The organism is Micromonospora sp. WMMC250, from assembly GCF_027460215.1.
Classification (GTDB): Bacteria; Actinomycetota; Actinomycetes; order Mycobacteriales; family Micromonosporaceae; genus Micromonospora; species Micromonospora taraxaci.
The window spans coordinates 4,521,856-4,578,695 of sequence record NZ_JAPZBJ010000002.1 but is presented as its reverse complement, the minus strand read 5'-3'; the positions used below and the strand labels follow the sequence as shown (position 1 = coordinate 4,578,695).

Below are 56,840 nucleotides of genomic sequence, written 5' to 3'. Positions count from 1 at the left end.
CGGAGGGCTACAGTACCCGGGTTGTCAGCAAGTGATCCATCCCGCAGCCAGCGGGTATGGGTGTTCATCGCTGGTCCGCTGGGGTGGGTTGGCGCGCGCTTGCGAGTCCGCATCCAGGCGTCGGTCAGTGCGTCTCCACTCACCGGCGCGAGTGTTCGGTAACAGGAGGACACAGATGTCCGAGACCTTGGCCGCCGACGGCGGCGGGCTTTCCCTTACCGGAAGCAATGTCACCTACGTCGTCATCGCCGCGGCAATCGCGCTGGTGGCGCTCGCCTTCGCGGCCGCCCTCACAAAGACGGTGCTGGCTGCCGGTAAGGGCACCGCCACCATGCAGGAGATCTCGGGGGCGGTCCAGGAGGGCGCCTCGGCCTACCTGCTTCGCCAGTTCCGTACCCTGGCGATCTTCGTGGTCGTCGCGGTGGTGCTGCTCTTCCTGCTGCCGGTGCACGACACCGACGGCAGTGAGTTGGCAGTGAAGATCGGCCGGTCGGCGTTCTTCGTGGTCGGCGCGCTGTTCAGCGCGTTCATCGGCGGTGCCGGCATGTGGTTGGCCACCCGCGCCAACCTGCGGGTCGCCGCCGCCGCGAGGGAGCGCGAAGGTGGCCGCGAGGCCGCCATGAAGATCGCGTTCCGGACCGGTGGTGTCGTCGGCTTCCTCACCGTCGGCCTCGGCCTCTTCGGCGCCGCGCTCGTCGTCCTCGTCTACCGGGGTGACGCGCCGACGGTGCTGGAGGGCTTCGGCTTCGGCGCCGCGCTGCTCGCGATGTTCATGCGGGTCGGCGGCGGCATCTTCACCAAGGCCGCCGACGTCGGCGCCGACCTGGTCGGCAAGGTCGAGCAGGGCATCCCCGAGGACGACCCGCGCAACGCCGCCACCATCGCCGACAACGTCGGCGACAACGTCGGCGACTGTGCCGGCATGGCCGCCGACCTGTTCGAGTCGTACGCGGTGACGCTGGTCGCCGCGCTGATCCTCGGTCGGGCCGCGTTCGGCGAGGAGGGCCTGGTCTTCCCGCTGATCATCTCCACCATCGGCGTGCTGATCGCGATCGTCGGCGTCTTCATCACCCGGCTGCGGGCGTCCGACCGCAATGGTCTGACCGCGATCAACCGGGCGTTCTACCTTTCCGCGCTGCTCTCCGCGGTGCTGGTGGCGGTCGCCGCCTACGCGTACCTCCCGGCGACCTTCGGGGAGTTCGACAGTGGACTGACCGACGCGCCCGGCAACCCGCGACTGGTGGCCATCGGCGCGGTCGTGATCGGTATCGTGCTGGCCGCCGCGATCCAGGCGCTGACCGGCTACTTCACCGAGACCAACAAGCGACCGGTGCAGGACATCGGCAAGAGCTCGCAGACCGGTGCCGCCACCGTCATCCTGGCCGGCATCAGCGTCGGTCTGGAGTCGGCGGTCTACTCGGCGGTGCTGATCGGCGCCGGCGTCTTCGGCGCGTTCCTGCTCGGCGGCAGCTCCATCACGCTGTCGCTGTTCGCGGTGGCGCTGGCGGGCACCGGCCTGCTCACCACCGTCGGCGTGATCGTGGCGATGGACACCTTCGGGCCGATCTCCGACAACGCCCAGGGCGTCGCCGAGATGTCCGGCGACATCGACGAGCACGGCGCGCGGGTCCTCACCGAGCTGGACGCGGTGGGCAACACCACCAAGGCGATCACCAAGGGCATCGCGATCGCCACGGCGGTGCTCGCCGCGACCGCGCTGTTCGGCTCGTACACCGACACGCTCAGCAGCGCGTACGCCAGCGCGGGTGTGCAGGATGTCGGCAACGAGATCCTCAACTCGCTGAACGTGGCGAACCCGCGCAACCTGGTCGGCCTGATCATCGGTGCGGCGGTGGTCTTCCTCTTCTCCGGTCTGGCCATCAACGCGGTGTCCCGCTCGGCCGGTGCCGTGGTGATGGAGGTCCGCCGGCAGTTCCGTGAGCTGCCCGGCATCATGGACCGCACCCAGCGCCCGGAGTACGGCAAGGTCGTCGACATCTGCACCCGGGACGCGCAGCGCGAGCTGATGACCCCCGGTCTGCTCGCCATCCTGGCGCCGATCGCTGTCGGCTTCGGCCTCGGGCCGGGCGCGCTCGCCGCGTACCTGGCCGGTGCGATCGGTGCCGGCACCCTGATGGCGGTGTTCCTGTCCAACTCCGGTGGGGCCTGGGACAACGCCAAGAAGTTGGTCGAGGACGGCGCGTACGGCGGCAAGGGCTCCGAGTCGCACGCCGCCACTGTCATCGGCGACACCGTCGGTGACCCGTTCAAGGACACCGCAGGCCCGGCGATCAACCCGCTGATCAAGGTGATGAACCTGGTCTCGCTGCTGATCGCACCCGCCGTGGTGGCCTGGAGCGTCGGCGACGACCGCAACGTCGGCCTGCGGATCGGCATCGCCCTGGTGGCGACGCTGATCATCGTGGCGTCGGTGGTGTTCAGCAAGCGCAAGGGCATCGCGATGTCCGACTCCGACGCCGACGGCAACACCGGCGCGGGCAGCACCGACCACCGGCCGGAGACGGTCAACGCCTGACCTGGCACGGGCGAGGGGTCCCCGGTCGGCGTACGCGTCGACCGGGGACCCCGGCCGTCCGGCCCGGTGCCACACCTCGCCGAAGGCCGTACGCTGCAACGCATGCGTACGTGCCGGGCGTCTGCCGCCGGAAGGTTCACGGTGGTCCTGGCCACGGTCGTCGTCGTACTCGCCGGTTGCGGCGGCGGGCCCAGTCCACGTGCGTGGGCGGCATCGGTCTGTGGCGCGCTCACTCCGTGGCGGTCCGAGATCAGCAAGTTGACCAGCAGCACCGACGAGCAGATGACCGCGCAGACCACCCCGGCGCAGGCCAAGGAGAACCTGGTGCGGCTCTTCGGTGGTGCGGAGCAGGCCAGCGAGGCCGCCCGCCGCAAGGTGGAGCAGGCGGGCATCCCGGAGACCGACAACGGCGAGGCGATCTCGGCGGGGTTCCGTAGCTCGCTGGGGAAGATGCGGGACGCGTACGGTCGCGCCCGGGACACCATCGACGGGCTGGGCACCGGTGAGCCGACAGTCTTCTACGACGGCGTGCGGGCCGCGGTGGAGACCCTCAACAAGGAGTACGACGGCAGCGCGCTGGACACCAGCAAGCTCAACTCCGAGGAGTTGAAACAGGCCTTCGACGAGGTGCCGGAGTGTCGCTGAGCGGGTTCGGTGACACTCCGAAGGCGGAACCGCCCCCGGCGCTGTTCCCCGCGCCCGAGGCGGACGCGCCCACACCCGCGCGACGACGCGGCGGCCCGGCCCGCAACGGTCCTTCCGCTCCGGGTGACGACGCCGGCCGGCAACTTGTCTTCTTCGGCGCCGAGGCGGCCGAACCCGTGGTCGCCGACCTGGCCGGGTTGCTCGCCGGGCCGGGCGAGGTGGTCCGGATGGGTGGTACCGCCCGTCTCTCGGTGCAGGTGGACGCCGCCTGGCGGGTGCACGTTCTCGTCGCCGAACTGGCGGCACGGGGGTTGGCGGCGAGCTGGGAGCCGGCCGAGGGCGAGCGACACGCCGTCCGTACGTCGTACACCCGGGTCCTGAAGCCGCTCGCTGTCGCCTGGCTGCACGGTGCGACGAAGCGCCCGCCGGCCACCTTCCACCTGACGGGGCGGAGGTTGCGGCTGTGGCTCGCCGCCGCCGGTACGCCGGAGCCTCCGGACGGCTTCCTGTTGCGGCTGGGCGCCGACGAGCAGGAGTGTTGGGAGCCGATCGGCGTCGCGCTCGCGGCGGCGGGGCTGGCGGGGGAGCTGCTCGGCCCGGGGGAGGACGGGCCGGCGTACCGGATCACCGGCCGCCGCCGGATGGCCCGGCTGGCCGAGCTGGTCGGCGCGCCACCGCCCGCAGCACCCCCCACCGCCTGGCCCTCAGACCTCTGAACGCGTCGATCATCGGCCAAAAAGCCCACCACAAGTCCATGATCGACCAGGGGTCCGGGGCGGCGGCCGGGTGTCTGGTGTTGGACATTGGGCCGGGGAATCCGGGCGGTAACGGGCGGGTTGGACCTTGGTCGTGGGCCCGGGATCGTCACGGTGACCCTCTCGGAGCCCTACCCACGGTGTACGGTGGCGCCGTCCGGCAGTGCCGAAGCGGTTTACCGCCCGCGAAACCCGAAACGCGGGCGGCGCGTTACGTTGGACATCCGGACCGTCGGTGCGACGGCGGGGTCGAAAGCGGTCGCTGCCCGGGCGCCGGCAGGCCACGAGCAGGAGTGAGGTCGGGGAGAGACGTGCCTAGCAACGCTGGAACCACCCGTCTGGTCATCGTCGAGTCACCGGCGAAGGCCAAGACGATCTCGGGCTACCTTGGCCCGGGGTACGTCGTGGAGGCCAGCTTCGGTCACGTCCGCGACCTGCCGCGCAACGCCGCCGACGTGCCGGCCAAGTACAAGGGTGAGCCCTGGGCCCGGCTCGGGGTGGACGTGGACAACGGCTTCCACGCGCTCTACGTCGTCTCCGCCGACCGCAAGCAGCAGATCACCAAGCTGGTGAAGCTGGCCAAGGAGGTCGACGAGATCTTCCTGGCGACGGATGAGGACCGCGAGGGCGAGGCGATCGCCTGGCACCTGGTCGAGACGCTCAAGCCCAAGGTCCCGGTCAAGCGGATGGTCTTCCACGAGATCACCAAGCCGGCGATCCAGGCGGCCGTCGCCAACCCCCGGGAGATCGACCGCGACCTGGTCGACGCCCAGGAAGCACGGCGGATCCTCGACCGGCTCTACGGCTACGAAGTCTCCCCGGTGCTGTGGAAGAAGGTCATGCCGAAACTCTCGGCCGGCCGGGTGCAGTCCGTGGCGACCCGCATCGTGGTCGAGCGGGAGCGGCAGCGGATGGCGTTCCGCACCGCCGAATACTGGGACATCCTGGCCACCCTCGCCGTGGCGAACGCCGGCGAGGGCCCGCGCGCCTTCAACGCCACCCTGATCGCGTTGAACGGCGACCGGATCGCCACCGGTAAGGACTTCGAGCCGACGACGGGTCGCGTCCGTGCCGGCGCCGGCGTCGTGCACCTCGACGAGGGCGGCGCCCGTGGGCTGGCGGCCCGGCTGGAGGGGCGGCCGTTCACCGTCACCCGGGTCGAGGAGAAGCCCTACCGTCGTCGCCCGTACGCGCCGTTCATCACCTCGACCCTCCAGCAGGAGGCGGCCCGCAAGCTGCGCCTGTCGTCACAGCAGACGATGCGCACCGCCCAGCGGCTGTACGAGAACGGCTACATCACCTATATGCGTACCGACTCGGTGAACCTGTCGGAGACCGCCATCTCGGCGGCCCGACGGCAGATCGTCGAGCTGTACGGCGAGCGCAGCGTGCCGCCGGAGCCGCGTCGCTACACCGGCAAGGTGAAGAACGCGCAGGAGGCGCACGAGGCGATCCGCCCGGCGGGGGACAACTTCCGCACCCCGGGCGAGGTCGCCAAGGAGTTGTCGGCCGAGGAGTTCAAGCTCTACGAGCTGATCTGGCGGCGGACCATCGCCTCGCAGATGACCGACGCCGTCGGTTCCAGTGTCTCGGTGCGCATCCGGGCGGTCTCCACCTCCCAGGAGGAAGCCGACTTCGGGGCGACCGGTAAGACGATCACCGACCCGGGCTTCCTGCGCGCGTACGTCGAGTCCAGCGACGACGAGAACGCCGAGGCCGAGGACGCCGAGCGCCGCCTGCCCAACCTGGTCAAGGACCAGCCGCTGACCGCCGACGAGCTGGCCGCGCAGGGTCACCACACCCAGCCGCCGTCGCGCTACACCGAAGCGTCGCTGGTCAAGGCACTGGAGGAGCTGGGCATCGGCCGGCCGTCCACCTACGCGTCGATCATGCAGACGATCCAGGACCGGGGGTACGTCACCAAGCGCGGCCAGGCGATGATCCCGACGTTCCTGGCGTTCGCGGTGATCGGGTTGATGGAGCGGCACTACCCCCGCCTCATCGACTACGACTTCACCGCCTCGATGGAGAACGAGCTGGACGAGATCGCCGGCGGCGACCACGCCGCTGTCGACTTCCTCACCGCGTTCTACTTCGGCAGCGCCAACGGTGCCGGTGACCAGGACATCGCCCGTTCCGGTGGGCTCAAGAAGCTGGTCACCGAAAACCTCAGCGACATCGACGCCCGTAGCGTCAACTCCATCCCGCTCTTCACCGACGACGACGGTCGTGAGGTCGTCGTCCGGGTCGGCCGGTACGGGCCGTACCTCCAGCGGGCGGTGCCCGGCGAGGCCCCGGCGACACCGGCAGAGGGTGAGGAGGGCGGTGCCCAGGGCGACCGGGCGCCGATCCCCGAGGGCCTCGCGCCGGACGAGCTGACCCCGGAGAAGGTCCACGAGCTGTTCCTCGGCGGCGGCGGCGAGCGCAAGCTCGGCGACGACCCGGCCACCGGGGAGCCGATCGTGCTCAAGTCCGGCCGGTTCGGCCCGTACGTGTCCAGCGGCGAGCGCAAGTCGTCGCTGCTGCGAACCCAGACACCGGACTCGCTGACCCTGGAGCAGGCGCTCAAGCTGCTCAGCCTTCCCCGGTTGGTCGGTGTCGCGCCGGACGGCGTCGAGGTGTTCGCGAACAACGGTCGCTACGGCCCGTACGTCAAGCGGGGCGAGGAGTTCCGCTCGCTGGAGTCCGAAGAGCAGATGTTCACGGTCAGCCTGGACGAGGCGCTGGCCCTGCTGGCAGCTCCGAAGACGCGTGGCCGACGGGCCGCCGCGCCGCCGCTGCGTGAGATGGGCGTCGACCCGGCGACCGAGAAGCCGCTGGTGATCAAGGACGGCCGCTTCGGCCCGTACGTCACCGACGGGGAGGTCAACGCCTCCCTGCGGCGTGGGCAGACCCCGGAGGCGCTGACCATCGAGGAAGCCTCCGAGATGCTCGCCGAGAAGCGGGCCAAGGGTCCGGCCCCGCGCAAGAAGGCGGCGGCGAAGAAGGCCCCGGCGAAGAAGGCCACCGCGGCGAAGAAGACGGCTGCGGCCAGCAAGTCCACGGCCGCGAAGAAGACCACGACGGCCAAGGCGACGACAGCCAAGGCGGCGGCCAAGAAGGCCCCGGCGAAGAAGGCCGCCCCGCGCAAGGCGGCCACCAGCACCGAGTGACCCCGCGCCACGAGATCAGGTGAAACGGCCCCCTCCGGGGGCCGTTTTCGCTTTCGGCCAGCGCTGCCCCGGTGATCGTCACGGTTTTCGTGAAGTCGCGGTATCCCGTCACCGCCGACAGCCCGGTTACCGGAAACCGGAGTCGATCTCCGGCTCCGCAGGCACCGGCTCGCTGCCCTGATCGGGGCATAGCAACGCAATGAGGGTGCTTCGTATCACAGTCCGGGTCTCTGCCTACTCGTTTGGCCGGTACGGCCGTACCGTATCGCTATGTCGATCACCCGCCGAAGGCGTGCCGGCGGAGCGAAGCGGGACGCCGTGCTCGACGCCGTGGCAGCGGTGCTCGCCGCCCGGGGTTACGAGAACACGCGGTTCGCGGACGTGTCGGCGGCCGGGGGCGTCGCGATCAGCACCTTGCAGACCTACTTCGGTTCGCGCGAGGACATGGTCATCGAGGCGATGCAGGTGTTCACCGACCGGGAGGTGGACGCCCTGCGAGCGGTGTCCGCCGCCGAAGCCGACCCGTGGCGCCGACTCGTCGCGCTTGTGGACCGGAGTCTGCACAACTCGGAGAGCACCAGGCAGATCCTCGTCGAGTTCTGGCGTTCCGCGATGCGCGACGACGAACTCCGCCACTACAGCGCGGAGGTGCAGACGCGGTACCGGGCGCCGTTTCTGGACGCTGTACTTCAGGGCGCTGAGCGGGGCGCGTTCGAGCTGGCCCACGACGCCGGGGCGGTGACGGATCTGCTGCTGTCGGCCCTGGCCGGGTTGATCGTCTCCCGCGTGCAGCACCATCCCACGCCGTCGCCGACGGAGTTTCGGGATGTCCTGCTGGCCCAGCTCAGGCTGATGTTAGGTGTCAAGGGTCCAACGCCCAGTGCCGACCGGATCGAGGATTGATGACCACCGTCGAGATCACCCGTTTCCGCGTACCAGCCGAGCGCGCCGAGGCTCTGCTGGCCGCACGGCCGGCGATGCTGCGTGACTTCGCGGCCGACCGCGCCGGCTTCCTCGAAGCCCGACTGGTCCGGGTGTCGGCCGACGAATGGCTGGACATTGTTTTTTGGGGCTCCTCGGAGGACTTCGCCGAATCGCGGCGCCGAGGCGCGGACCGGCCCGGCATCCAGGCCTTCTTCTCGCTGATCGACTCGGTGATCAGCGTCGAGGAGGGCACCACGACCGAGGCGGCGGGTGCCTGATGCGCGCGGCGTGGTACGACCGGCAGGGCCCGCCGCGCGAAGTGCTCCAGGTCGGTGAGCTGCCCGACCCGCAGCCGGGCGAGGGTGAGGTCCGGGTGCGGGTGGCGGTCTCCGGGATCCACGTCGGTGACCTTGGTAAACGGCAGGGATGGTGGGGGTCCACCATGTCGTTTCCCCGGGTCGTCCCGCACGGCGACGGCGCCGGAGTGATCGACGCGGTCGGATCGGGTGTCGACCCCTCCCGCGTCGGCGAACGGGTCTGGGTCTATCTCGCGCAGTCGTACCGCCCGTTCGGCACCGCCGCCGAGTACACGGTCGTGCCGGCCCGGCACGCCGTGGCGCTGCCGGCGGAGGTGCCGTACGAGCAGGCCGCCGGGCTCGGCATCCCGGGCATTACCGCCCATCGGGCGATCTTCGCGGATGGTCCGGTGGACGGGCAAAGGGTCGTCGTCACCGGTGCCCTCGGCGCTGTCGGACGGGCCGCGTTGGCGGTGGCCCGCCGGGCCGGCGCCCTGGTGATCGCGACAGTCCGCACGCCCGAGCAGGTCGAACAGGCACTGGCAGCGGGCGCGCACCACGCGGTCGACGTCGCCAGTGGCGATGTCGCCACCAGGATCCTCGACCACACCGGTGGGGAACCGATCGACCGGGTGGCCGAGTTGGCCTTCGACGCCAACCTGGCGACCAACCTTGAGATCCTGCGCATCGGTGGCGTCATCGCCACGTACGCGACGGTCGCCGCCGAGCCGGCCATCCCGTACTGGCCGCTCGGCTTCCAGAACATCACTGTGCGTTTTCTCAGCAACGACGACTTCCCGGAGTCGGCGAACGAGGCCGCCTCCGTCGAGCTGACGGCAGCGCTGGTCGCCGGTGACCTGCGCTACCCGATCGCCGCCCGGTTGCCCCTGACGGGGATCGCCGAGGCACACGAACTGGTCGAGCACGGGTCGGCCGGAGGCCGAGTCGTACTGGATATCTGAAGGGCACCCGACGACCATGATCTGGACAGCCGGGTTCCGCACCGCCGTGATCAGTCCGTACGAGCGACTCCAGTTCAGCGAACCCCGTAGCTTCGCCGACCAGACCGTCCGTCAGGTGCTGCACCTGGCCGGCGGTGGGGAGGCCTTCCGCGTACGCCTGACGAACCGCTACGGGCGTACCCCGTTGACCGTCGGGGCCGCCACGGTCGTGGTCGGTGACCGGCCGGTGGCACTGACCTTCGACGGTGCCGCGCGCCGTGTCATCCCGGCGGGCGGGGAGGCCGTCACGGACCCGGTCGGCACTCCCGTGTCCGCCGGCGCGGACCTGGTCGTGAGCCTCTACCTCCCGGAGCGGACCGACCTGGCCACCCACTCCCACAAGCCTGCGGAACTCGCTCGGATAGCCGACGGCAACCAGGTCACGACTTCCCAGCCGGTGTGGACGGCGCAGGTCGAAGCACGGTTCTACATCTCCGGCGTCGACGTGCTCGTCCCGCCTGACACCACAGTCGGCGTGGCCTTCGGTGACTCGTGGTTCGAGGGGGTCGGCACCACGACCAGCGCCAACCGCCGCTCGGTCGACGTCCTCAACCGGCGGCTGGAGCGCGGGTGGGTCGTCAACCAGGGCATCGCCGGTAACCGGCTCCTGCGCGACACGGTCGGCGAACACGGGCTGGCACGCTTCGACCGCGACGTCCTCTCGATACCGGCGGTGACCCACGTCCTGGTCCACTTCGGTATCAACGACCTGGGTCTACCCGTAATGCTGGGCGAGCCTCCCGTCACGGCCGGCGACCTGGTCGAGGGTTTCCGTGAGCTGGCCGACCGCGCCCACGGTGCCGGCCTGAGGATTCTCGCCGCCACCATCGGTCCGTTCGCGGGTGCCGGCCCCGAGATCAGCACGCCGGAGGGCCTTGCGATCCGACGAGAGGTGAACGACTGGATGCGGACGACCGACACCTTCGACGCCGTCTTCGACGTGGCGCGCGCCGTCGCGAACCCGCACGCCCTCGACCACATCCACCCGGCGCTGGACAGCGGCGACGGCATGCACCTGAACGACAGGGGCGCCGAAGCCATGGCCGGTGCCGTCAACCTGGACGACCTCGCGCTCTAGCGACGGGCCGGGGGGCGGCGCGGCGGGGGAGAGCCTTACGCGCCGAGGACGTGGGTGAGGTGGGGGTTGGTGAAGACGCGGTTCGGGTCCAGGCGGTCGCGGACGGCCTGGAAGTCGGCGAAGCGGGGGTAGGCCGCGGCCAGCGACGCGGCGTCGCGGTAGTGCATCTTGCCCCAGTGCGGGCGGCCGCCCAGCCCGGCGGCCACCTGCTCGAAGGCCCGGAAGTACGGCTCGTACGGCATGCCTACGTACTGGTGCACGGCGATGTAGGCGTTGTCCCGTCCGTAGCCGTGGGAGAGCCAGATGTCGTCGGCGGCGGTGAAGCGCACCTCGACCGGGAAGAGCACCTTGAACGGCAGGCCGTCGACGATCCGGCGGAGCGCGGCGAGCGCCTCGGGCAGCGCCTCGCGGGGCAGCCCGTACTCCATCTCCATGAAGCGGACCCGGCGCGGGGTGCAGAACACCCGGTCGGAGCGGCCGGTGTACCGGCGTTCGGTGAGGGCGCGGGCGGAGACCGCGCTGATCCCCGGCGCGAGGGCGGGCACGGCCCGGCCGAGTCGGCAGGCCCCGGCGAAGACCCGGTTGGACAGGAAGTCGTCGTCCAGCCAGCCGCGCCAGCGCGACAGCGGCCGGTCGTTGGCGGGTACCCGGTCGTTGGCCTTGACCTGGACCCGGGACGTGTACGGGAACCAGTAGAACTCGACGTGGTCGTGACGGCCGATCAGCGCGGGCAGTTCGCCGAGCACATCGGCCATCTCGGCCGGGCGTTCGTGGGCGTGCAGTACGAAGGCGTCCACACAGCGCAGCGTCACCTCGACCAGTACGCCGAGCGCCCCGAGCGACACCCGGGCGGCGGCGAGGACGTCGGGGTTCTCGTCGGCGGAGCAGTGCAGCACCTCGCCGGTGCCGGTGACCAGTGTGATCGCCTCGACGAAGGTGGAGAGGCACCCGTAGCCGGCGCCGGTGCCGTGGGTGCCCGTGGAGATCGCCCCGGCGACGGTCTGCGCGTCGATGTCGCCGAGGTTGGGCAGTGCGAGGCCGTGCCGGGCGAGCAGGCTGTTGAGCGTGTGCAGTGTCATTCCCGCCGGTACGGTGACCAGCCGGCGGGCGACGTCGACGCTGACCGGGGTCTCCAGCTCGGACAGTTCCATCCGGCGGTCGTCGGCGAGTGCGACGGCGGTGAACGAGTGGCCGCTGCCGGTCACGCGGATCCGGCCACCGGTGGCGACGGCGTCCTGGACGGCTTCTGCGACGTCGGTCGGCGAGCCGGGGCGCAGGATCGCGGTGGCGCTGCCACGCTGGTTGCCGGCCCAGTTGGACCAGGTAGCGGTGAGCGATGCGGTGCCGACCATGCGCGCTCCTCATTCATGAATATGAACTGACTTCATATCAGGAACGTTGTACCTGGTAAATACCGCAATTGCGATCCGCTCGTTGTACCGGTAGTCACGGACTCGTGACGTGGAGATATGTTCATCCGTCGAAGGGGGGTGGCGCAGAGTGTCCACACCAGCCGCCACGACCGGTCCGCTGCGCCGCGTACCGGTGCAGGGTCGAAGTGTCGCGCGGGTACAGCGCATGTTGGATGCCTGCGCCGAACTCGTTGACGAGGTGGGGTACGAGGGGCTGACCACGACCCTGCTCGCCGAGCGGGCCGAGGTGGCGATCGGGTCGGTGTACCAGTTCTTCCCGGACAAGCGGGCAATCGTGCAGGCGCTGACCCTGCGCACGATGGAGTCCTACCTCCAGCGCCTCGACGAGCGGTTCGCCTCCGACGAGATGACCCACTGGTGGGACGGCGTCGACGCCGGGATCGACGAGTACATCACCATGCACCGCACCGTCCCCGGCTTCCGTACCCTGCACTTCGGCGACGTGGTCGACCTGCACCTGCTCGACGAGCAGCGGGACAACAACGGCGTGATCGCCGACCAGTTGGCCCGGGTGCTCACCGAGCGTTTCGGGCTCACCGACGTACCGAAGCTGCGCTTCGTCCTGGAGATCGCGGTCGAGGCGGCGGACGCGCTGATCAAGCTCGCGTTCCGGCGCAAGTCCGACGGTGACGAGCGGGTGCTGCTCGAGGCGAAGGCGCTGATCCGGGAGTACCTGCACCGGCAGGTCGACGGCGAGGACAGCGGTCGGCCCGCTGTCGGCCAGCAGGCCCAGCCCGCCTGATCCGTGCTCGCGGCCCGGGGGCGGGCGTCGGGTCAGAGGAACGCCTGCCCCTCCCCCCGGTAGGTGGGCACGCTCGCCACGACCGTGTCCCCCTCGACCAGGTGCAGGTCGTTGACCCGTTCGCAGAGTTCGCCGGCCTTGGCGTGCCGGAACCACACCCGGTCGCCGACGCGCAGGGTGGCCGCCGCCGCGCCGGACAGCGGGGTCTGCACCTCACCGGCGCCCTCGGTGCCGACCAGCTTGAGCCCGGCCGGCAGCCACGGCCGAGGTAGCCGGCTGTCGGCGGCTGGACCGGAGGCGATCCAGCCGCCACCGAGCACCGTCGCCAGCTCCGGCGTCGGCCGGCGGACCACCGCGCAGGCGAAGAAGGCCGCCGGAGTGGGTCGCCAGGCGCGGTACGCGTCGAACAGCGTCGGCCCGTACAGACCCGATCCCGCGGTGATCTCGGTTACCGCGGGATCGGCGCTGGTCGCCGCCACGCTGCCGGTGCCGCCGCCGTTGACGAACTCCAGGTCGGCGTGTTCGCGTACCGCGGCCACCGCCGCACCTCGGCGGGCCAGCAACTCGCGGTACGACCCGCGCTGGGCCAGCCTGATCGCGCCGGCCAGCAGCGTCTGCCCCGGCGGCGCGTCGCCCAGGCCGGCGATCTGCGCCTCGTACGACATGAGCCCGACCAGCCGGAAGCCGGCGCGGCCGGCGACGGTGGCGGCGAGCGCGCCGGCCGCCCGTGCGCTGTGCACCGGTGAGCGGCGGACGCCGACGTGCACCCGCCCCCGGATCGGCCGCCAGGAGGCGTCCAGGTCGAGGCAGAGGCGTAGCTCGGCGCGTTGCCCGGGGGCCCGGACGGCGTCGATCAGGTCGAGTTGCCCGGTGCCGTCGATCATGAGGGTGATCGCGGCGGCCAGGGTCGGGTCGGCGGCCAGCTCGGCGATCGCGGCCCGGTCCGCGCTCGGGTACGCGACCAGGACGTCGTCGCTCACACCGGCACGAACCAGCCAGATCGCCTCGGGCAGTGTGAACGCCATGATCCCCTGCCAGCCGGGGCGGGCGAGGGCCCGACTGATCAACTCTCGGCTGCGCACCGACTTGCTGGCCAGGCGGACCGGTTTGCCGCCGGCCAACTCGGCCAGGGCTGCCGAGTTGGCGTCGAAGGCGGTGAGGTCGACCACGGCGTAGGGCGGGTCGAGGTGGGCGGTCGCCCGATCCAGGCGCTCGCGAAGTTTGTCGCTTTCGATGGCCACGTGTGCACGCTAACTGTCCGACGGCGAATGCGAAATACCCTCGCGTACGTCCGGGCTGCGGCCGGTGGCTCCGGCGGCCTAGGCTCAGCGAGCAGGAGAATGTCGCCGGTGGGGTGGCCCCCCACCGGGTCTAGAGTGTTCCACCGGAGGCGCCCAGTGATGGGCCGGCACGTGGAGGTACGGCCATCGAAAGCCAGAACAGCGGCGAGTCGCCCGGCGTGTCGCGCTCCGGCGATCGATCCGATGCCGCTGCCAATCAGCCCAGCGGCGGTCAGGTCGACCCGTCCGGCTATGCCGCCATCCGGTCAGTTCTGCGCATCCAGCCGTTCCGCCGGCTCTGGATCGTGCTCGGTGCGGCCTCCTTCGGTGACTGGCTCGGCCTGTTGGCCACCGCGCTCTTCGCCGCCTCGCAGGTGCAGGGCAGCACCGCCCAGGGTGCCGCGTTCGGTGGGGTCACCGCGATCCGGCTGTTGCCCGCGCTGGTGCTCGGCCCGGTGGCCGGCGTCTTCGCCGACCGGTTCGACAGGCGCTGGACGATGGTCATCTGTGACCTGCTGCGCTTCGTGCTCTTCGCCTCCATTCCGCTCTACGCCCTCTCCGGCGCGGCCGGTGGCCTGGTGGTGGGCTGGGCGCTGATCGCCACGTTCCTGATCGAGTCGCTCACCCTGCTCTGGATCCCGGCCAAGGAGGCCGCGGTCCCGAACCTGATCCCGCGCGCCCGGCTGGAGGCGGCCAACCAGCTCACCCTGATCACCACGTACGGCCTCACCCCGGTCGCCGCCGCCATCGGCCTCGCCGTGCTCGACCGAGGCGTCCGTGGTGCCGTCGGCGGCGACCTACCCGACTGGGCCGAGCCGGCCCAGCTCGCGCTCTGGATCAACTCCTTCTCCCGACTCGCCACCGCACTGGTGGTGGCGTTCGGGATCAAGGAGATCAGCGACGCGCAACGCGGTGAGGCCGAACGTGCCGAGCAGAGCATGTTCCGGCAGTTCTCCGAGGGCTGGAAGTACATCGGCCAGACCCCGCTCGTCCGTGGCCTGGTGCTGGGCATCTTCGGCGCGTTCGCCGGTGGCGGCATCGTGGTCGGCACGGCCAAGTTCTTCGCCAACTCGCTGGGCGCCGGCGACGCCGCGTTCTCCCTGCTCTTCGGCGCCATCTTCGTCGGCCTGGCGCTCGGCATCGGGCTCGGCCCGATGATCGTCAAGGAGATGTCCCGGCGTCGCTGGTTCGGCATGAGCATCGTGCTCGCCAGCGCCGCCGTGATGACCCTCGCCTTCGCCATCCACCTGTCCATGGCGATCGTCGGTGCGGTGCTGGTCGGTGCTGGCGCCGGGATGGCATTCCTGGCCGGCACGACGCTGCTCGGTGGCGAGGTGGCCGACGAGGTGCGCGGTCGCGTCTTCGCCGTGGTGCAGATCGGCACCCGGCTGGTGCTGATCCTGGCCATCGGGCTGAGCAGTGTGTTGGTCGGCGTCGGCGGCTCCCGCAAGTTGGCCATCGCCGACCTGGGCGTGTCCATCTCCTCGACCCGACTGCTGCTGCTCGCCGCCGGTGCGGCCGGCATCTTCGCCGGGATCAGCGCGTTCGGCCAGATGGACGACAAGAAGGGCGTCCCCGTCCTCGCCGACCTCTGGGGCTCGATCCGGGGCCGTCCGTTGATGCCCTCCGAGCCGTTCGTCTCCACCGGGCTGTTCGTGGTGTTCGAGGGCGGCGAGGGCGCCGGCAAGTCCACCCAGCTCGCCGCGCTCGCCGAGCGGCTGCGCGGCCAGGGGCGCGACGTGGTGGTCACCCGGGAACCGGGGGCGACAGCTGTCGGTCAGCGGATCCGGTCGCTGGTGCTGGACACGTCCGGCGACGCAGCCCCCTCGCCGCGGGCCGAGGCGTTGCTCTACGCCGCCGACCGCGCACACCACGTGGCCGCCGTGGTCCGGCCCGCGCTGGTCCGGGGCGGAGTGGTGATCAGCGATCGGTACGTCGACTCGTCTCTGGCGTACCAGGGAGCGGGCCGGACGCTGCCCGTCGACGAGGTCTCCTGGCTCTCCTCCTGGGCCACCGGTGGGCTCAAGCCCGACCTGGTGGTGCTGCTGGACGTCGAGCCACACACCGGCCTGTCCCGGGTCGCCTCGCGCAACGCCGGCACCGACCGGCTGGAGGCCGAGTCGGTCGCCTTCCACGAGCGCGTCCGGTACGCCTTCCTCGACCTCGCCGCCGCCGACCCGAAGCGCTACCTGGTCCTCGACGCGTCCCGACCGGCCGACGAGATCAGCGGGCAGGTGGTCCGCCGTGTCGAGGAGATGCTCGGCAGCCCGGGCGGCATCGTGCACCCCCGGCCGGCGCAGGGCCCGGACACCTCGGTGCAGCCAGAGTTATCCGACGCGGAGCTGGTGACGATGGAGCACAAGACCTGATGCCGGACGTCTTCGCCGACCTGGTCGGTCAGGACGAGGCGGTGACCGAGCTGCGCCGGGCCGCCGCCGCGGCGGCGGCCGTGCTGCGCGCGGGCGCGGTCGACCGGGCGCCCGCGCTGATCGCCGCCGGCGACGCCGACGCGCTCGCTGGCGACACCCCGGCCGGCGGGGTGGACCCGGCCGCCGGGATGACCCACGCCTGGATCTTCACCGGCCCTCCCGGCTCCGGCCGCTCGGTCGCCGCCCGGGCGTTCGCCGCCGCACTCCAGTGCGTGCACGGCACCGGCTGCGGTGAGTGCCCCGGCTGCCGCACCACGATGGGCGGCACCCACGCCGACGTCCGGCTGGTGGTGCCGGAAGGGCTGTCCATCGGCGTTAACGAGATGCGTGCGCTGGTGCTGCGGGCGGCCAGCACCCCCTCGGGCGGCCGCTGGCAGGTGGTGATCATCGAGGACGCCGACCGGCTCACCGAGGCCGCCGGCAACGCGCTGCTCAAGGCGATCGAGGAACCCCCGCCGCGTACGGTCTTCCTGCTCTGCGCGCCGTCCACCCACCCGGACGACATCTCGGTGACCATCCGGTCGCGCTGTCGCGTCGTACCCCTGCGGCAGCCGCCGGCCACCGCGGTGGCCGAGGTGCTGGTCCGTCGGGACGGCGTCGCGCCCGACGTGGCGCAGTGGGCGGCGGCGGCAGCGCAGGGGCACGTGGGTCGGGCCCGCCGCCTGGCCCGCGACCCGGAGGCACGCAAGCGGCGCGAGGCGGTGCTCGCGGTGCCCCGCCGGTTGACAGGTGTCGGCGCGGCGTTCGACGCGGCGTCCGCGCTGATCGAGGCGGCCGAGGCGGAGGCAGCGGCATCGGTCACCGAGGCCGACGCGGCCGAGCGGGCGGCACTGGAGACCGCGCTCGGCGCGGGTGGCACCGGCCGGGGCGCGTCCGGCGCGATCCGGGGTGCCGCCGGTCAGCTCAAGGAGTTGGAGAAGCGGCAGAAATCCCGGGCCACCCGGGCCCAGCGGGACGCGCTGGACCGGGCGCTCGTCGACCTGGCCGGCTTCTACCGGGACGCGCTCACGATGGCGCTGCGCGCGCCCGTCGCCCCGGTGCACACCGACACCGCCGCGTTGGCCGGTGCCGGCGCGCAGAAGTGGGACGCCGAGGGGGCACTGCGCCGGCTGGAGGCCGTGCTCGCCTGCCGGGCGGCCATCGAGTCGAACGTGAAACCGCGGATCGCTGTCGAGGCGATGATGCTCGCCCTCTGGAAGGGCTGACCCGCACCCCTCCGACCGTTGTCCACAGGCATCGACAGGTCCGATTGCTGTGCGGTACGGTCCGTGTGCCGTGGTGACGGTGAGGGCACGCTGAGTGAGGAATCACCCGGGAGGAGTCGGCCGATGCCGCGGGGGGAGATCGACGAAGCCTGGATCGAGGAGGCGGTGCGGCGCTACCGCCGCATCGAGTCGCTACAGGCCGAGTTCGACCAGGCGGTGTCGACCGTCGAGGTCACCGTCCGGTCCCCGGACGGTCTGGTCGAGGTGGTGGTGACCGCCGGGGGGCGGATCACCGACGTCCGGTTCCTTGGGCCGTTGCACACCCGCAGCCCTCGAGACGTGGCCGGCTCCGTTCAGGCGGCGGTCACCGCGGCGGCGGACGCCGCCGAATGGGCCCGGGAAAAGTTGCACAACGAGACGTTCGCCGCCTACCGACCGCTCGCGGGAGCCTGAGATGGACACACTGCGCGCGCTCTCCGCCCGACTCGACGAGGCGAGCGCCACGCTCACCGTCGTCTCGCACACCGTCACCGCCACCGACCCGTCGCAGGCCGCGTTCGGTGCCGACGCCCCGGGTCGGCCCGGCGAGATCGGTCGTGCCTTGCACCGGCAGTGGACCACCGCCACCGACGACCGGGCCCGCGAGGCCCGCGCCGCCGCCGGTCGACTGGCCACCGCCGCCGCAGCGGTGCGGGAGGCCGCCGACCGCTATGCCGACGTCGACCGGGCGGCCCGCCGCCGGCTCGCCGGAGAGCAGTGATGGACGCGCTGGACCGGCTCGCCGAGCCCGGCCTCGACCTGCTGCGCCGGGTGGATTCCCTCATCGCGGCGGGAGTCCCGGAGGGTCACCGGGTCTGGCCGCTGCTGCGTCGGATGCAGGTGCTGCCGGGCGACGCGGTGCGCGGCTTCCTCGACCTCCACCCCGCGCCGCTCGCCGCCGCCGGGCACGCGGTGCGCCGGCTCGTCCGGGGGTACGACGACGTCTCCGCCGCGCTCACCGACGCGGTGCTCTGGTCCGGCCCGGCCGCCACGGCGTACGGGCAGCAGCGGGCGGCACTGCTGCACCACCTCGACGAGGGGCCGGACAGCCTGGTCGGGCGGCTCGAATCCACAGCCGGCTACGCCGACGCTCTCGCCGACTGGGTGGAGGGCAGCCGACTCGCGCTGGCCCGGACGCTGGCCGACGTGCTGCGCTCCGCGGAAGCGGTAGCCGTGGTCGCCGCCACCGCCACCGGTGTGTCGACGCGGCCCGGGCCGGTCGGCCCCGGCGTTGCCGACGCGGCCGAGATCGCCGCACGGGTGCTGGCGGTGCTCTGCGTGGCGTACGACGGTGCGGAGACGCTGCTGCGTCAGTGGGCGCCGAGCCTCGCCGAGGCGACGTGGCGGCCACCGATGGAGGGGCGACCCCGCTACGACCAGCCCACCCGGGTCGGCTGGTAGCCGGCGCCCGGTCCTTGGCCGTCGCCGCACAGGTCCCGGACAGACCACGGCGTCGCTCATGGGCGCCTGACCTGAGTCGGCTCCCCGGCGACGCCGTGGTCTTCCCCCTGCACCCCCCGCAGGTATGCCTTCACTCAACGCTGTCGGGGTGCGTCTTGTCTCCTGCCCGGGCCCGGATTCAACCGTCCGGGCGAGGAGCAACGGCACGACGGGCCGCCCGGCAATAGGTCGATTCGACGGTCATGGATGCGAGTGGCGTCATCGACCGAGGTGCTCTCCACCACGAAGGCGTCGTAGGGTGGGGGGATGGGCATGCTCTGCGCGGTCAGCTTCAACCGGTACGGGCGGCTCTACTACCTCGATCCCGGTGAGTTGCGCCCGCAGGTCGGCGACAAGGTGCTGGTGCCCACCGACGACGGGCCCGAGGTGGCGGAGTGCGTGTGGGCCGCGCAGTGGGTGACCGAGGAGACCGACGGTTTCCCCCGGTTGCTGGGCCTGGCCGCCGACGACGACCTTCGGCGGGACGAGACGCTGCGTCGCCGCAAGGCCGAGGCCAAGGTGGCCGCGAAACGGCTCATCCGCTCGCACGGCCTGCCGATGAAGGTGGTTGCCGTCGACCACGTGCTCGGCTCCGCCGAGGGCGGCGGCGAGCGCAGCACCGTGTACTTCACCGCACCGCACCGGGTGGACTTCCGTTCCCTGGTCCGCGACCTGGGCGCCACCCTGCACTGCCGGGTCGAGCTGCGTCAGCTCTCCGCCCGCGACTCGGCGCGCGTGCAGGGCGGCATCGGCTCCTGCGGTCGGGACCTGTGCTGCGCCACCTTCCTGACCGACTTCGAACCGGTGACCATCCGGATGGCGAAGGACCAAGACCTGCCACTGAACCCGCTGCGCATCTCCGGTGCGTGTGGCCGGCTGATGTGCTGTCTGAAGTACGAACATCCGCTGTATCAAAGATTTCAGGAGACCGCCCCGGCGGTCGGCAGCCGGGTCTCCACGCCCGAGGGTGACGGCCGGGTGGTCGGGCACAGCGTCCCGAGAGACGCGGTGACGGTCCGACTGGACGCCGACGGCTCCCGCTGCTCCTGCTCCCGCGCCTCCGTCTGCGCCCCCCGCCAAGCCCACGACCAGCACTACACCCCCTAAAACCCCACCCCCCGGGCCGCGCCCCCCGCGCCCCCCGGCCGCGCCCTCCCGCCGCGCCCTCGGCGGTGATCAAGAGGTTTGCGTCATGCTCGGCTCGGTTTCTGACGCAAACCTCTTGATCACCTGCGCTCTGCGGGTGGGTAGGTGGGTGGCCTGAGGTCAGGGCAGGACTGTGGGGGGTTCCGCCAGGCGGGGGGTCAGGGTGGTCTTCGGGGTCAGCCAGCTTGCGGTCGGGGACTGATCCGGGTTCACCTGCCAGTCCCGGGACACCCGGTCCACAGCGATCGGGAAGATCGTCAGCGTGCCGTCCGGGTCGATGCGCAACCGCAGGAACACCTTCGAGTCCTCGATGCCCTGACCGGCGAAGAGTTCGTTGACGTTCACCCCGAACGAGCCCGCCACCAGCAGGTACGCGGCCACCAACTGGCTGGCCACCAGGCCGATCACCGGGCCGTAGAGCACCGCCGCGGCGACCGCCGGCAGCGGCCACGGCCAGTCGTAGAACGGCAGGGCCAACCACGCCCAGGTGCCGGCCGCCGCGAGGGCCACCTGCGCCACGGCGTGGCTGACGCCGAGAATCCCGTGCCGTACGTGCCGCTTGCCGCTCGCGCTCGGCGGTTTGGCGAAGAGGATCGCCGCCAGCATCGTCACGAGCACCATCAACACCAGCGGTACGCTGAACAGCCGCTGACCGGTGCTGTCCGCCCAGTTCGCCGTCGCGCCCGCCATGGCCAGCATCAGCAGGGTGTGCAGGATGCCCAGCAGTGTGGTGAAGCCCGGATTGCGCAACGGCAGCCTCGGGAAGATGCCCCAGCCGTAGCGGCGGGAGCGGGCCGCGTCCGGATAGCGGGCCACCAGGTCGTACGGCTGGGTCGAGCTGGCCCGGCGCGCCAGGGTGTCCCGCGGCGGCACCTCGATGCGTTCCGGCAACTTGTGGGTGGGGTAGAGGTACGCGCCTCCTCCGCCGCACGTGATCAGCTGCCGGTCCGGCCCGGAGTAGCGGGCGTAGTGGTGCAGATCGCCGGAGATCAGCAGCCGCACCCGCGCCCCGGTCGGATCGATGATCGTCCGGATGAAGTAGTCGATCGAGTCGTACGCCGTCGGGCTGTCGGCCGCCTTGACCCAGGTCGGCGCCGGTGCCGCAATGATCACCTTGGACTCCGGGCCGAGCCGCCGGGCCACCTCGTCGAAGTAGGCCAACTGCGGGTCGTCCAGGTACGAGCCGGACTGGTCGTCCACACCGAGAAGCCACCAACCCGCCGGCAGTTCAACAGCGAAGTACGACCGGGACTGGCCGGTGCCCCACCCGGCGAAGTTCCGGTCCCGGGAGCGGACGAACAACCGCAGGAACGCGGTCAGGCCGTCGTACCAGTCGTGGTTGCCCGGCACCGCGAAGAGCGTGGGCTTCTCGGGCGGCGGCACGGGCAGCGCGGCCTGGTAGGGCCCCTTGCACCGGTCCTCGTACGAGGCGTAGGCCGCCGACGGGTACACCTGGTCGCCACCCATCACCAGCGTCTGCGCCCGGGGCAGCCGGTGCCCGTCCACCGTCAGTTCGGGCTGCGCCAGCAGGTACGCCACCGAGTAGGTGGCGTTGAAGCCGTCGCCCAGGTCCGCCACGTAGTCCAGCCACAGCCCGCCGTCCGGCCCCACCTGGCGGAAGACGCCGTCGTCGAACGCGTTCTGCAACTCGCGCTTGTCCAGGTACGCCCCGAACAGCACCGCCAGCAGCGTACGGATGCCGGTGCTGATCAGCAGGAACGGCGCCAGCCACGGCACCGGCTTGCGGGGCGTGAAGCCGAGCTCAAGCGGGTCGGTGCTGCTCGGCCGGTGGGCGGCGCGTTCGGCCGGTACCGGATCAGGGCGTTCGGTGGCGTCGTTCGGGTGGCCGGGGTGGTCGCGTTCGTCGCTCACCCGCCGCAGCGTAGTCCCGCCTCGAATCATCTGCTGTCCGGCAAACGACCAGATGTCCGCTTGGTGCTGGTAGGTGAGCGGAGGTATCCCGTTCGGTAGTGGGTCAGGGCGTGCCGTACACTTGCTGATCGTTGCCGCCTTAGCTCAGTCGGCTAGAGCGACGCACTCGTAATGCGTAGGTCGACGGTTCGATTCCGTCAGGCGGCTCGGCATGGAAGCCCAGGTCATCGACCTGGGCTTCGCCGTTTCCCGGGGCTCTCGACATCGTCGCTGGACGTGCCAGTCCGTGTCCCGCGCCGCAAACGCTTCAGCCACCGGCACCGCTCAGTAGCAACTTCATCGCGTTCCGGTAGTTCATCGACTCCTCACCGGATCTCATCCACAGGCTGTACACCAGCTCTGATGACACCATCTCGGTCGAGATCGGCAGCATCTCGAACAGTTCGGCCTGGCCGCGCAACTCGTAAACCATCCAACTCGGCTGCCCGGCGGGCGGCGGGACCGCCTGCGAGTCGAATTCCAGAGCTACACCCAGCGCAGCGGCCATCGAGCGGCGTAGGAACTCCTGGCTGTCTGCACACTCCTCGGTGAGGATTCCGATCGCATCGAGTGCCGAAACCACTGCCGCAGCACCCTGCACTTCAGATTCTGCCGCCCGGTGCCGGAACTGCGGGAGGTGCGCCCGCACGGCATGCCGCAAGGCGTTCGCTCTCGGTAGTCCGCTGAGTTCACGCCACACCAGCTCAACGCCCTGCGTGACGTCAAACTGGTCCGTGTTCAGCGAGCCGGCCATGCGCCCGAAGAAGATCGGCACGACAGAACGCACTCGACCCACCGCGGCCGCCGCCAGACAAACGGCAACTGAGCCAACCTGACCGCTCGCTTCTTCGCCAGTCTCACTCATCGCGCGGACGCTACCTTCCCGAAGGGCCGGAGTTGGCCGACAGACTGCACCGAGCGGTCTGGGACACCACCCCGGGTCAGGGTTCGCGCCGCCCGAAGATGATCCCGCCGAGCTTGCTCTCGGGCGAGGTGAGGGTCGTCTGCGACTCGACCCGGAAACCGCTCGTCCGCAGCCGGGCCGCCATCTGGTCGGGCTGGCGACGGTGCACGTCGACAGTCATCGGGTGGCCGCCGTAGCCCTCCGTCGTGCGGGTCGTCTCGTCGCCCACGTGGAAGCCGAGCAGCAGAGGGCCACCGGGACGCACCACCCTGCGGAAGTGCGCGAGCACCGCGCCGAGCTGGTCGTCCGGGATGTGGATGAGTGAGTACCAGGCGATCAGGCCGGTGATCGAATCGTCGGCCAGGTCGAGGTCGGTCATCGAGCCGACCTCGAACCTCAGGCCGGGATGATCACGGCGGGCCACCGCGATCATCCCGGGTGAGAGGTCGATCCCGAAGGCGTCGACGCCGAGCGTGTGCAGGTGGGCGGTGATGCGCCCGGTGCCGCAGCCCACGTCGGCGACCGGCCCGCCTCCGGCCGCGTCGACGAGTTCGGCGAACAACGCCAGAGCCGCCCGTTCGTACGGTGACTGCGCCAGGAGGTCGCGTACCAGGTGCGCGTAACTGACGGCGACAGTGTCGTAGGAGGTACGGGTGTCGGACAGCCAGTCGTCAACGCTCACCACGCCTACGCTAATTCAGCCCGGCACACTGGTGCGGTGACCGTACTCGACCGACATTCTGAAGGGCGTCCACTTATGACCTTCGCGCCGGTGACCGTCAGTCTGCCCATCGCCGACCGGGCCACCTCGTACCGCTTCTACTCGGACGGCCTCGGTCTCGACGCAGTGGGCGAGGTGGCCGACGACGGCATCCCGGAGCCGTTGCAGTTCGTGGTCAACGAGGGGCTGCGGCTGATGCTCGTCCCGACCGGGGGGTTCGGCTGGGTCATCGGTCGGCACGAGGTCGCCCCGAAGGGGCAGAGTGAGTGCGTGCTCAGCCTCGGCGTCGCCGCACCCGCCGACGCGGACGCGCTCGTCGACCGGGCGCGCGCCGCCGGCGCCGACGTGGTCACCGAGCCGGCGGCACAACCCTGGGGGTACGCGGGGGTCTTCGCCGATCCGGACGGTCACCTGTGGATGGTCTCGGTCGACTCGGGGTCCTGAAAGCGTCGGTGGTGGTGGATACGGTCCATCGGTGACCGTGACCACTGATGCGCCTGGCACTTTGCCCACCCCCGCCGACGAGGCCCGGTTGTGGGCGCTCATCGAGTCGGCGTGGGCCGAGTTGGGCGCGGAGCCTGCCGCGCTCCGGCGGGCCCTCGTCGAACGCGACCCGGCCGACGACGACGGCGACGATGGCGATGACGAGCCGTCCTACGCGATCGACGACTGGCTGGACCGGTTCCTGGACCGGCTGAGGCACCTGTGCGCCGAGCTGACCGGGCCGGAGTTGACCGACCTCGACCGGGTGGTGGAGCGCAAGCTGTACGACATCGATCGGGAGGACATCCACGAGGTGACCGACGGTTCGGACGATGGCTTCCTCTACTGCCGCGGGTTCATCGTCGCGCTCGGTCGGGCGTACTACGAGGCGGTCCGCGCCGACCCCGCCATGGCCCTGGAGGACGCCGACTGCGAAAGCATGTGTTACTTCTTCGCCCACCTGCACAACGACCGGTTCGGTTCGTGGCCGGAGACCGGCTCCGGCATCTCCCGGGAGTCGTTCGGCAACCCCGCCGGTTGGTCGGCCTGACCCGGCCGGCGATCAGACGTAGATCTTCTTGTCGTACTCCGGGCCGTAGTGCCGTTCCAGGTCTTCGAGGCTCTCCGTCACCGCCTCGAGTTCCTTGACCATGCGTGCGCGGGACGGCAGCAGGTCGGGCTGCCAGGTGTCCGGCTTCCACAACGCGGACCGCAGGAACGCCTTCGCGCAGTGGTAGAAGATCTGCTCGATCTCCACCACCATGGCGAGCACCGGCCGGTGCCCCTTGACCACCATGTCGTCGAACCAGGGCGCGTCGGTCACCAGGCGGGCGCGTCCGTTGATGCGCAGCGTGTCGGCCCGCCCGGGGATCATGAAGAGCAGCCCGACGTGCGGGTTGTCGATGATGTTGTGGTAGCCGTCGGCCCGCTTGTTGCCCGGCCGTTCGGGCAGCGCGATTGTCGTGTCGTCCAGCACCAGGGCGAAGCCGGCCGGGTCGCCCTTGGGGGAGACGTCGCAGCTGCCGTCCGCGCCGGCCGTGGCCACCAGGCAGAACGGTGCGGCGGCGAGCCATTCGCGGTCCAGTTCGTGCAGGCGGGCGCGGTCCTTGTTGGCGGCGCGTGCTTGCGGCGTCCCGAGCAGGGCGCGCAATTCGTCGTGGGAAGTGATCTCCACCGTCACGTTGCTCCTCCCTCAGGCGTTGACCCGTTGGCGGGCAGCACCGATGTCCAGCCTAGGCCGCCCTGACCAGCGCGAGGTTTGCGCCAGGTCGCCGGGGGTACGGCCCGCCGTACGAGCCGTCGCGCACTGAAGCCGACCAGTGGAGGCCGGGAGATGGAGAGCCGACTCAAGGTGCTGGGTCACCCAGTCCACCCGATGCTGGTCATGTTCCCGGTCGCGCTGCTGGTCACGGCAGTGCTGTTCGACGTGGTCGACACCGTCGGTGGTCCCGACTTCCTGGGCGAGGTCGCGTACTGGAACATCACAGTGGGCCTGATCGGAGGCCTGCTCGCCGCAGCCGCCGGCTCGTTCGACCTGCTGGCGATCCCGACCGGCACCCGCGCCAAGCGGGTGGGTCTGCTGCACGCCGCCGCCAACGTCGCGGTGATCCTGCTCTTCGCGGCCGTGTGGGTGGTCCGCCTCAACGCCGACTCCCGGGCTGCCGGCGGCGCGCTGATCGCCATCGAGGTCGTCGCGGTGGCGATCCTCGGCATCAGCGCCTGGCTGGGCGGCGAGCTGGTCGACCGGCTCGGCGTGGGCGTCGACCGCGACGCCAACCTGGACGCGCCCAGTTCACTACGGCCGCCCGCGGCCGCACGGCGGATCGGAGACGTGTGATGAGCGAGCACCAGACCGGCGGCTTCGGCCGGGGTTGGCGAGGCGGCCGACAGCAGGGCTGGGACCCGATGGGCGAGTTGCAGTCGCTGCGCGCCGAGCTGAGCCGGCTGGTCGGCGGTCGGGCCGGCGCGTCCGACGTCGAACTGACCGAGACCTCGGACGGCTGGGAGGTCATCGTCCGGCTGCCCGGCGTGGCCCCGGAAGAGGTGGCTGTCGAGCTGGACGACAGCGAGTTGTGCGTGCGGGCCCGATCCGAGGCCGAGGTCAACGCCGACCAGGGCATCCCCGGCGGTTTCGAGACCCGCGGATTCGAATATCGCGTCAACCTGCCGGCCCGGGTCGACCCGGACGCCATCGACGCGGTCATGGACCACGGCCTGCTCCGGGTCCGTCTGCCGCGGGCGACCCGGCCCGCGCCGCGCACCATCACCGTCGGTCGCACCGGCCCGCGCTCCGGCTCCACGGGTACGCCGATGCCTGCCGATCCCGCTGCGGACCGGGAGTTGCACCGCCCGGACACCGTCGGCGAGATCGACCGGCAGTAGCGGGCTGCGTGGTCACCCCGTCCGTGCTCGGCCCGACCGCCGAGCGCCTTCCCGACGTGCGGCGGATCGCCGTACTCCGCGCCAACGCACTGGGCGACTTCGTGTTCGCCCTGCCGGCGCTGGACGCGCTGCGCGCCGCGTACCCCTCGGCGGAGATCGTGCTGCTCGGCGCGCCGTGGCACGCGAAGCTCTGGCGCGACCGGCCGGGCCCGGTGGACCGGGTGCTGGTGGTGCCGCCGGCGCCCGGCATCCGCACTCCCGACCCGGGTGAGCCGGAGTCGTCGATGGACGACTTCGCCGCCGCCGCCTCCCGTGAGGGGTTCGACCTGGCCGTGCAGATCCACGGTGGTGGCGCCAACTCGAACCCGCTGATGAGCCGCCTGGGTGCCCGGGTGACGGTTGGCCTACGCGCCGAGGACGCGCCGCCGCTGGACCGGTGGCTCCGCTACGTCTACTACCAGCACGAGGTGATCCGCTACCTGGAGGTGGTAGCGCTGGTCGGGGCACCGGCGACCACCATCACTCCGACGCTGACCGTCACCGACGCCGACCGGGCCGAGGCGGCCCAGGTGCTCGGGCCGGCGAACCGACAGCGGGTGGCGCTGCATCCCGGAGCCAGCGACACCCGCCGCCGCTGGCCCGCCGAGCGTTTCGCCGAGGTGGCCCGTGAGCTGCACGGTGACGGCTACGAGGTGCTGGTCACGGGTACGCCCTCCGAGCAGGACGTGGTGGACCGGGTCGTCGCGGCGGCCGGGGTTCCGGTCCGGCCGCAGGTCGGGACGCTCAGCCTCGGCGGGTTGCTGGGCTGCTACGCCGACTGTGCGTTGGTCGTCTCCAACGACACCGGCCCGCTGCACGTGGCCGCCGCGGTGGGCACGTCCACTGTGGGCATCTTCTGGGTCGGCAACCTGATCAACACGGCGAACCCGTTGCGGGGCCGGCACCGGCCCATCTGTTCCTGGACCGTGCACTGCCCGGTCTGCGGGGTGGACTGCACGCCGGGCATCTACCCGCACCGCCCCGGCGACGGCGAGTGCCCACACCGGGACTCGTTCGTGGCGGACGTGCCGGTGGTCGAGGTGCTCGAAGCGGCGCGGGAGCTGCTCAACCCGTAGGCGCGCTCTCCTCGGCGAGGACGACCTCCCACGCCTCGACGTCCCGGTCGGTGACAGTGGTCGGCGACTCCAGGTGGTACGCGCCGCTGGGCAGGATGCCCGCCCCGCCGTACCGGGCCAGCACGGCGAGCTGCGCCGCCACGTCCTCACCCTGGTGTTTCTCCTGCACCCGACGCCAGAAGTCGAAACCGCCGACGTCGACGAGCCTGGCCCGGTCGTAGAGCACACACCCGCCGATCCAGGACACCTTGTACGCCCGCCACGCGCCCGGCGGCAGCGCCAACCGCTCGGTGACGTGCAGCAGGTTGGCAGCCGAGTGGATCCGGGCGCGGTTCCACTCCGGGGTGCCCGGGCGGATCCGCTCCGGCGTCGGAGGGCCGATCCACTCCTCGTAGTGCCCGTGCGACTCCGGCCGCACGTCGTCGGTGTACGACAGCCCGTGCACGCCGTTGCCGACGAACCCGCAGCCCAGCTCACCGATCGCCGTGACCAGCCGGTGCACCGCCCCCGGCTCCAACCAGATGTCGTCGTCGAGGTTGAGGACGTACCGGGCGGCGGAGGCGGCGAGCAGGTACGCCCGGTGTTCGGCCAACCCCCGGCGGGGCAGCCGACGGGTCAACAGCACGGGGTGACCCCGGTGGCGCAGCGCCCGGACCATGGTGGCCGCGGCGGGGTGCGCGTACGCGGGCTCCCCGTCGGACTGGTCGCTGACCACCACCCCGAAGCCGGGTACCCCGTCCTGGGCGGCGAGCCCGGCCAGGGTGACAGCCAGTTCGGCGGGCCGGTTCCGGGTCGGAATCAGCACGTCGAGCAGCCGGTCGGCGCGAAACTCCTCCGGATCGCCGAGGTCGAGGGGGCGGTTCATGACGCCTGGGTGCGGGTGCGCAGCGACTCGTCGGGCGTGTGGTCCGAGGCACGCGGGGCCGGGTCCTGACTGTGCGTCCGGATCCGCTCGATGATCGCGGAGGTGGACCGGTCCGGCACGTACCCGAGGGTGCGTACCTGCCCGCCCAGGCGACGCACCAGCGGGCCTTCCGGGACCAGCTCCGGCGGGTAGTCGCCGCCCTTGACGTAGACGTCCGGGCGGACCGCCTCGATCAGCGCGGCGGGCGAGTCCTCCTCGAAGACCACGACGTGGTCCACACAGGCCAGCGCGGCGAGCAGGGCACCCCGGTCCTCGACCGGGTTGACCGGGCGGTCCGGGCCCTTCAACCGTCGTACGCTGCCGTCCGAGTTGACGGCGACGATGAGCAGGTCGCCCAGGGCGCGGGCCTGTTCCAGGTAGCGCACGTGGCCGCGATGCAGCACGTCGAAGCAGCCGTTGGTGAACACCACCGACCGTCCCGCCTCGCGGTACTCGGCGACGATCGCGTCCAACTCGTCGGTGCCGACCAGCGCCGAACGTTCCGTGCTCCCGGTCGGCTGGTCGAGCGCGGTGAGCAGGTCCTCCCGCCGGCACACGCAGGTGCCGGTGTCGGAGACGGTGATGGTGGCCGCCAACTGGGCGAGCTGGGCGGCGGTGGGCAGCGGGGCGTCGGCGGCCAGGGCCAACGTCATCGCCGCCAGGTACGCGTCCCCGGCGCCCACGGCGTGACTGGCCGGGACCGGGGTGCTGTGGCTGCGTCGTGGCGCCCCGTCGGCGCCGCCGACGACAGCGCCCTCGGTGTCCAGGGTCACCGCGACCACGTCCGCGCCGGTGTGCGCGCGCAACTCGGCCAGCCGCGACTCGGCCAGTACGGCCCGGTCGACGCCCTCCCCGGCCCGGGTGTTCACCGTGACGCCGGTGCCGGTGACGCTGAGCCCGTCGCCGGTGAGCGCCACCCGGCCCTCACCCCGGATGGGTTCCCCGACCGGGCCGGTGCGGTCGGTGGTGCGATCGGCGGCGTCGTCGGCACGTACCCCGCCCGGGGCCGCGCCCACTGTCATCTCGGAGGGCCCGTCAGCCGGGTCGTTGTCCGGGTGCTCCAGGTGCAGGTCGGTCCCGCCCGTCGGCCGGGTCGTACCGCCGGCCCGGGCCAGCAGGCGGGTCGCCTCAGCGAAGCTGGGAGTGACGACCGTCGGGGCAAGCCCCCGCCAGTCGGCCAGATCGTGGGCGTCCAGCGCGACGGTGGCGTACCGCTCGCGTTGCTCGACCAGCCACGCGCGGACCGGCGCGGGCAGCGCACCCAGGCCGTAGTCGCAGACCACCAGGGTCGGTGCCTCACCGCCGGCGGCGGCGCGCAGTTCCTCGGTGGCGCAGGCCAGCGCGGTGAGCAGCCGGCTCACGCCCTCCGGGTCGAGGGCGTCGTCCGGGTCACCGGAGTCCTCGCGCAGCAGGATCTGGTTGCCGGCCAGCATCCGCCGCTTGACCGGGGTGGGCCGTCCCGGCTGGTTGACAGTGCGGTCCCAGACGCCGGCGCGGTCCAGACAGTCGTGCAGTTCGTCGCCGGCCACGTCGGCGCCGACCGGTGCCACCAGCACCGCCTTGCCGCCCAGCGCGGCGACGTTGACAGCGGTGTTCGCGGCACCACCGGCTGCGGAGATCCGCCTGCGTAGGGTCAGGACCGGAGCTGGTGCCTCCCGGCAGAGCCGATCGGAGTCGGCGAACCGCCATTCGTCCAACATGGCGTCACCGACGATCAGGACCGGGCGTCCGAGCCAGCTCTCCACGACGGTGGCGAGCCGGCGCTGTTCCGCTGCTGCTCCTGCCATGCCTCCCCGGGTCCCCACCGACCCCCTGGCCAAACCTGCGCGCCGGTCGGTCCCGCCGCTGGTCGTACGCCTTCCGGTGGTTCGTCACCGGTCCGGTCTGTTTCGGGCGTTCCGAGCTGGGAAGGGAATTGAGGTACCCCCGGAAAGGAGATGTACCGACATGACAGCGGCATTGAACGGCAAGCGGATCGCCTTCCTGGCCACCGACGGCGTCGAGGAGGTCGAGTACGTCCAGCCGCGCGAGGCGGTCGAGAACGCCGGCGCGACGGTCGAGCTGGTCTCGCTGAAGCCCGGCACCATCCAGTCCTTCAACCACCTGGACCAGTCCAAGACGTACGACGTGGATGTGACCGCGGAGAAGGCGGACGCCGCCGGCTACGACGCGCTGGTGCTGCCCGGTGGGGTGGCGAACCCGGACTTCCTGCGGGGCGACCCGGACGCGGTGCGGTTCGTGAGGGCGTTCTTCGACGCGGGCAAGCCCGTCGGGGTGATCTGCCACGGCCCGTGGACGCTCATCGAGGCGGACGTGGTGCGTGGTCGCCGGATCACCTCCTGGCCCACCCTGCGTACCGACCTGACCAACGCGGGCGCCACCTGGGTGGACGAGGAGTGCGTAACGGACGGCAATCTCACCAGCAGCCGCAACCCCGACGACCTCCCCGCCTTCTGCCAGAAGATCACCCAAACCTTCGCCGCCTAACCCCACCCCCACCCCCACCCCCACCCCACCCCCGCTCTCGCCTGGTTGATCAAGAGGTTTGCGTCAGGAAACACCGCGGGAATGACGCAAACGTCTTGATCAACAAGGCGAGAGTGGGGGGTTTTTGGGGATTGGGCGCATGTTCCTCGGCTCGCCGGATAGAAGGCCACATGACCACCGAAGCCTCGGACGCGCCGGTGCTGAACCGTCAGCAGATCCGACTGCTCATGCTCGGTCTGATGACCGGCATGCTGTTGGCCGCACTCGACCAGACCATCGTCGGCACGGCCCTACCGACCATCGTGGGCGAGCTGGGCGGAATCAACCACTACTCGTGGGTGGTGACCGCGTACCTGCTCGCCTCGACCGCGTCGACCCCGCTGTACGGCAAGATGGCTGACCTGTACGGGCGCAGACCGGTCTTCCTCTTCTCGATCGGCACGTTCCTGGTCGGCTCGTTGCTGGCCGGACTGTCCCAGAACATGACCCAGCTGATCATCACCCGCGGCATCCAGGGCCTCGGCGCGGGTGGTCTGCTGACGCTCGCGTTCACCATCATCTCGGACGTGGTGTCCCCCCGCGAGCGTGGGCGCTACCAGGGTCTGTTCGGTGCGGTCTTCGGGATCTCGTCGGTGGCCGGGCCGCTGGTCGGTGGGTACTTCGCGGAGACCGACTGGCGGTGGATCTTCTACATCAACGTGCCGCTGGCGATCCTGGCCATCGTGGTCTGCTACCACGTGATGCGGTTGATCCCGTTCGAGCGCCGGGAACACTCGATCGACTGGCTGGGTGCCGGCCTGCTGGTCGCCGGGGTGAGTGCGCTGCTGCTCGCGCTGAGCTGGGGCGGCAACGAGTACGCCTGGGGTTCCGGTGTGATCATCAGTCTGTTCGTCGTCGGTGCGGTGCTGGGGGTGCTCTTCGTCCTCCAGGAGGCCCGGGTCGCCGAGCCGATCCTGCCGCTGCGACTGTTCCGCAGCGCCACGTTCGCCCTGGCCAACTCGGCGCTGCTCATCATCGGTCTGGTGATGTTCGGCTCGATCATCTTCATCCCGCTGTACCTGCAGATCGTCAAGGGCGCCTCACCGACCCGCAGTGGTCTGCTGATGCTGCCGATGATGGCCGGCATCATCATCACCTCGATCCTGACCGGTCGTGCGATGACCCGGATCGGCCGGTACAAGTGGTTCCCGGTCGCCGGGTCGGTGACCCTCCTGGTCGGCATGTTCCTGTTCACCCGGCTGGAGGTGTCCACCTCGCTCTGGGTGGCCTTCGGGTTCATGGTGGTGATCGGCGTCGGGCTGGGTCTGTGCATGCAGTCGCTGATCCTGGCCGTGCAGAACGCGGTGTCCGTGCGTGACCTGGGGGCCGGCACCTCGTCAGCCACGTTCTTCCGGTCGCTGGGTGGTTCGTTCGGGGTGGCGATCCTCGGCACGGTGCTCTCGTCCCGGCTGACCGGCGGGCTCGCGGACCGGCTGCCCGGCGCGATCGCGCAGCTCCCACCCCAGGAGCAGGCGGCCGTTGCGGCGAGTGGCGGCGCCAACATCTCGATCAACGATCCGGCGACCATCCTGGCCCTGCCGGCACCGGTGCGCGCGGCCATCCAGGGAGCCTTCGTCGACGCGCTGGACATGGTCTTCCTGACCGCCGGTCTGATCGCGATCCTGGCGGTGGTGGTCACGCTGACGCTGCCCAACACCCAACTGCGCGGTGCCGGTCCGCAGGGCGCCACCGGCGGCGCCGACCCGCTCGGCGGTGAGGCGCCGGCCCCGGGCGGCAAGCCGCTGACCCGCGAATCCAAGGAGGAGGCCGCCGCCGACATGGAGGCCAAGTCCCAGACGATGATCTGAGGGTCAGGCGGGGCGGCGGTAGACGCCGTACCACCAGGTCGCGGCCAGCTCCCGGGCGGCTGCCGCGTCGGTCTCGGGGTCGGCAGTGGTGGTGCTGACGTGGTCGGCAAGGAACCGGTCCCCGCCGATCACGATCAGCCGGCTGGCGGCCACCACGTCGAGGTCGGCGGGGCTGCGCCCGGCCTGTTGCTCGGTCCGGAGCACGTCCACGGTGCGGGACACGAACCGCTCCAATCCTGCCGCCCAGTACTCCCGGACCACCTCGTCGTACGCGGCGACCTCGCTGATTGCGGCGAGAACCGGAGCGTATGTCCGGTATATCCGTATCACGTCGGAGAAGACCTCGGTCAGCCTCCCCAATGGGTCGCCCGGTCCTCCCGGACCCCAGTCGCTGGTGCGTTCGAACGAGCTCTCCCGCATGGTGCCGGCGAGGCGCATGAGCAGCTCGCTCTTGTCCCGGAAGTGGGTGTAGAAGGTCGACCGCGCCACACCGGCCTCGGCGGCGATCCGCTGCACCCCGAGGTCGGTGAACCGGGTCCCCTCCCGCAGGAGGCGCTCGGTGGCGGCGAGTACCCGTGCCTCGACGGCAGCCCGACCATCGGGGTTGCGCGGGCGGCGGCGGGTGATCGAGGGCATAGCCGGAATCCTAGGTGGCCGGGGGTCGGGTCGGCGACGTACGCTCGTCGCCGGACACAGTGTCCGACATAGTGACCGCGAGGCTCCTGACCTCGGCCTCCGACCCACCACGAGGAGCAACACACGTGAAGTACCGGCTGTTGGGCAACACCGGGGTGTACGTCTCGGAGATCTCGCTCGGCGCGATGACCTTCGGTGGCAGCGGGCACCCGCTCTGGGGAACCCTCGGTGGGCTGGCGCTGCCCGAGGCGCAGCGGATGGTCGACACGGCGCTGGACGCGGGCGTCAACTTCGTCGACACCGCGGACGGCTACAGCGACGGCGAGAGCGAGGAGCTGCTCGGCCAGGCGCTCGGCAAGCGGCGTCGCGACGTCGTGCTGGCGACCAAGGTGCACTCGCGGACGGGCCCCGGCCCGAACGACGTCGGCACCTCCCGGCTGCACATCATGCAGAACCTGGAGGACAGCCTGCGCCGGCTGGGCACCGATCACATCGACCTGTACCAGATCCACAACTTCGACCAGGTCACCCCGATGGAGGAGATGCTGCGCGCGCTGGACGACGCGGTCCGGCAGGGCAAGGTCCGCTACATCGGCTGCGCCAACTTCGCCGCCTGGCAGATCTCCAAGGCACTGGGCATCTCCGCTCGCGAGAAGCTGGCCGGCTTCGTCTCCGTGCAGGAGTACTACTCCCTGCTGGGGCGGGACGTCGAGCGCGACGTGGTGCCGATGGCGCTCGACGCGAACGTCGGGCTGACCGTGTGGAGCCCGCTCGCCGGTGGTTTCCTCTCCGGCAAGGTCGGCCGGGACGGCACCGTCGCCGACAGCGGCGCGCGCAGCGCCCAGCCCGGCTACACCAGCTTCACGCCGTTCGACAGGGAGCACGCCTTCGCTGTGGTCGACGTGCTCAAGGGTGTCGCCGAGCGGCACGACGTCAGCCCGGCCCGGGTGGCGGTCGCCTGGCTGCTGTCCCGCCCGGCAGTGACCAGCGTGATCGTCGGTGCCCGCAAGCACGAGCAGTTGGTGGACAACATCGCCGCCTCGGACCTCACCCTGACCGAGCAGGACCTCACCGAGCTGGACGAGGCCACCAAGCTGCCGGTCGCGTACCCGAACTGGATCCAGGAGGGGTTCTTCGCCGAGATGCGCCACCCGCAGTAACGCGGCCCGGCCGACCTACTTGAGGATGAGCCGGTTCGTCTGCTCGAAGACGTCCAGGTCGGCGAGGGTCTCGATGACCGACGTGGAGAGTGGGGCGGGAAACCGGTCGCGGGCGAAGAAGCCCGCGTCGGTGGTCTCGTCGGTGACCCGCGCCAGTTGCCCGTCCCACTCCTCCACCTTGAACGCCGTCGTGAAGACCTGGTACGTGTGCCCGTACATGTTGGTGCTGGTCCGGTCCGGCCCGGTGTAGAGGGCGAACGCGCAGACCCGCAACGCGCGCAGCCCGGTCTCCTCGCGGACCTCCCGGACGGCGCAGTCGGCGATCGACTCGCCCAGCTCCATCGCGCCGGCCGGCATGGCCCACTGACCGTTGTCCGAGCGTTGGATCAGCAGGATGCGTCCGGCGCTGTCGTTGACCACGGCACGAGCGCCGACGAACATCAGCGTCCGGTCCCCGGCGATTGCGCGTAACTGCCCTACGTACGAGTCGGCCCAGGAGATGCTCACCTGCGACAACTTACGGGGGTTCCCAACGTGTGACCGGCGACACTAACTTGTTACCCATGCGTAGCACGATGATGGACGCCCCTCTCCAGGTCTCCCGGATCCTCGATCACGGCGCAGGAGTGCACGGCACGGCCGAGGTGGTGACCTGGACCGGTGCCGAACCCCGTCGGATGACGTACGCCGAGGTGGGCCGCTCCGCGGCCCGGTTGGCCCACGCGCTGCGTGACGAGTGCGGGGTGACCGGTGACGAGCGAGTCGCCACCTTCATGTGGAACAACAACGAGCACCTGGTCGCCTACTTCGCGGTGCCGAGCATGGGCGCGGTGCTGCACACGCTCAACATCCGGCTCTTCCCCGACCAGGTCGTCTACATCGCCAACCACGCCGAGGACCGGGTGGTGCTCGTCGACACCACGCTCATTCCGCTGCTGGCCCGGGTGATCGGCGAGCTGACCACGGTGCGGCACGTCGTCGTGGTCGGCGGTGGTGACCCGGCGCCGCTGGTGGCGGCGGCCGGTGACCGCATCACCGTGCACCACTGGGCCGCGCTGCTCGCCGACCGGCCCGAGGTGTACGACTGGCCGGAGGTGGACGAACGCGACGCCGCCGCGCTCTGCTACACCTCGGGCACCACCGGCAACCCGAAGGGGGTGGCCTACTCGCACCGCTCGATCTACCTGCACTCGTTGCAGGTCTGCATGCCGGAGGGCTTCGGTCTCGGGCCGACCGACCGGGAGCTGGCCATCGTGCCGATGTTCCACGCGATGTCCTGGGGTCTGCCGTACGCGGCCTTCCTCTCCGGCGCGTCACTGATCATGCCGGACCGGTTCCTCCAGGCCGCGCCGATCGCCGAGATGATCGCCGCCGAGCGGCCCACCCTGGCCGGCGCGGTCCCGACCATCTGGACGGACCTGCTGGCCTACCTGGACGGCCACGACGTGGACACCTCGTCGCTCACCGAGGTGATCGTCGGCGGCTCGGCCTGCCCGCCGGCGCTGATGCACGCGTTCGACGAGCGACACGGGATCGACGTCATCCATGCCTGGGGCATGACCGAGATGTCACCGCTGGGGTCGGTCTCGCGTCCACCCGCCGGGGCGTCCGGGGAGCAGGCGTGGCGGTACCGCTACACGCAGGGGCGGGTGCCGGCGGGTGTGCAGGCGCGGATCGTCGGACCGTCGGGCGAGCCGCTGCCCGCCGACGGCACGGCCGTGGGCGAGCTGGAGGTCCGTGGGCCGTGGGTGACCGCGCGGTACGTCGGTGACGACGCCCCGGACGAGGAGAAGTTCCGCGACGGCTGGCTGCGTACCGGGGACGTGGGCTCCCTCTCGCCGGACGGCTACATCACGCTGACCGACCGCGCCAAGGATGTGATCAAGTCCGGAGGTGAGTGGATCTCGTCGGTGGAGCTGGAGAACGCCCTGATGGCCCATCCGGCCGTGTTGGAGGCGTGCGTGGTGGGCGTCCCGGACGAGCGGTGGGACGAGCGACCGCTGGCCACCGTCGTGGTTCGGGAGGGTGCCTCGGTGACCGCCGAGGAGCTGCGGGACTTCCTGGCCGACTCGGTGGCGCGTTGGCAACTGCCCGAGCGCTGGGCGTTCATCGACGCGGTGCCCAAGACCAGCGTGGGCAAGTTCGACAAGAAGGTCGTCCGTTCGCGGTACGCCGCGGGTGAGCTGACTGTCCGGGAGCTGACAGCCCCGTAACGTTTTCCCCGGCACTGTCGCCTGTTGGGGCAGGGGCAACTCCTGAAGATCCCTCCCCAGGGGGCGGCCCCGGCGTTCGCACCGCGCCGGGGCCGCCCGTTCCACGCGGATGACCCGCACCGTCATTGTTGCGAAAGTTCTTCGCTTCTGTCCTGATGACGGGGAAATCGGGTGGTCCGCGACCCGATCAGGCGTCGCTGGTGGTCACCAGCACCTTGCCCACCGTGGAGTCCTCCACCGCCTGGTGCGCCGCCGACGTCTCGGCCAGCGGGTAGTAGTGCAGAGGCAGGCCGGCCTCCGCGCCGACCCGCAGCGCGCCCTGGCTCGCCGCCGCGGCCACGTCCTTCACACCCTGCGCCTTGGCCGCCTTCGGCTCGGTGTAGACCAGCACGAACTGCCAGCGGGCGTTCGGCGCCATCATCGCCCGGATCGGGATGGTCACCTCACTCCCGCCGTTGTCCGCGTACATGCAGACCGCGCCGCCGTGCCGCAGCACCTGCACGTCCACCGCCGCGTTCCGGGCCGGGGCCACCTCCACGATCGTGTGGACCCCGTCGGGGGCGATCCGGCGGACCTCCTCGACCACGTCCTGCTCCCGGTAGTTGATCACGTGGGAGGCGCCGGCCGCCGCCGCGAGCTGCGCCTTCTCCGCACTGCTCACCGTCGCGATGACAGTGGCGTCGGCCCAACGGGCGAGCTGGATCGCGGCGTTGCCGACCGCGCCCGCCCCGCCCTGCACCAGCACCGTGTGGTCCGCCAACGCACCGGCGCGCAGCGTGTCCGGCATGAACTCGCCGGCGGTCAGACAGCGGTGCGCGGTGAGGAACGGGATGCCCAGGGCCGCCCCCAGCTCGAACGGGGCGTCGCCGAGGCGTACCACCTGCCGGACCGGCACCAGCGTGTACTCCGCCGAGGTGCCCCACGGCCGCTGCCAGGCCGCCTCCCAGATCCAGACGCGCTCACCGATCAGGTCGGGGTCGACCCCCTCGCCGACGGCCTCCACCACCCCCGCGCCGTCCTGCCCGGGAATCTGCCACCCGTCCGGCGCGGAGTTGCGGCGGGACTTCCAGTCCGTCGGATTGACCCCCGAGACCGCCATCCGGACCAGCACCTCGCCCGCAGCCGGCTCCGGCACCGGCCGGTCGACCAGCTCCAGCACCGAAGGGTCGCCGGTGCGCTCGTACACGATGGCCTTCATTCGTGGTCTCTACCCCGCCCGGCCCCTGTCAACCCAGGCCGTCCACCAGCTCCGGGGTCAGCTCACCGATCGCGCCCAGCGTCACGGTGGCCAGCCGGGCGGCGTCCGGGTCGAGAGGGTACGAACCGTGGGGCACCGCCACCACCCGCATGCCCGCCGCAGCCGCCGAACGAACCCCGTTGGACGAGTCCTCCACGGCCGCGCAGCGGGCCGGATCGACGCCGAGGCGTCCCGCCACGCTCAGGTACACGTCCGGCGCGGGCTTGCCGCGCTCGGTCTGCTCGGTGGAGAGGGTCGCGCCGAACGCGTCGGTCAGGCCGGTGGCGGCCAGCGCCGCCTCGATCAGCCGGGTCGGTGACGAGCTGGCCAGCCCCAGCGGCCAACGCCCGGCCAGCCGGCGGACGACCTGGTCGGCGCCGTCGATGAGGGGTACGTGGTCCCGGTAGCGCCGGGTCATCTCCTCGACGACCTCGGCGGCGACCTGCTCGGCGGTGCGGTCGACGCCCAGCTCACCGCTGAGGTAGTGGGCCCACTCGCCGGTGCTCATCCCCATCAGGCGACGTTGCGTGTCCGGCTGCCACGTCCCGCCGTGCGCCGCCACGTACGCCCGGCGGACCTCCTCCCACACCGGCTCGGAATCCACGATCACGCCGTCCAGGTCGAAGACCACCGCATCCGTCACGGCACCATCCTGCCCGACCGGTGGGCGCCCGGTCAGCCGGGCAGCGCCGGCAGGCCGACCGGGCTGCCCTCGGGGAGCAGCGTGTGGCCGGACCTGGCGATCGGCTCCAGCAGCTCCCGGAGACGGTCCGTGTCGTCGGGGCCGAGCGCCTGCCACGGGTGCGCCGAGGCCCGGTCGGTGGCGTCCTCGACAGCCTGGAACCCAGTCCGGGCGTGGTCGGTGGCCGCGCCGTCCCCGGTCAGCCAGCCCCGCTCTGTGAGCCGCTCGCGGGCGGCCTTCCACTGCTCCTCGGACCAGCCCCGGCCCAGCAGGTACTGCGGCGGTGAACCATCCAGTGCGACCCGCCCGGCCAACGTCTCGACCGGGTCCAGCCCGGCGGCCACCAGCGCCGCCACGTGCCCGTCCCCCCGGTGCTCCCGCAGCGTCGTGGCGGCCTGCCAGAGCCGGGCCAGCGGGTACTCCCCGACCGGCAGCGCCGCGTTGGCCGCGCCGAGCACCCGGCCGGCGGTCTCCACCGCCGAGGCGGCCCGCTCCAGCAGGTCGGCGGCCTCGGCCAGGTGCGCCTCCGGCAGCTCGTAGGTCAGCTCGGCGAGCGCCTGCACCGCGCCGGTCAGGCGGGCGCGGAGCGCCTCCTGCGGGGTGGCCAACCGCCACACCGCCGGCAGCGCCCGAGCCACCATCGGCGGCGCGAAGTTGAAGAAGGCGGCGACCACCGGGGCCGCCTCGGTCGCGCCCAGCGGCGCCGCCCGGCCGGCGAAGTAGCCCCGCCAGTAGCCGCGCAACCCGACCGCCTCGTACGCGGCGCGGGCCCGGGGATGAAGGTAGGTGACCGCGTGCACCGGCTCGAAGTACGCCCACATCACGCGGGCCGTCCGTCCAGCCTCGTCCAGCGCCGTCACACGCACCTCCGCGTCCCCGGTTACGGATGCTCACCCCGGGCGGCGAACCGCCCGGGGTGACGCCGAACCTACTGCCGGTGGGTGACGGGCCGGAAGCCCCATGTGAACAACTCCATCGCGACCGGTGGACAACCGGGGCGATTCGGTCAGGTCACTGGGCGGCGAGAACGTCCACCACGAAGCGCAGCGGGCCGGTCGGGCGTCCGCCGGCGTTCGCCTCGTCGTTGCCGTACGCCAACTCGCCCGGGATGTCGAGCTGCACCCGGCTGCCCACGTTCACGCCGACCAGACCCTGGTCCCAGCCGGGGATGACCTGACCGACACCGATCGGGAAGGTGGCCGGCTGCCCGGCCTTCCAGGACGAGTCGAACTCCTTGCCGTCCTTGTAGAACACCCCCACGTAGTTGGTGGTGATGTTCTGGCCCTTCTGCACGGCCGGGCCGGTGCCCTTGATCAGCGGGGTGACGGTGAGCTTCTTGAGGTCACCCGTGCCCGGCGTCACTGTCGGCTTGGTGCCCAGCGCCGGGTCGGCCCCCTCGGGGAGCTGCGGGGCGGGGGGAGCGCCGGGCGCGTCGGGAGCCGGCGCGGAGGCGGACGGGGTCGCGCCGGCCTGGTTGGCGGGCTTGTCGTCGCTCCGGTTCCGGTCGATCCACACGAAACCGCCGATCAGCAGCGCCATCACCGCGACGCCGGCCAGGCCGCCCGCCCACGCGTTGCGCTTCCGCCTCGCGTCGGCTGCCTTCTTCGCCGCCAACTGGGCGGCCAGTCGGCGCCCCGACTTGGTCGCCGGGCTCTGGTCCGGGCCCGTCTGCTGCGTCCGCTCGCTCACGTCGTCGACTCCCTGCTGCGAAGTGTGGCCGGCACCCGGTGCCGGGGGGAAAGCCGACGCACACGGTACCCGCACCACGGCCCACCGTGCCCGCCGTGCACGCCTCGGATCGCCCAGCGAGCCACTTCCGGGGCTTTGTCAGGCGTTATTCCGGGACGACCATGAAGTCGGTCACGAACGAGGTGACCCGCCCGTCGGCGGTACGGCCGATCCAGGTGCCGTAGCAACCGTCGCCCCAGCCGGTGGCCACCGTGACGACGTTGGCACCACTGGCCTCGTCCAGAACAGCGGTGACCAACCCGCGCACCGGCGACATGGGCACCTCGTCCGGGACGAAGACCTCCTCGATACGGTCCTCGTCCCAGCCTTCCAGAGCGGCGAGCGCCGTCGGGTCGGCCAGGGTGCCGGCGCCGGCGTCGACCCCGTACCCGAAGTAGTCGTCAGCGCCGAGGGTGGCGACGTCCTGGTCGCCCGCGACGGCCAGCTCCCACCGACTGGTGGGCTCGGCCGAGACGACCAGCTCGAACGCGGCCACCCGCCGGTCCACCTCGGTGTCCTCGCGAAGCACCACTGCCACCCAGGCGCGAGCGGGATACCGCCCCGGCGGCACCGTCACAGTGAACGGCTCGGCCTCCGGGCACACCAGCGGGTCACACCCGACGACCCGACCGGTCGGCAGCACGATCTCACCAACCGGGTGCACCTCGATCAGGTATCCGCCGTGCTCGTCGGTGAAGCGGGCTCCGGGCGTCAACAACCGGTCCAGATCAGGGGTGTACGGCATGGGGGCTCCTCCGGTGGCCAGCGGCCGGCGGAGCGTACCCGGCCCGGCGGACACCGCCGCCGCTGCCGTACCGGTCAGGCGCTCTTGCGGGGCGCGGTCTTGCGGGCGGCCGTCTTCTTCGCCGGCTCCGTCTTCTTCGCGGGCGTCTTCTTTGCGGCGGTCTTCTTCGCCGGCTCGGCGGTCTTCTTCTCGGCGGTCTTCTTCGCCGTGGTCTTCTTCGCGGGGGCCTTAGCGGTCTTCTTCTCTGCCGCCTTCTGGGCGGACCGGGCCGACGAGATGGGCGTCGGCTCACCGCCGCCACCGCCGCCACGGGCGGGTTGCTCGCCGCGCGCCGCCTTGGCGCGCTCCACCGATGCCTTCAGCGCGGCCATCAGGTCCACCGCGGCGGCCGGTGCCTCCTCGACCTCCTCCGGCTGGACGACCTCGCGACCCTCCACCTTGGCGTCGATGACCTCCTGCAACGCGGCCCGGTAGTCGTCGGTGAAGACGTCCGGCTCGAACTCGCCGGTCATGGAGTCGATCAGGGAACTGGCCATCGCCAGCTCCGGCGGGCGCACCTTGAGGTCCTCGTCGAGGAAACCGAAGTCCGGGGTACGGATCTCGTCCGGCCAGAGCATCGTGTTGAGCAGCAGCACACCCTCACGGACCCGCAGCGTGGCCAACTGCTCCCGTTGGCGCAGCGCCACCTTGACGATGGCCACCCGCTCCGAGTCGATCAGCGCGTCACGCAGCAGCACGTACGGCTTGGTCGCCGCGCCCTCCGGCTCCAGGAAGTACGCCTTGTTGTAGAGGATCGGGTCGACCTGCTCGGCCGGTACGAACTCCAGCACGTCGATCGCGCGTGAACTGGTCAGCGGAAGGTCGGCGAAGTCCTCGTCGGTGAGGATCACCATCTCGCCGCCGCCGATGTCGTAGCCCTTGGCGATGTCGTCGTAGGTGACCTCCTCCCCGCAGACCGAGCAGGTGCGCTTGTATCGGATCCGGCCGCCGTCCTCGCGGTGCACCTGGTGGAACCGAATGTCCTTCTCCTCGGTCGCGGAGTAGAGCTTCACCCCGATCGAGACGAGCCCGAACGACACGGCTCCCTTCCAGATGGCACGCATCCTGCGCTCCCTTCCCCGGTATCGACCATGCTCGCATCCGAAAGAACCGGACGCGAGGTGTTCGGCCTGCTACTACAGTCGGGTCGTGCCCGGCGCGCCGCTCAAGCCGATGCTCGCGATGACCGGGCCGCTCCCGGCGGGTGACGGCTGGGCGTACGAGTTCAAGTGGGACGGGGTCCGCGCGCTCGCCGACATCTCCGACGGTGGTCAGCACCTGTATGCCCGTTCCGGCGTGGAGATCACCGCCGCGTACCCGGAGTTGGCGACCCTGCCCGAGCAGGTCGACGACGCGCTGCTCGACGGCGAGGTGGTGCTGCTCGGCGAGGGCGGGCAGCCGTCGTTCACCGCGCTGGCCGAGCGGATGCACGTGCGGGACCGCAACAAGGCCGCCCGGCTGGCGGCGGTCATGCCGGTGACGTACATGATCTTCGACCTGCTGCGGCTCGACGGCGACGACCTGACCGGCTGGTCGTACGAGCGCCGCCGGGAGGCCCTGGACGGGCTGGGGCTGGGGAGCGCTCGCTGGGCGGTGCCGCCGATGTTCGCCGACGGTCCGGCCACCTACGAGGCGGCCGGCGAGCACGGCCTGGAGGGAGTGATGGCCAAGCGGGTCGGTGCCGTCTACCGCCCGGGGGTGCGCTCACCGGACTGGGTGAAGGTCAAGCTGGAGGTGACCGGTGACTTCGTCGTCGGTGGCTGGCGACCGGGGGCGCGCCGGATCGGCGGTCTGCTGGTCGGTGTGCCCGGCCCGGACGGCAGGTTGATCTACCGGGGTCGGGTCGGCGGTGGAATCGGCGCGGCCATCGAGCGGCAGCTCCTCGCCGAGTTGGAACCGCTGCGGTCCGGCGCGTCGCCGTTCGCGCCCGGCGTGCCGCGCGAGGATGCGCGGGGAGCCATCTGGGTAGAACCCCGGGTGGTGGTGGAGGTGAAGTACGGCCAACGCACCCCCGACGGTCGGCTGCGCTTCCCCCGGGTGCTGCGGTTGCGCCCGGACAAACCTCCCGAGGAGGTAGACGATGCCGGCTGAGCGGCTACGGGTGGACGTCGAGGGCCGCCCGCTGGAGCTGTCCAACCTGGACAAGGTGCTCTACCCGGCGGCGGGTTTCACCAAGAGCGAGGTGATCGACTACTACACCCGGATCTCCCCGGTGCTGCTGCCGCACCTGCGGGACCGGCCGGTGACCCGGATCCGCTTTCCCAACGGGGTGGACGACAAGTCGTTCTTCGAGAAGAACACGCCGGCCGCGACCCCGGACTGGGTGCGCGTGGAGAACCTGCCCGCGCCCGGGTCGACGAAGGGCCGGGAGACCATCGACTACGTGGTCGCCGACGACCTGCCCACGCTGGTGTGGTTGGCCAACCTGGCCGCGTTGGAGCTGCACACGCCGCAGTGGAAGGTGGGCGAACACCCGGACATGATGGTCGTCGACCTGGACCCGGGGCCTCCGGCCGGGCTCGCGGAGTGCTGCCCGGTGGCGGTGCTGATGCGCGACCGGCTCGCCGACGACGGCATCGAGTCGTATCCGAAGACCTCCGGCAAGAAGGGCATGCAGCTCTGCTGCCCGATCGCGGGCACCCAGTCGTCCGAACTCGTCTCCGACTACGCCCGACGGATCGCCCAGGAGTTGGAGAAGGCCCACCCGAAGCTGATCGTGTCGAAGATGGCGAAGAACCTCCGCCCGGGCAAGGTCTTCATCGACTGGAGTCAGAACAACGCGGCGAAGACGACGGTGGCGCCGTACTCCCTGCGGGCCCAGTCGGTGCCGTCGGTGTCGACGCCGCTGACCTGGGACGAGGTCGAGGCCGGCGCCCGTGGCCGGAAGCCCGCCGTCCGCCAGTTCACCGCCGCCGAGGTCCTGGCCCGGGTCGATGAGTACGGCGACCTGCTCGCCCCGCTGCTCGACGGAGGCCCGGAGTTGCCAGACTCACGCTAGGTAACAACGAACGCCCAGATGGCCCGTAGGTGCGATCAGCAACAGAGTGTTACGGACCGCAGTGTCCCGCCCAGGTCACCCGCCGCCTTTGCTCTGCATACCTATAGGCGACACCACTGTGACCTGGTACTTCACTGATGGCCGTGCATTCGGGGGATGGAACCCTCCTCGCGGAGCGTGTGCGTCGCACATAGGTATGCACAGCAAAGGCGGTGAGGTGGGGGTGGTGGCCCCGCGCCGAGATCACCTGATGTGATCGGCCGGCGTCCACCGCGAGGGTGGACGCCGGCCATCGGGGACGTGTGGCGGGTCAGTTGTGGCCGAAGACCTTCCGGCTGGAGCCGAGCCGCAGGAGCACCGTCTCGCCGGTGGCATCCTGCACCGCGTCGTTGTCGGTGATCGCGTACACCTCGCCGTTGCCGGCCACGGTCAGACCCTCCAGCTTCTCCTGGGTCCAGCCGTTGGTGGCGCGCAGCGCGGGCAACACGTCGACGGCGAGCGTCTTCGGCAGTACCGTCAGCGGGCCGGTCGCCGCGGCACCCGGCAGCGGCACCGTGTAGATCCGCTTGACAGTGGCGGCCCGGCCGTTCAGCTTGTCCCGCTCGATGACCGCCAACCGGTCACCGACCACGGTGATCTCCGAGAGGCCCATCCAGTCGCCGGGCACCGTGGTGGTGCCCAGTTGGTAGCCGAACCAGCTCCAGGTGCCCGCGGTGACGTCGTACCGACCGAGTCGGACGACGCCAACCGGGTCGGTGCTCAGCTCCCGCTGCACGGCCACCCAGACGATCTCCCGGCCCTGCCGGTCGGTGGTCGCGGTGACGCCCTCCAGGCCCTGCTTACCGAGACCCGCGGCGACCTCGCCGGGCAGCGCCACGGTCTGCCGGGTCACCCCGGCCCCGTCGAGCCGGACCAGCTTGTTCTCCGTGCCCTTGGCGCCCTCCACGGCCAGCCAGAAGCCACCCTGCGGGCGGGCGAAGATGCCCTCCGCGTCGTACCCGACGGGTGCGCCGGCCCCGCCCTTGACCGGCAGCGCGCCGGTGATCACGGCGGGCGTCCGCTTCGCGTCGATGGTGAGGATGCGGGTCTGGCTGTACGCCGCGTCGGTGACGCTGTAGAGCTGGTCCCGCTTGCCCGGCGCCGCGCTCAACGCGCCGAGCGCGCCCCAACCGATCGGTGCGCCGGCCGGATCGGTGCCGGACACGATGCTCGGGAACGTCGGCGTGCCCTTGCCCAGTTGGAAGAGCGACACCGACGCCCGGACGTTCACCGAGGCGTCGTCCTCCTCGCTGGAGACCGCGAGCAGCCCGCGCGACGGGATCGGCAGCAGCCCTTCCGGCCCGTTGGTGGTCGGCAGGACCTGCTTGAACACCGGCCTGGTGGGGTTGGTCAGGTCGTACACGGCGACGAAGTTGCTGCGTTCCGAGCCGACGAACGCGTACCGCACACCGTCGTACTCGGCGACCGCCACGCCCTCCGGTTCGGTGCCCTTCTTGCCGGCCCGGTCCTCGTTGTGCAGCCCGTACGTGACGGCGAGCCGCTCGAAGGTGTTGCCGGCGTCCCAGGCGACCCGGCCGCTGTGGCTGTCGAAGACGGACCAGCCGCGGGTGCCGCCGTGCCAGTCACCCTCGTTGGCAGTGGCAAGGTACCGGTCGTCGATCCAGGCGACCGCGTCCGGCTCGCGCGGCACGTCGGTGATGCTGCCGGTCAGGTCGATGACACCGTCCTTCCTGGTGTCGATCCCGCTGATCGTGGCGGTACCAGCGCTGAAGACCTTGGTGATCCGACCGGTGGGCAGGTCGATCAGGGCGACGCCGTTGTTCTCCTGGAGCGTTACGGCCAGCTGGTTGCGGCTGTTGATCGAGACGTACTCCGGCTCCGGGTCGGTGGGCGCGGCCAAGCCCGCCTGGACCAGCGCGGGCAACGCGCTGCCGTCGGCACCGGTCAGCGCGACCGGCCGCAGCCGCCAACCGGCCGGGGACTTCCCGGCCAGGTCGACGATCTGCACGAAACCGGCGGGCGCCTGGGGCAGGTCGCCCTCCTCGCCGCCGGGCGGGGTGGCCTCCTCGTCGCGCTCGTTCTCGATGGCGATCGCCGCGTACCGCATGTCAGCGCTGATCGCGATCGAGTCGGGCTGGCCGCCCAGGTCGAAGCTGGCCACCCGCTTGCGGCTGGCCAACTCGATCACGTCGAGCCGACCGGACGGCTCGGTGAAGCCGCTACTGGTGTTCACCACCACCAGCACGTACTTCCCGACCACGGCGACCGAGGTCGGCTCGTCCTCGGCGTCGCCGAGTTGCGCCAGGGAGAGCGTGCCGAGGCCACGCGGCCGGTCGGCCCGGGAGATGTCCAGGAAACCGATCCGCTTGGCCAGCGCGTCGGTGTGGATCAGGGTGCGGCCGTCCTCGCTGACCGCCGAGATCTCGGCGACCGTCGCGGTCGCCGGGTCCTCGCCGGCCGGGCGGTTCTGGAACACCGGGTACGTGGCGACCCGGTCGAAGGCGAGCGACCGGCCTGGGTGGTGCGCGCCGGCCGACGCGGGGGTGGCCCCGGTCAGGCTGGCGGCGGCGACACCGGCGGCGGTGAGCGCGGTGAATGCTCTTCTGAGTGTCAAGGACTTCCTCCGTTAGGTCGTACCCGCACGGAGGCTGACACCTGTCGGGGAGCATCAGCTTGCGCCGACGTGAACAGCTGGCGAAGCACGGCGCAGCCGCCACCAGGCGCCGCCGACCAGGGCCACGGTGATGACGGTGACCGCGACGTCGCCGGCCAGGGCCGCCGCCGGGCTCGCCGGGGAGTACGGCGGCACGAGGTACGCGAACGCGGCGGCGGTGACCAGGCTCGCCGAGCCGGCGACGAGCACGTGTCGCTGCCCCCAGCGCACTGCCGACGACCAGTAGGCGATGGTGGTTGCCACGATGGCGGCGAGCCCCAGCGCGATGGCCACCCCCGTCCAGCCCGGCGTGAGGTCGCTGCCGAAGCGGACGACGACGACCAGCAGGCCCACCCACAGCGGATGCGGCACCCGACGGATGCGGCGCGGAGAGGGGCGACGCCAGCGAGGGAGCAGGGCCGTCGCGACGAGGGCAAGGGCCAGCGACGTCGCGAAGGTCATTTGCAGTGGGCTGGCCAGGAAGCCCTTGTCCTCGTTGATGTCCGAGAAGATGAACAGACTGCCGAGCAGGTAGACCAGACCGACGACGAGGAGACCTGGTCGGCCCAGCCACGGCCGGAGCCGGCGGGCCGCCCCGAGGAACGACTCGATCAGCACGATCGGCGCGCAGATCGTCAGCACGATGTGGTTGCCCACGTAGTCGAAGGCCTGCCGGAGGCTGAATTCGAGCCCCGGCACCAGCGTCGCCTCGGCGGCGGCCCGGGTGTCGGCGTACTGGGTGTCGTCGAGGAAGTCGGGGTTGAACAGCGACTGGTCGACCAGCCCGGCCTGGAGTACGCCGAAGGCGGCGGCGAGCAGCACGATCGTTGGCCAGCCCGCGCCGAGGTGCCGGGCGGTCTCCCGGATCAGGATCGCCGCGCCGCCGTACATCGGCCCCAGGAAGATCAGCACCGGGAGGAAGTCGTCGATGGCGAACCCACCCCACGAGCACTCGGCCGCCCAGGGCGCGAGCAGCAGCAACGCCATCACCGGCACGAGCCGACGGCGCAGCTGGAGACCGTTGGCGGGGTTCGGGTCGGCATGTGGCGCGGGGGAGCGGTCGGCGGGGCCGGGTGCGGTCGGCGACGAGGCGAGACGGTCGGCGGGGCCGGGTGCGGCGTGCGGCGTGGTGGGATGGTCGGTGGGGTTGGGTTCGGGCGGCACGGGCGCTCCTCGGCGGCTCGGCGGTCGTCGCCCGTCACCGTGCGGCAGCCACCCGGCCAGCCGCTACGGCCATCGGCCGACGCGAGGCACGACCAAAGTCGTTGCGTAGGGTGGTGCCGACGTCGTCACCCCGGGGAGCACCCAGATGCATCCACACGCCACGGCCGACCTGACGGTCCCGCCCACCGCCATCGAGAGCCCGCTGCTCAGCTACCGCGACGAGGCGACCGGTGAACGCGTCGACCTCACCGCCCAGCAGGTCGGCGCGTGGTCCGCGCGCAGCGCGAGCCTGCTGCGGGACGGCTGCGGGCTCGGCCCCGGCAGCCGCGTAGCGGTGTTACTGCCGCCGCACTGGCGTACCGCCGCGGTGTTGTTGGGTGCGTGGGCGTGCGGCCTGGCGGTGTCGTTCCGGCCGCGCGCCACGGCGGGCCTGCCGGTGCTGGAGCCCGGCGGCGACCGGCCGTTCGACGCGGTCTTCGTGACCCCCGAACGGCAGGACGACTGGCTGGAGGACGTGCCGGACGCGCCGCACCGCTACCTGGTCGGCACCGGTCCGGGCCGGCTCGTCGACGTGCCGTTGGGCTGGTTGGACTGGTCCGCCGAGGTGCTTCGCCACTCCGATGTCACGCCCGACCACACGGCCATCCACCCGTCGGACCCGGCGAGCGCGGACGGCACGACCTACGGTCAGTGGGGCGCGCTCGCCCGGGAGGTCGCCGGAATGCTCGACCTGCGGGCCGGCGACCGACTGCTGGTGGACGCGGCCGAGCACGAGCAGCCGCTGAAGTGGTTGCTCGCGCCGCTGTCGGCGGGCGCGTCGGTGGTCATCAGCGCCAACCTCGACCCGGCCCGCCGGGACGCGATCATCGCCGCCGAACAGGTCACCCGAATCCTCTGACCTGCCTAGAGCTGGTTTCTTGCCTCTTCGATCTGCCGCACGATGGCGTGAGCGCCGTGCGCCTGCGCGATGGCGTTCGCCTCGTCGAGAGTTGCGAGCGCGTCCGCGTGGCGGTCCTGGGCGGCGGCGACGTAGGCCAGCCCGACCATGTTGGCGGCCACGCCCGGCAGTGCTCCCACCTCTCGGCGCAGCCGTGTCGACTCTTCCAGCCGCTCGCGCGCTTCATCGAGTCGCCCGGCCATGTGCGCCGCGATGCCCAGGTGGCGCAGCGCCTCGGCCTCGGTTGACCGGTCGCCGGCCTGCGCCGCCAGGTGGCGGGACCTTTCCAGGTGCGGAACCGCGGTCTCGTTGTCGCGCCGGATGATCTGATGCAGGCAGCCGATCCAGAACAGCGCCTCGGCCTGGCCGCGTGTGTCGGCGAGGGCCTGGTACAGCTCGCTCGCACGCTCGAACAACGGCAGTTCAGCCGGGTCCTCGACGGGTGACGTGCCGCCCCGGGCGCGTTCGTCGAGATACCGCGCGTGCAGGATCCGCCCGCGGGCCAGCGCGGCGTCGGCCTCGACCGCGTCCAGGCCCCGTTCGGCGTCGGCCAGTACGCGGCCATCGCCGCTGTACACGGCCTGTTCGTAGAGTTTCCGGGCCCGTTCGATGCGATCTTCGGCGTTCATCGCCGCCCCCGTCCTGGCATCGCCATTGCGTGCCGGCTCAGCAGCCTAGTGGTCCACAACCGCGCGGAGCGACCCCAATCAGCGCCGGCCGATCCGGTTCCGTTACATCGGCATATGCCCTGCTCAGAGGGTCTTTTGTGGATGTCGTCGGCGTGTTCTCATACCGGAGCGACGGCATCGTCGAACCCGCACCGCTCCCTCACCGAAAGGTGCACCGATGCAGAGCAGACCCACCTTCCGACTGGCGGTCCTCACCGCGACCGCCGCCACGTTCCTGGCGACCGGCGGCGCGTCCGGGGCGCTGGCCACCGCCGCCCCCGTGACCGCCTCGCCGGGCGTCACGGCCTGCGCCGGCGAGCCGAGTGCCGCCCGGGTCACCGCGGGCGCGACGGCCCAGGAGCCGGCGCTGTACTCGAAGAACGAGGCCAACGCCTACGGCGTGATCAAGGACGTGCCGCGCCTGCCCAACGGCAGCGTCACCGTGCCGACGGTCTTCCACATGGTCTCCGACCACCCCTTCACCGCCGGCGAGACGGCCCGGTGGAAGACCCTCATCGCGGCACAGATGACGGTCCTCAACGACTCGTACGCCGGTCGCACGGCGGCGGACGCCTCCGACACGCCGTTCCGGTTCTCGCTCGTCGACACGACGTGGACGGTGAACAGCGCCTGGTACACGGTCGAGCCGGGCAAGAACGAGCGCGACATGAAGAAGGCGCTCTACACCGGTGACTCCCGCACCCTCAACGTGTACGCGGCCAACATCGGCGGCGGGCTGCTCGGCTGGGCGTACTTCCCGAAGGGCTACAACAACGGCCGTGACTACATCGACGGCGTGGTGATGCTGGACGAGTCGATGCCGGGCGGCACGGCCGGCAAGTACGCCCTGGGTGACACGCTGACCCACGAGGTCGGGCACTGGCTGATGCTGGAGCACACCTTCGCGCACGGCTGCTCCGCGTCCGGCGACTTCGTGGCGGACACCCCGCGCGAGGCAGCCCCGCAGTTCGACTGCCCGATCGGGGCGGACACCTGCACCGCGCCGGGGCTGGACCCGATCCACAACTTCATGGACTACACGCAGGACTCCTGCATGGACATGTTCACGGCGGGCCAAGCAGACCGGATGAGCGACGCCTGGGTAGCCTTCCGCGCCAGCTGACCTCTCGGGGCCCGGCGGGCAGCTCGACCGCGTTGATCAAGAGGTTTGCGTCACCGGAGTGCTGATCGGTGACGCAAACCTCTTGGTCATCTCCGGGAGGGTGCGCAGCGCCGGCGGTTGGGCCAGGGCGCGCGCTGGGAGCAGGGCGCGGTGTGGTCGGTCGGCAGGGCACACCGGCCGCCGGCGGGTAGGCGCCGGTCGCAGAAGACCCAATGGCGTACGCCCTGCTGGTCCTCGGCCGACACGGTCACCCCACCCGGCTCGACGCGGGCGCTGAGCCGGGCCAGCACACGGGCGGCGGTACGGGCGAAGATCCGGGCCCGGAACAGGTCGGGTGCGACGACCGGCAGGTGGATCACCCAGCGCTCGGTCATCGGTCGTGGCTTGCTGCCGTCGGTGGTCGATCCTCGCGCCGGCTCACCAGCCGGCGGATCAGGTCGCGCACGGGGGACCGCCCTTCGTCGGGTCGCGTCGAAGTGGAGGGGGCGGCCTCCGCCGGTTGCGGGCGGCGGAGACCGCCCCACCCTGCGACCGCACCCTTAATCGGCGGTACGGCAGCAGGGCCGCGCCGGGGGAGCGCGGAGGGTGGGGTCTCGGCGGCGATGCGAGACCGGTACGAGAGGCGCCAACCGACCGCAGCAGCACCGCATCACCGACAGTGACGCTACCGATACCTGCCACCTCTGTCAACGCTCTCTTATCTGTCGAATCTAGCTGCGGCTGCTCACCTGCTTCTCCTGCGTCAGTTATTGCCGCTCTTTCACCTGTTGCTCGATACTGGGAGGGCCAACCGACTGCAAGGGGCCTCCACGTGCCGATTCCGCCGACCATGGACGAGTTGATCAACGATCTGCTGAGGCGGATCGAGGTGGGCGAGTTCCAGCCCGGGTCGAAGATTCCGTCTACTCAGCAGTTGTCCGACCACTACGACGTGTCGGTGTCGACGATCCACCGAGCGGTGGCGGTCTTGCGTGGGCAGGGCGTGTTGGTTGGCCGTCCGGGTCGCGGAGTCTTCGTCGCGGAGTCTTCCAGGCGCTGACGGGGCCGGCCGGTGGCTTTGTGTCGGCGCTGTCTGACGTGCCAACGGCCACGGTCTCTCACGCCAAGTGACGTCGGCCGTGTGCTGGTCTGATTTCCGGTGAGCCTGCTGTCCTATGCTCGTCAGGTGAAGGCGGTAGCAGCGGAGATGCGACAACTTATCCTCGGCGAGACGCTGTCGTCGCTGACCGCGATCCCGGCGGAGTCCGTCGAGCATGGCGAGGTCTTCACCCGTCGCTGGGTGGTCGACTTGATCCTCGATCTGGCCGGCTATACGGCTGACCGCGATCTTGCGGCGCTCGTAGCGGTTGAACCGGCCTGTGGGGGCGGTGCCTTCCTGGCCGCGATGGCCACCCGGGTCAGCGCCTCATGCCGGAAGCACGATCGGCCTCTGCTCGACGCAAAGCAGGCAATCCGCGCCTACGACCTGTTGGCCTCGAACGTGACGGCCAGTAGGCGGCTGGTGCGCGAGGTGCTGGTCGATGAGGGCTGGTCGCTTCCGGAAGCACGCGAGGTGGCAACGGCGTGGCTGCGGCAGGGGGACTACCTGCTCGATCCGCATGTCCAGGAGGACGTCGACTTCGTCGTGGGAAACCCGCCGTACGTACGGCTGGAGGATGTGCCCGCGGATCGTATGCTCGCCTACCGCGCTGCTTGCCCAACCATGACCGGCCGTGCGGACCTATACGTCGGTTTCTACGAACGGGCTCTGCGTTCTCTCGGGCCTGGCGGAGTCCTCGCGTTCATCTGTGCCGACCGCTGGATGCGCAATCAGTACGGCCGGCAGTTGCGGGAGCTCATCAGCGCCGGCTACAGCGTCGACGTCACGGTGACGATGCACGACGTCGACGCGTTCGAGGAACAGGTGTCGGCCTATCCAGCCGTCACCGTGGTCCGCCGTGCCGGGCAGGGTGACGCCGTAGTGGTGGACACTCGACGGGGCTTCGGGCCTCAGGACGCCCCAGAGCTGGTGGAGTCGATCTCGGCCACGGAGTTGACGCACCGGACGAACGACCGGTACGAGGTTGCGCGACTACCCCACTGGTTCAGCGGGGGCGACTCCTGGCCAGCCGGGTCTCCATCCCGTCTGGCCTTGATCGATGCGCTGAACGACCGTTTCCCCCCGCTCGAGGACGCCAACACCGGGACACGGGTCGGCATCGGCGTTGCCACGGGTGCTGACAGCGTCTTCATCACGACGGACGCTGACGTCGAACCGCGGCGGCTACTGCCACTGTCGATGGTCAAGGACACGACCTCGGGGACCCACTCCTGGTCCGGTCAATATCTCGTCAACCCGTGGGACGCCGACGGTCAGCTGGTGGACCTAGCCGCGCTTCCACGCCTCCGCGCGTACTACCAGCGGCACACGGCAGCCCTCAAACGCCGGCATGTTGCCAGCAAGCGCCCTGCACAGTGGTACAGGACCATCGACAAAGTCGACCATTCCCTGATCGAGCGCCCGAAACTCTTGCTCCCGGACATGAAGACCACCATCCATCCTGTCCTAGACGAGGGTGGCTTCTATCCGCATCACAACCTGTACTACATCGTCTCCGACACGTGGGATCTCAGAGTCCTAGGTGGACTCCTGTTATCGGATGTCGCACAGGCGTTTGTGGAGGCGTACGCCGTTAGGATGCGGGGCGGCACCCTTCGATTCCAAGCCCAGTACCTGCGTCGGATTCGCGTCCCAGGGCCCGAGACGATCTCGGCCGCCGACCGTGCTGCGCTCGCCGCTGCCTTCGATGAGCGGGACACACGTGCGGCGACGGAGGTTGCGCTGGGTGTGTACGGGATCGAGGCTCTGGAGATGTGATCGGTGGATCAGCGCGCGTTCGAAGAAGCGGTTCGTAGCTCATGGTCGGTGCGAGAGTCGCAGGCTGCCAAGAAACTCTTGTCTGGCAGGGCCGATACCGGAGGGCGAGGCGCAGTCACCGGCGGAGCACATCTCGACGCGATGACAGAATTTCTCGCGAATGTGTTCCGAGACGCCGGCTTCCCGCCCGGTGCCGTGCGCTGCAAGTCCGGGGTCGAGCTGCCGGGCTACTTTCGGCCTGCCAAGAAGTGGGACCTCGTTGTGATTCACGAGGGCCAACTGGTGGCGGCGATCGAGCTCAAGTCGCATGTCGGTCCGTCGTTCGGCAACAACTTCAACAACCGGAACGAAGAGGCAATCGGCAGCGCTGCCGACTTGCGGCAGGCATATGACCACGGCCTGTTGGGTCGGCTGAGCCCGTGGCTTGGCTACCTGCTGTTGGTGGAGGAGGCGCCGGGTTCGATCCGCAAGGGGGCCCCTCGCAGCGGCACGTTTCCGATCGATCCCGCTTTCGCTGAGACGTCGTACCTCGACCGCTACGTGATCCTCTGTAAACGCCTACAGAGTGCTGGCCTGTATGACGCCACCTGCCTAGTCACCTCATCGCGGGAGATCGACGCGCCCGTTCGACAACCGGATCAGGAGATCGGTTTCGCCGCCTTCGTCGGGGCCATCATGGCCCGTATCGAGGAAGCCGGATTCCTCCCACGGAAGAGTAACTGAGCGTAGCCGCAGGGTCGGTGTTGGTCACGAGACCTGCGGCTGCATGTCCCGTGGTGTGTGCGCTGAAGGCTCAGTTGATCAACTAACTGTTCACCCCCACTGCGCCCGTTTCTCATCAAGCTTGCCTGGCGAGTTCGCCAACGCCCGGCAGGGTCACTGAACGGCCGCGCCCGCCGGCGTGCCACAGCACCTGTAGACCGGAGCGCTGGCATGCCCGCAACCGCTCGGTGGCCCCGCCGTGTCGTGATCTCGGCGGTGTTCACCCTCACCCTGCTCGCCACGGCGGTACCCGCCGATGCCCACCCCTACGGCTATCCGCAGGCCGTGACCATCGCGCCCGACGCGGCCCGCCCCGACGTGGTCCACCTGACATGGAAGCCGGGCGGCGTCGACGAGCTGACCCTGCTCGGCGTCCATCTCGGCGTGTTGCCGCAGGACCGTGTCCTGCTCGACGGCGCGGTCGACACCCAAGAAAACGACGCGACGATCCTCGTCGGATCTAAGCCGTTCGCGGACTACCTGCTAGAGCAGATGACCGCCAGCAGCGACGGTCAAGCGTGCGCTGGAGTCATCGGAAAGGCGAGCGACACCGGTGTGGACGTCGACTACACCTGCCCAGGCCCGCTCGGCATCGCCCGCATCGAGATCCGGATGCTGAGCGACCTCGACCCCGCGTACCGCACGGTCGCGACCGGGCCCAAGGGCAAACGCCAGGTGTACGGCCCCGACGAGTACTCCCACGACTGGGTGCTGGACGACGCTCCACCGCCAGCGGTCGCCGACAGCGGGACGGGCCACGACCAAGGGACCACCCAGCGGATCGCCCTGGCCGTCGGCCCCCTGCTGCTCGTCGCGGCCGCCGGGTCGTTGCTGCGACGCCAGGTACGTCGCCGACGGATCACCCGCATCCGACCGTCGTCCTGAGATCGGCCGCCACGAGGGCGGCCCCCTGTGCCCGCCGCAGTCGGAATCACGGCGTCGGCGGTTCCTCGCACCTAACGAAGGAGAAACCCCGCCATGACGCACGACAGACGTGCGCGCCGGAAGCGAACACGCGGACTGCTGTCCGCGATGGCGCTCGTCCTCATCGCCGGACCGGCGACGACCCTGCATCCGGCGCTGGCCGGAGCGGAGGCCGTGCCGGCCAGCGCCACCACGCCGCTGATCAACCTGAGCGCCGGGCAGAACGTCGAGGGCACGCTGCCCGTCGTCGTCGAGCCGGTCACCGAGAACGACTCGGTGACCACCCTCGCGGTCGACGGTCACAAGATCAGCGCCGACAAGACCGCCGGCACCGCGCACTTCGCGTTCGAGATGGGCGGCAACGGCACCGAGTCCCGCTACCGCAACTACCTCACCGTCAACGGGCGCACGGCCGAGGCGGACCGGGTCTACTTCCCGGACGTCCCGGGCGGGCGGGTCGCCACCCTCGACTTCCCGGGCGACTGGCTGAAGCCCGGCCCGAACACCGTCTCGGTGCACGCCGGAGCGAACTGGGTCGACACCACCACGAAGACCGCCGTCGGCTACGAGGAGTTGCCGAACGGTGAGGGTGGTCGTTGCCCCAACTACGACGACTACGCGCTGAGCAGCATTAGCCTCAGCCTGCTCGGCGTGGTCGCCGACGGCGAGCAGAATCTGTTCAGCTACAACTTCGGCGACGGCACCTGCGGCAGCTCGGCGAAGCTGCTCAACCAGGATCTCACCTTCGTCATCTCCGGCACCCCGGGCAGCACGTCCGGCCTGCGTACCGACCTTGACACCACGAAGCTGACCAACGGTACGCACACGGTCAGCGCGACGGCCCTGTCGGGCGCGAAGACGAGCATCACGGTCGACGTCAACAACGCCCCGGCCGGCGCGGCGGTGGTCACCCCCGGTGACGGTGCCCGCGTACGCGGAACCCAGCCGGTCATCGCTGCGCTCGCGTCTGCTGGTAAGGACAGCGTCGAGTCGCTCGCGATCGACGACAAGCCGGCCGAGAACTCCGAGACGCTGGCCGCCGGCACCGCCACCCTCGGCCTCACCGTCGAGGCCGGCAACTCGATCGAGGCGCGGTACCAGAACTACGTGCTGGTCAACGGCCACCGGGTAGACCTCGGCGGTGACTACGGCGCGACCGGCGCGGAGGACGTCAAGCTGGCGTTCCCGACTCGGTTCCTGCACCTGGGCGACAACGTCGTCGAGGTCCGCACCGGCGACTACAACGGCACGCTCAACGGCGCTACCTGCGCCAACCACGACGACTTCAAGCTCACCCGGGCCGCGTCGAGCCTCACGCTGAGCACGGCGGGCACGGTGACGGCCGGCAGCACGTTCGTCGTCACCACCAGCGGAACGACAGTGACGAAGGCGGAGACGACAGCCGCCTCGCTGGCGTTGGGCGACGGCACCTGCGGGCCCAACAAGGAGGCCGAGCTGC

The 56,840-nt window shown here is 70.9% G+C and carries 53 protein-coding genes and 1 tRNA gene (1 of these 54 running past the window's edge); 34 read left to right on the top strand and 20 right to left on the bottom strand.

The genetic code is table 11. The annotated features are described in order from the left end of the window. Nucleotides 1–175 precede the first annotated feature (175 nt). The 8 genes from O3438_RS20505 to O3438_RS20470 all read left to right on the top strand — a co-directional run bounded on the left by O3438_RS20505 (nt 176) and on the right by O3438_RS20470 (nt 10,387). A complete protein-coding gene (locus O3438_RS20505; protein ID WP_269681464.1) occupies nt 176–2,536 on the top strand; it encodes a sodium-translocating pyrophosphatase in 2,361 nt (786 codons plus the stop codon). 102 nt (nt 2,537–2,638) lie between these two features. Next, on the top strand, nt 2,639–3,181 hold the full coding sequence (locus tag O3438_RS20500) for a hypothetical protein (protein ID WP_269681463.1): 543 nt from the start codon (nt 2,639–2,641) through the stop codon (nt 3,179–3,181). Further along, nucleotides 3,172–3,897, top strand: coding sequence for a hypothetical protein (locus O3438_RS20495; RefSeq protein ID WP_269681462.1), 726 nt, complete (start codon nt 3,172–3,174; stop codon nt 3,895–3,897). Before O3438_RS20500 ends, O3438_RS20495 begins: the two co-directional genes overlap by 10 nt. A gap of 350 nt (nt 3,898–4,247) precedes the next feature. Continuing rightward, nucleotides 4,248–7,088, top strand: coding sequence for a type I DNA topoisomerase (gene topA / locus O3438_RS20490; protein WP_269681461.1), 2,841 nt, complete (start codon nt 4,248–4,250; stop codon nt 7,086–7,088). Nucleotides 7,089–7,358: 270 nt separating this feature from the next. Continuing rightward, on the top strand, nt 7,359–7,991 hold the full coding sequence (locus tag O3438_RS20485; RefSeq protein WP_269681460.1) for a TetR/AcrR family transcriptional regulator: 633 nt from the start codon (nt 7,359–7,361) through the stop codon (nt 7,989–7,991). After that, nucleotides 7,991–8,290 carry an antibiotic biosynthesis monooxygenase gene (locus O3438_RS20480; protein ID WP_269681459.1) on the top strand — a complete coding sequence of 100 codons (300 nt, stop codon included), beginning with the start codon at nt 7,991–7,993 and terminating at the stop codon, nt 8,288–8,290. The genes O3438_RS20485 and O3438_RS20480 overlap by 1 nt, the downstream gene beginning before the upstream one ends. Continuing rightward, nucleotides 8,290–9,270 carry an NADPH:quinone reductase gene (locus O3438_RS20475; protein ID WP_269681458.1) on the top strand — a complete coding sequence of 327 codons (981 nt, stop codon included), beginning with the start codon at nt 8,290–8,292 and terminating at the stop codon, nt 9,268–9,270. Before O3438_RS20480 ends, O3438_RS20475 begins: the two co-directional genes overlap by 1 nt. A 16-nt stretch (nt 9,271–9,286) precedes the next feature. Further along, nucleotides 9,287–10,387, top strand: a complete 1,101-nt coding sequence (locus O3438_RS20470) for a GDSL-type esterase/lipase family protein (protein ID WP_269681457.1) — start codon at nt 9,287–9,289, stop codon at nt 10,385–10,387. A 35-nt stretch (nt 10,388–10,422) separates the two neighbouring features. On the opposite strand, the gene O3438_RS20465 is transcribed toward O3438_RS20470, so the two are convergent. After that, entirely contained in the window at nt 10,423–11,739 is a 1,317-nt protein-coding gene (locus O3438_RS20465; RefSeq protein ID WP_269681456.1) for a D-arabinono-1,4-lactone oxidase, read from the bottom strand. Between the two features lie 226 nt (nt 11,740–11,965). On the opposite strand from O3438_RS20465, the gene O3438_RS20460 reads away from it, so the two are divergent. After that, the gene (locus O3438_RS20460; RefSeq protein ID WP_269683700.1) at nt 11,966–12,562 is read left to right on the top strand and encodes a TetR family transcriptional regulator; all 597 of its coding nucleotides are present in this window, start codon (nt 11,966–11,968) and stop codon (nt 12,560–12,562) included. Nucleotides 12,563–12,594: 32 nt separating this feature from the next. Here O3438_RS20460 and O3438_RS20455 read toward each other — a convergent pair whose 3' ends face one another. Next, nucleotides 12,595–13,803, bottom strand: a complete 1,209-nt coding sequence (locus tag O3438_RS20455) for an amino acid deaminase/aldolase (protein ID WP_269681455.1) — start codon at nt 13,801–13,803, stop codon at nt 12,595–12,597. A gap of 317 nt (nt 13,804–14,120) precedes the next feature. On the opposite strand from O3438_RS20455, the gene tmk reads away from it, so the two are divergent. From tmk to O3438_RS20425, 6 genes are all read left to right on the top strand, one after another. Continuing rightward, nucleotides 14,121–16,211: a dTMP kinase gene (tmk, locus tag O3438_RS20450; RefSeq protein ID WP_269683699.1), complete on the top strand. Its 2,091-nt coding sequence runs from the start codon at nt 14,121–14,123 to the stop codon at nt 16,209–16,211. Continuing rightward, a complete protein-coding gene (locus O3438_RS20445) occupies nt 16,211–17,476 on the top strand; it encodes a DNA polymerase III subunit delta' (protein WP_269681454.1) in 1,266 nt (421 codons plus the stop codon). The genes tmk and O3438_RS20445 overlap by 1 nt, the downstream gene beginning before the upstream one ends. A gap of 123 nt (nt 17,477–17,599) precedes the next feature. Further along, a complete protein-coding gene (locus tag O3438_RS20440; RefSeq protein WP_007454690.1) occupies nt 17,600–17,929 on the top strand; it encodes a YbaB/EbfC family nucleoid-associated protein in 330 nt (109 codons plus the stop codon). Nucleotide 17,930: 1 nt separating this feature from the next. Continuing rightward, nucleotides 17,931–18,236 carry a hypothetical protein gene (locus tag O3438_RS20435; protein ID WP_269681453.1) on the top strand — a complete coding sequence of 102 codons (306 nt, stop codon included), beginning with the start codon at nt 17,931–17,933 and terminating at the stop codon, nt 18,234–18,236. Continuing rightward, entirely contained in the window at nt 18,236–18,916 is a 681-nt protein-coding gene (locus tag O3438_RS20430) for a hypothetical protein (protein WP_269681452.1), read from the top strand. Before O3438_RS20435 ends, O3438_RS20430 begins: the two co-directional genes overlap by 1 nt. Nucleotides 18,917–19,222: 306 nt before the next feature. Beyond that, nucleotides 19,223–20,062 carry a PSP1 domain-containing protein gene (locus O3438_RS20425; RefSeq protein ID WP_269681451.1) on the top strand — a complete coding sequence of 280 codons (840 nt, stop codon included), beginning with the start codon at nt 19,223–19,225 and terminating at the stop codon, nt 20,060–20,062. Nucleotides 20,063–20,221: 159 nt separating this feature from the next. On the opposite strand, the gene O3438_RS20420 is transcribed toward O3438_RS20425, so the two are convergent. Continuing rightward, complete coding sequence (locus O3438_RS20420; protein WP_442929629.1) at nt 20,222–22,003, bottom strand: metallophosphoesterase family protein; 1,782 nt, start codon at nt 22,001–22,003, stop codon at nt 20,222–20,224. Between the two features lie 103 nt (nt 22,004–22,106). On the opposite strand from O3438_RS20420, the gene O3438_RS20415 reads away from it, so the two are divergent. Further along, a tRNA-Thr gene (locus O3438_RS20415) sits at nt 22,107–22,180 on the top strand. A 100-nt stretch (nt 22,181–22,280) separates the two neighbouring features. Here O3438_RS20415 and O3438_RS20410 read toward each other — a convergent pair. Together O3438_RS20410 and O3438_RS20405 are read right to left on the bottom strand one after the other, a co-directional pair. Further along, complete coding sequence (locus tag O3438_RS20410; protein WP_269681449.1) at nt 22,281–22,877, bottom strand: hypothetical protein; 597 nt, start codon at nt 22,875–22,877, stop codon at nt 22,281–22,283. A gap of 76 nt (nt 22,878–22,953) precedes the next feature. Further along, entirely contained in the window at nt 22,954–23,598 is a 645-nt protein-coding gene (locus O3438_RS20405; RefSeq protein ID WP_269681448.1) for a class I SAM-dependent methyltransferase, read from the bottom strand. Nucleotides 23,599–23,688: 90 nt separating this feature from the next. Between O3438_RS20405 and O3438_RS20400 the strand changes: the two genes are divergently transcribed. Together O3438_RS20400 and O3438_RS20395 are read left to right on the top strand one after the other, a co-directional pair. Further along, a complete protein-coding gene (locus tag O3438_RS20400) occupies nt 23,689–24,081 on the top strand; it encodes a VOC family protein (protein WP_269681447.1) in 393 nt (130 codons plus the stop codon). Between the two features lie 31 nt (nt 24,082–24,112). Further along, nucleotides 24,113–24,670 (top strand): DUF4240 domain-containing protein, encoded by a 558-nt coding sequence (locus O3438_RS20395; protein ID WP_269681446.1) that lies wholly within the window; start codon nt 24,113–24,115, stop codon nt 24,668–24,670. Between the two features lie 12 nt (nt 24,671–24,682). Here O3438_RS20395 and O3438_RS20390 read toward each other — a convergent pair whose 3' ends face one another. Beyond that, nucleotides 24,683–25,300, bottom strand: a complete 618-nt coding sequence (locus O3438_RS20390; RefSeq protein ID WP_269681445.1) for a pyridoxamine 5'-phosphate oxidase family protein — start codon at nt 25,298–25,300, stop codon at nt 24,683–24,685. Between the two features lie 153 nt (nt 25,301–25,453). Here O3438_RS20390 and O3438_RS20385 point away from each other — a divergent pair, with 153 nt between their 5' ends. Genes O3438_RS20385 through O3438_RS20375 form a run of 3 tightly spaced genes read left to right on the top strand, consistent with a single transcriptional unit; the run spans nt 25,454 to nt 27,617 of the window. After that, complete coding sequence (locus O3438_RS20385; RefSeq protein ID WP_269681444.1) at nt 25,454–25,957, top strand: DUF2231 domain-containing protein; 504 nt, start codon at nt 25,454–25,456, stop codon at nt 25,955–25,957. Next, nucleotides 25,957–26,502 carry an Hsp20/alpha crystallin family protein gene (locus tag O3438_RS20380; RefSeq protein ID WP_269681443.1) on the top strand — a complete coding sequence of 182 codons (546 nt, stop codon included), beginning with the start codon at nt 25,957–25,959 and terminating at the stop codon, nt 26,500–26,502. Before O3438_RS20385 ends, O3438_RS20380 begins: the two co-directional genes overlap by 1 nt. 8 nt (nt 26,503–26,510) lie before the next feature. Then, entirely contained in the window at nt 26,511–27,617 is a 1,107-nt protein-coding gene (locus tag O3438_RS20375) for a glycosyltransferase family 9 protein (protein ID WP_269681442.1), read from the top strand. Here the strand turns inward: O3438_RS20375 and O3438_RS20370 are convergent. Together O3438_RS20370 and rfaE2 are read right to left on the bottom strand one after the other, a co-directional pair. Then, the gene (locus O3438_RS20370; RefSeq protein ID WP_269681441.1) at nt 27,607–28,482 is read right to left on the bottom strand and encodes a glycosyltransferase; all 876 of its coding nucleotides are present in this window, start codon (nt 28,480–28,482) and stop codon (nt 27,607–27,609) included. The two genes, O3438_RS20375 and O3438_RS20370, sit on opposite strands and share 11 nt — an antisense overlap. Beyond that, the gene (gene rfaE2, locus O3438_RS20365) at nt 28,479–30,308 is read right to left on the bottom strand and encodes a D-glycero-beta-D-manno-heptose 1-phosphate adenylyltransferase (RefSeq protein WP_269681440.1); all 1,830 of its coding nucleotides are present in this window, start codon (nt 30,306–30,308) and stop codon (nt 28,479–28,481) included. Before rfaE2 ends, O3438_RS20370 begins: the two co-directional genes overlap by 4 nt. A gap of 160 nt (nt 30,309–30,468) precedes the next feature. Between rfaE2 and O3438_RS20360 the strand changes: the two genes are divergently transcribed. Continuing rightward, on the top strand, nt 30,469–31,008 hold the full coding sequence (locus tag O3438_RS20360; RefSeq protein WP_269681439.1) for a type 1 glutamine amidotransferase domain-containing protein: 540 nt from the start codon (nt 30,469–30,471) through the stop codon (nt 31,006–31,008). Between the two features lie 170 nt (nt 31,009–31,178). Beyond that, a complete protein-coding gene (locus O3438_RS20355) occupies nt 31,179–32,855 on the top strand; it encodes an MDR family MFS transporter (protein ID WP_269681438.1) in 1,677 nt (558 codons plus the stop codon). Between the two features lie 3 nt (nt 32,856–32,858). Here O3438_RS20355 and O3438_RS20350 read toward each other — a convergent pair whose 3' ends face one another. Beyond that, nucleotides 32,859–33,491 (bottom strand): TetR/AcrR family transcriptional regulator, encoded by a 633-nt coding sequence (locus O3438_RS20350; protein ID WP_269681437.1) that lies wholly within the window; start codon nt 33,489–33,491, stop codon nt 32,859–32,861. A gap of 125 nt (nt 33,492–33,616) precedes the next feature. Here O3438_RS20350 and O3438_RS20345 point away from each other — a divergent pair, with 125 nt between their 5' ends. Further along, nucleotides 33,617–34,651 carry an aldo/keto reductase gene (locus O3438_RS20345; protein ID WP_269681436.1) on the top strand — a complete coding sequence of 345 codons (1,035 nt, stop codon included), beginning with the start codon at nt 33,617–33,619 and terminating at the stop codon, nt 34,649–34,651. Between the two features lie 15 nt (nt 34,652–34,666). On the opposite strand, the gene O3438_RS20340 is transcribed toward O3438_RS20345, so the two are convergent. After that, nucleotides 34,667–35,158, bottom strand: coding sequence for an NUDIX domain-containing protein (locus tag O3438_RS20340; protein ID WP_269681435.1), 492 nt, complete (start codon nt 35,156–35,158; stop codon nt 34,667–34,669). A 71-nt stretch (nt 35,159–35,229) separates the two neighbouring features. Between O3438_RS20340 and O3438_RS20335 the strand changes: the two genes are divergently transcribed. Beyond that, a complete protein-coding gene (locus tag O3438_RS20335) occupies nt 35,230–36,864 on the top strand; it encodes a fatty acid--CoA ligase (RefSeq protein WP_269683698.1) in 1,635 nt (544 codons plus the stop codon). A gap of 187 nt (nt 36,865–37,051) precedes the next feature. Here the strand turns inward: O3438_RS20335 and O3438_RS20330 are convergent, their stop codons facing one another. The 6 genes from O3438_RS20330 to ku form a co-directional block, all read right to left on the bottom strand. Beyond that, on the bottom strand, nt 37,052–38,062 hold the full coding sequence (locus O3438_RS20330) for an NADPH:quinone reductase (RefSeq protein ID WP_269681434.1): 1,011 nt from the start codon (nt 38,060–38,062) through the stop codon (nt 37,052–37,054). A gap of 28 nt (nt 38,063–38,090) precedes the next feature. After that, the gene (locus tag O3438_RS20325) at nt 38,091–38,780 is read right to left on the bottom strand and encodes an HAD family hydrolase (protein ID WP_442929732.1); all 690 of its coding nucleotides are present in this window, start codon (nt 38,778–38,780) and stop codon (nt 38,091–38,093) included. Next, on the bottom strand, nt 38,777–39,604 hold the full coding sequence (locus O3438_RS20320) for an SCO6745 family protein (RefSeq protein WP_269683697.1): 828 nt from the start codon (nt 39,602–39,604) through the stop codon (nt 38,777–38,779). The genes O3438_RS20325 and O3438_RS20320 overlap by 4 nt, the downstream gene beginning before the upstream one ends. Before the next feature lie 190 nt (nt 39,605–39,794). Further along, nucleotides 39,795–40,472 carry an FKBP-type peptidyl-prolyl cis-trans isomerase gene (locus O3438_RS20315; RefSeq protein ID WP_269681432.1) on the bottom strand — a complete coding sequence of 226 codons (678 nt, stop codon included), beginning with the start codon at nt 40,470–40,472 and terminating at the stop codon, nt 39,795–39,797. 145 nt (nt 40,473–40,617) lie between these two features. Beyond that, a complete protein-coding gene (locus tag O3438_RS20310; protein ID WP_269681431.1) occupies nt 40,618–41,256 on the bottom strand; it encodes a DUF4241 domain-containing protein in 639 nt (212 codons plus the stop codon). A gap of 74 nt (nt 41,257–41,330) precedes the next feature. Beyond that, nucleotides 41,331–42,359 (bottom strand): non-homologous end joining protein Ku, encoded by a 1,029-nt coding sequence (gene ku, locus O3438_RS20305; RefSeq protein WP_269681430.1) that lies wholly within the window; start codon nt 42,357–42,359, stop codon nt 41,331–41,333. A gap of 85 nt (nt 42,360–42,444) precedes the next feature. Between ku and ligD (O3438_RS20300) the strand changes: the two genes are divergently transcribed. Both ligD (O3438_RS20300) and ligD (O3438_RS20295) read left to right on the top strand, forming a co-directional pair. Next, complete coding sequence (gene ligD, locus O3438_RS20300; RefSeq protein WP_269681429.1) at nt 42,445–43,386, top strand: non-homologous end-joining DNA ligase; 942 nt, start codon at nt 42,445–42,447, stop codon at nt 43,384–43,386. Next, complete coding sequence (ligD, locus tag O3438_RS20295; RefSeq protein ID WP_269681428.1) at nt 43,376–44,293, top strand: non-homologous end-joining DNA ligase; 918 nt, start codon at nt 43,376–43,378, stop codon at nt 44,291–44,293. Before ligD (O3438_RS20300) ends, ligD (O3438_RS20295) begins: the two co-directional genes overlap by 11 nt. 310 nt (nt 44,294–44,603) lie before the next feature. Here ligD (O3438_RS20295) and O3438_RS20290 read toward each other — a convergent pair whose 3' ends face one another. Together O3438_RS20290 and O3438_RS20285 are read right to left on the bottom strand one after the other, a co-directional pair. Further along, nucleotides 44,604–46,907, bottom strand: a complete 2,304-nt coding sequence (locus O3438_RS20290) for an esterase-like activity of phytase family protein (protein WP_269681427.1) — start codon at nt 46,905–46,907, stop codon at nt 44,604–44,606. A gap of 54 nt (nt 46,908–46,961) precedes the next feature. Further along, entirely contained in the window at nt 46,962–48,110 is a 1,149-nt protein-coding gene (locus O3438_RS20285) for a hypothetical protein (protein ID WP_269681426.1), read from the bottom strand. Nucleotides 48,111–48,255: 145 nt separating this feature from the next. Between O3438_RS20285 and O3438_RS20280 the strand changes: the two genes are divergently transcribed. Further along, nucleotides 48,256–49,008, top strand: a complete 753-nt coding sequence (locus O3438_RS20280) for a TIGR03089 family protein (protein WP_269681425.1) — start codon at nt 48,256–48,258, stop codon at nt 49,006–49,008. A 5-nt stretch (nt 49,009–49,013) separates the two neighbouring features. Here the strand turns inward: O3438_RS20280 and O3438_RS20275 are convergent, their stop codons facing one another. Continuing rightward, nucleotides 49,014–49,676: a tetratricopeptide repeat protein gene (locus O3438_RS20275; RefSeq protein WP_269681424.1), complete on the bottom strand. Its 663-nt coding sequence runs from the start codon at nt 49,674–49,676 to the stop codon at nt 49,014–49,016. Nucleotides 49,677–49,893: 217 nt separating this feature from the next. On the opposite strand from O3438_RS20275, the gene O3438_RS20270 reads away from it, so the two are divergent. Continuing rightward, nucleotides 49,894–50,838 (top strand): zinc metalloprotease, encoded by a 945-nt coding sequence (locus O3438_RS20270; RefSeq protein WP_269681423.1) that lies wholly within the window; start codon nt 49,894–49,896, stop codon nt 50,836–50,838. A gap of 86 nt (nt 50,839–50,924) precedes the next feature. Here O3438_RS20270 and O3438_RS20265 read toward each other — a convergent pair whose 3' ends face one another. Beyond that, nucleotides 50,925–51,212: a hypothetical protein gene (locus tag O3438_RS20265; protein WP_269681422.1), complete on the bottom strand. Its 288-nt coding sequence runs from the start codon at nt 51,210–51,212 to the stop codon at nt 50,925–50,927. Nucleotides 51,213–51,649: 437 nt separating this feature from the next. Here O3438_RS20265 and O3438_RS20260 point away from each other — a divergent pair, with 437 nt between their 5' ends. The 5 genes from O3438_RS20260 to O3438_RS20240 form a co-directional block, all read left to right on the top strand. After that, nucleotides 51,650–51,877 carry a winged helix-turn-helix domain-containing protein gene (locus O3438_RS20260; protein ID WP_269681421.1) on the top strand — a complete coding sequence of 76 codons (228 nt, stop codon included), beginning with the start codon at nt 51,650–51,652 and terminating at the stop codon, nt 51,875–51,877. A gap of 126 nt (nt 51,878–52,003) precedes the next feature. After that, complete coding sequence (locus tag O3438_RS20255; RefSeq protein ID WP_269681420.1) at nt 52,004–53,695, top strand: Eco57I restriction-modification methylase domain-containing protein; 1,692 nt, start codon at nt 52,004–52,006, stop codon at nt 53,693–53,695. Between the two features lie 3 nt (nt 53,696–53,698). Further along, nucleotides 53,699–54,418, top strand: coding sequence for a PaeR7I family type II restriction endonuclease (locus O3438_RS20250; protein WP_269681419.1), 720 nt, complete (start codon nt 53,699–53,701; stop codon nt 54,416–54,418). Nucleotides 54,419–54,628: 210 nt separating this feature from the next. Continuing rightward, on the top strand, nt 54,629–55,342 hold the full coding sequence (locus tag O3438_RS20245; protein ID WP_269681418.1) for a hypothetical protein: 714 nt from the start codon (nt 54,629–54,631) through the stop codon (nt 55,340–55,342). Between the two features lie 93 nt (nt 55,343–55,435). After that, on the top strand, nt 55,436–56,840 hold the beginning of the coding sequence (locus O3438_RS20240) for a carbohydrate-binding protein (protein ID WP_269681417.1). It continues 3,581 nt past the right edge of the window; 1,405 of the gene's 4,986 nt are visible here — the first part of the coding sequence; it begins with the start codon at nt 55,436–55,438; the stop codon falls past the right edge of the window.

Coding starts and splice junctions, on each gene's coding strand:
- O3438_RS20505 (WP_269681464.1), top strand. CDS start 176: ATGTCCGAGACCTTGGCCGCCGACGGCGGCGGGCTTTCCCTTACCGGA.
- O3438_RS20500 (WP_269681463.1), top strand. CDS start 2,639: ATGCGTACGTGCCGGGCGTCTGCCGCCGGAAGGTTCACGGTGGTCCTG.
- O3438_RS20485 (WP_269681460.1), top strand. CDS start 7,359: ATGTCGATCACCCGCCGAAGGCGTGCCGGCGGAGCGAAGCGGGACGCC.
- O3438_RS20480 (WP_269681459.1), top strand. CDS start 7,991: ATGACCACCGTCGAGATCACCCGTTTCCGCGTACCAGCCGAGCGCGCC.
- O3438_RS20475 (WP_269681458.1), top strand. CDS start 8,290: ATGCGCGCGGCGTGGTACGACCGGCAGGGCCCGCCGCGCGAAGTGCTC.
- O3438_RS20470 (WP_269681457.1), top strand. CDS start 9,287: ATGATCTGGACAGCCGGGTTCCGCACCGCCGTGATCAGTCCGTACGAG.
- O3438_RS20465 (WP_269681456.1), bottom strand. CDS start 11,739: ATGGTCGGCACCGCATCGCTCACCGCTACCTGGTCCAACTGGGCCGGC.
- O3438_RS20460 (WP_269683700.1), top strand. CDS start 11,966: ATGTTGGATGCCTGCGCCGAACTCGTTGACGAGGTGGGGTACGAGGGG.
- O3438_RS20445 (WP_269681454.1), top strand. CDS start 16,211: ATGCCGGACGTCTTCGCCGACCTGGTCGGTCAGGACGAGGCGGTGACC.
- O3438_RS20440 (WP_007454690.1), top strand. CDS start 17,600: ATGCCGCGGGGGGAGATCGACGAAGCCTGGATCGAGGAGGCGGTGCGG.
- O3438_RS20435 (WP_269681453.1), top strand. CDS start 17,931: ATGGACACACTGCGCGCGCTCTCCGCCCGACTCGACGAGGCGAGCGCC.
- O3438_RS20430 (WP_269681452.1), top strand. CDS start 18,236: ATGGACGCGCTGGACCGGCTCGCCGAGCCCGGCCTCGACCTGCTGCGC.
- O3438_RS20425 (WP_269681451.1), top strand. CDS start 19,223: ATGGGCATGCTCTGCGCGGTCAGCTTCAACCGGTACGGGCGGCTCTAC.
- O3438_RS20420 (WP_442929629.1), bottom strand. CDS start 22,003: ATGATTCGAGGCGGGACTACGCTGCGGCGGGTGAGCGACGAACGCGAC.
- O3438_RS20410 (WP_269681449.1), bottom strand. CDS start 22,877: ATGAGTGAGACTGGCGAAGAAGCGAGCGGTCAGGTTGGCTCAGTTGCC.
- O3438_RS20385 (WP_269681444.1), top strand. CDS start 25,454: ATGGAGAGCCGACTCAAGGTGCTGGGTCACCCAGTCCACCCGATGCTG.
- O3438_RS20380 (WP_269681443.1), top strand. CDS start 25,957: ATGAGCGAGCACCAGACCGGCGGCTTCGGCCGGGGTTGGCGAGGCGGC.
- O3438_RS20370 (WP_269681441.1), bottom strand. CDS start 28,482: ATGAACCGCCCCCTCGACCTCGGCGATCCGGAGGAGTTTCGCGCCGAC.
- rfaE2 (WP_269681440.1), bottom strand. CDS start 30,308: ATGGCAGGAGCAGCAGCGGAACAGCGCCGGCTCGCCACCGTCGTGGAG.
- O3438_RS20360 (WP_269681439.1), top strand. CDS start 30,469: ATGACAGCGGCATTGAACGGCAAGCGGATCGCCTTCCTGGCCACCGAC.
- O3438_RS20355 (WP_269681438.1), top strand. CDS start 31,179: ATGACCACCGAAGCCTCGGACGCGCCGGTGCTGAACCGTCAGCAGATC.
- O3438_RS20350 (WP_269681437.1), bottom strand. CDS start 33,491: ATGCCCTCGATCACCCGCCGCCGCCCGCGCAACCCCGATGGTCGGGCT.
- O3438_RS20335 (WP_269683698.1), top strand. CDS start 35,230: ATGGACGCCCCTCTCCAGGTCTCCCGGATCCTCGATCACGGCGCAGGA.
- O3438_RS20330 (WP_269681434.1), bottom strand. CDS start 38,062: ATGAAGGCCATCGTGTACGAGCGCACCGGCGACCCTTCGGTGCTGGAG.
- O3438_RS20320 (WP_269683697.1), bottom strand. CDS start 39,604: ATGTGGGCGTACTTCGAGCCGGTGCACGCGGTCACCTACCTTCATCCC.
- O3438_RS20310 (WP_269681431.1), bottom strand. CDS start 41,256: ATGCCGTACACCCCTGATCTGGACCGGTTGTTGACGCCCGGAGCCCGC.
- ku (WP_269681430.1), bottom strand. CDS start 42,359: ATGCGTGCCATCTGGAAGGGAGCCGTGTCGTTCGGGCTCGTCTCGATC.
- ligD (WP_269681428.1), top strand. CDS start 43,376: ATGCCGGCTGAGCGGCTACGGGTGGACGTCGAGGGCCGCCCGCTGGAG.
- O3438_RS20280 (WP_269681425.1), top strand. CDS start 48,256: ATGCATCCACACGCCACGGCCGACCTGACGGTCCCGCCCACCGCCATC.
- O3438_RS20275 (WP_269681424.1), bottom strand. CDS start 49,676: ATGAACGCCGAAGATCGCATCGAACGGGCCCGGAAACTCTACGAACAG.
- O3438_RS20270 (WP_269681423.1), top strand. CDS start 49,894: ATGCAGAGCAGACCCACCTTCCGACTGGCGGTCCTCACCGCGACCGCC.
- O3438_RS20265 (WP_269681422.1), bottom strand. CDS start 51,212: ATGACCGAGCGCTGGGTGATCCACCTGCCGGTCGTCGCACCCGACCTG.
- O3438_RS20245 (WP_269681418.1), top strand. CDS start 54,629: ATGCCCGCAACCGCTCGGTGGCCCCGCCGTGTCGTGATCTCGGCGGTG.